The 57,671-nt window shown below is 45.5% G+C and carries 35 protein-coding genes and 3 pseudogenes (2 of these 38 cut by a window edge); 25 read left to right on the forward strand and 13 right to left on the reverse strand.

Annotated features, from left to right (window positions below; translation table 11 throughout):
- The 8 genes and pseudogenes from AB4Z29_RS20005 to AB4Z29_RS20040 form a co-directional block, all read left to right on the forward strand.
- Positions 1 to 2,778 carry the end of an Ig-like domain-containing protein gene (locus AB4Z29_RS20005; RefSeq protein ID WP_441944758.1) on the forward strand. It extends 6,102 nt beyond the left edge of the window, so only the last 2,778 of its 8,880 coding nucleotides appear in the window; its start codon lies beyond the left edge, outside the window; it ends in the stop codon at positions 2,776 to 2,778.
- 819 nt (positions 2,779 to 3,597) lie between these two features.
- On the forward strand, positions 3,598 to 5,655 hold the full coding sequence (locus AB4Z29_RS20010) for a glycosyl hydrolase 115 family protein (RefSeq protein ID WP_441944759.1): 2,058 nt from the start codon (positions 3,598 to 3,600) through the stop codon (positions 5,653 to 5,655).
- Between the two features lie 118 nt (positions 5,656 to 5,773).
- A pseudogene (locus tag AB4Z29_RS20015) lies at positions 5,774 to 5,982 on the forward strand (sigma factor-like helix-turn-helix DNA-binding protein); the annotation flags it as partial.
- Between the two features lie 274 nt (positions 5,983 to 6,256).
- A pseudogene (locus AB4Z29_RS20020) lies at positions 6,257 to 6,610 on the forward strand (beta-galactosidase).
- A 4-nt stretch (positions 6,611 to 6,614) separates the two neighbouring features.
- Positions 6,615 to 6,842 (forward strand): annotated as a pseudogene (locus tag AB4Z29_RS20025) (beta-galactosidase).
- Between the two features lie 357 nt (positions 6,843 to 7,199).
- Positions 7,200 to 9,602, forward strand: a complete 2,403-nt coding sequence (locus tag AB4Z29_RS20030; protein WP_441944760.1) for a glycosyl hydrolase — start codon at positions 7,200 to 7,202, stop codon at positions 9,600 to 9,602.
- A gap of 494 nt (positions 9,603 to 10,096) precedes the next feature.
- Positions 10,097 to 10,402 (forward strand): hypothetical protein, encoded by a 306-nt coding sequence (locus AB4Z29_RS20035; protein WP_441944761.1) that lies wholly within the window; start codon positions 10,097 to 10,099, stop codon positions 10,400 to 10,402.
- Between the two features lie 67 nt (positions 10,403 to 10,469).
- A complete protein-coding gene (locus AB4Z29_RS20040) occupies positions 10,470 to 11,231 on the forward strand; it encodes a hydroxypyruvate isomerase family protein (protein WP_441944762.1) in 762 nt (253 codons plus the stop codon).
- A 172-nt stretch (positions 11,232 to 11,403) separates the two neighbouring features.
- On the opposite strand, the gene AB4Z29_RS20045 is transcribed toward AB4Z29_RS20040, so the two are convergent.
- Positions 11,404 to 11,718, reverse strand: coding sequence for a TetR-like C-terminal domain-containing protein (locus tag AB4Z29_RS20045; protein WP_441944763.1), 315 nt, complete (start codon positions 11,716 to 11,718; stop codon positions 11,404 to 11,406).
- The gene (locus AB4Z29_RS20050; protein ID WP_441944830.1) at positions 11,694 to 11,888 is read right to left on the reverse strand and encodes a TetR/AcrR family transcriptional regulator; all 195 of its coding nucleotides are present in this window, start codon (positions 11,886 to 11,888) and stop codon (positions 11,694 to 11,696) included. The genes AB4Z29_RS20045 and AB4Z29_RS20050 overlap by 25 nt, the downstream gene beginning before the upstream one ends.
- A 1,633-nt stretch (positions 11,889 to 13,521) precedes the next feature.
- Here AB4Z29_RS20050 and AB4Z29_RS20055 point away from each other — a divergent pair.
- Positions 13,522 to 14,247, forward strand: a complete 726-nt coding sequence (locus AB4Z29_RS20055) for a YhcN/YlaJ family sporulation lipoprotein (protein ID WP_441944764.1) — start codon at positions 13,522 to 13,524, stop codon at positions 14,245 to 14,247.
- A gap of 221 nt (positions 14,248 to 14,468) precedes the next feature.
- A complete protein-coding gene (locus AB4Z29_RS20060) occupies positions 14,469 to 15,611 on the forward strand; it encodes a hypothetical protein (protein ID WP_441944765.1) in 1,143 nt (380 codons plus the stop codon).
- A 64-nt stretch (positions 15,612 to 15,675) separates the two neighbouring features.
- Here AB4Z29_RS20060 and AB4Z29_RS20065 read toward each other — a convergent pair whose 3' ends face one another.
- The 4 genes from AB4Z29_RS20065 to AB4Z29_RS20080 form a co-directional block, all read right to left on the reverse strand.
- Positions 15,676 to 16,425, reverse strand: coding sequence for a glycosyltransferase (locus AB4Z29_RS20065; RefSeq protein WP_441944766.1), 750 nt, complete (start codon positions 16,423 to 16,425; stop codon positions 15,676 to 15,678).
- Entirely contained in the window at positions 16,425 to 17,411 is a 987-nt protein-coding gene (locus tag AB4Z29_RS20070; RefSeq protein WP_441944767.1) for a glycosyltransferase, read from the reverse strand. The genes AB4Z29_RS20065 and AB4Z29_RS20070 overlap by 1 nt, the downstream gene beginning before the upstream one ends.
- A gap of 82 nt (positions 17,412 to 17,493) precedes the next feature.
- Positions 17,494 to 18,183, reverse strand: coding sequence for a glycosyltransferase (locus tag AB4Z29_RS20075; RefSeq protein WP_441944768.1), 690 nt, complete (start codon positions 18,181 to 18,183; stop codon positions 17,494 to 17,496).
- Complete coding sequence (locus AB4Z29_RS20080; protein ID WP_441944769.1) at positions 18,177 to 19,202, reverse strand: glycosyltransferase family 4 protein; 1,026 nt, start codon at positions 19,200 to 19,202, stop codon at positions 18,177 to 18,179. Before AB4Z29_RS20080 ends, AB4Z29_RS20075 begins: the two co-directional genes overlap by 7 nt.
- Positions 19,203 to 19,403: 201 nt before the next feature.
- On the opposite strand from AB4Z29_RS20080, the gene AB4Z29_RS20085 reads away from it, so the two are divergent.
- The 3 genes from AB4Z29_RS20085 to AB4Z29_RS20095 all read left to right on the forward strand — a co-directional run bounded on the left by AB4Z29_RS20085 (position 19,404) and on the right by AB4Z29_RS20095 (position 23,091).
- Positions 19,404 to 20,396 (forward strand): sugar phosphate nucleotidyltransferase, encoded by a 993-nt coding sequence (locus AB4Z29_RS20085; RefSeq protein WP_441944770.1) that lies wholly within the window; start codon positions 19,404 to 19,406, stop codon positions 20,394 to 20,396.
- A complete protein-coding gene (locus tag AB4Z29_RS20090) occupies positions 20,393 to 21,688 on the forward strand; it encodes a UDP-glucose dehydrogenase family protein (protein ID WP_441944771.1) in 1,296 nt (431 codons plus the stop codon). The genes AB4Z29_RS20085 and AB4Z29_RS20090 overlap by 4 nt, the downstream gene beginning before the upstream one ends.
- An 89-nt stretch (positions 21,689 to 21,777) precedes the next feature.
- Positions 21,778 to 23,091, forward strand: a complete 1,314-nt coding sequence (locus AB4Z29_RS20095) for a nucleotide sugar dehydrogenase (protein ID WP_441944772.1) — start codon at positions 21,778 to 21,780, stop codon at positions 23,089 to 23,091.
- Positions 23,092 to 23,161: 70 nt separating this feature from the next.
- Here AB4Z29_RS20095 and AB4Z29_RS20100 read toward each other — a convergent pair whose 3' ends face one another.
- From AB4Z29_RS20100 to wecB, 3 genes are all read right to left on the reverse strand, one after another.
- Complete coding sequence (locus AB4Z29_RS20100; RefSeq protein WP_441944773.1) at positions 23,162 to 23,896, reverse strand: glycosyltransferase; 735 nt, start codon at positions 23,894 to 23,896, stop codon at positions 23,162 to 23,164.
- 58 nt (positions 23,897 to 23,954) lie between these two features.
- Entirely contained in the window at positions 23,955 to 24,938 is a 984-nt protein-coding gene (locus AB4Z29_RS20105; protein ID WP_441944774.1) for a polysaccharide biosynthesis protein, read from the reverse strand.
- A gap of 65 nt (positions 24,939 to 25,003) precedes the next feature.
- Positions 25,004 to 26,131 (reverse strand): non-hydrolyzing UDP-N-acetylglucosamine 2-epimerase, encoded by a 1,128-nt coding sequence (gene wecB / locus AB4Z29_RS20110; RefSeq protein WP_441944775.1) that lies wholly within the window; start codon positions 26,129 to 26,131, stop codon positions 25,004 to 25,006.
- 302 nt (positions 26,132 to 26,433) lie between these two features.
- Between wecB and AB4Z29_RS20115 the strand changes: the two genes are divergently transcribed.
- Together AB4Z29_RS20115 and AB4Z29_RS20120 are read left to right on the forward strand one after the other, a co-directional pair.
- Complete coding sequence (locus AB4Z29_RS20115) at positions 26,434 to 27,543, forward strand: polysaccharide biosynthesis C-terminal domain-containing protein (protein WP_441944776.1); 1,110 nt, start codon at positions 26,434 to 26,436, stop codon at positions 27,541 to 27,543.
- 17 nt (positions 27,544 to 27,560) lie between these two features.
- A complete protein-coding gene (locus AB4Z29_RS20120; protein WP_441944777.1) occupies positions 27,561 to 28,619 on the forward strand; it encodes a hypothetical protein in 1,059 nt (352 codons plus the stop codon).
- Positions 28,620 to 28,790: 171 nt separating this feature from the next.
- Here AB4Z29_RS20120 and AB4Z29_RS20125 read toward each other — a convergent pair whose 3' ends face one another.
- Positions 28,791 to 29,912 carry a glycosyltransferase family 2 protein gene (locus tag AB4Z29_RS20125; RefSeq protein WP_441944778.1) on the reverse strand — a complete coding sequence of 374 codons (1,122 nt, stop codon included), beginning with the start codon at positions 29,910 to 29,912 and terminating at the stop codon, positions 28,791 to 28,793.
- A 326-nt stretch (positions 29,913 to 30,238) separates the two neighbouring features.
- Here AB4Z29_RS20125 and AB4Z29_RS20130 point away from each other — a divergent pair, with 326 nt between their 5' ends.
- From AB4Z29_RS20130 to AB4Z29_RS20150, 5 genes are all read left to right on the forward strand, one after another.
- Positions 30,239 to 34,045, forward strand: coding sequence for a phospholipid carrier-dependent glycosyltransferase (locus AB4Z29_RS20130; protein ID WP_441944779.1), 3,807 nt, complete (start codon positions 30,239 to 30,241; stop codon positions 34,043 to 34,045).
- Positions 34,046 to 34,086: 41 nt separating this feature from the next.
- Positions 34,087 to 35,088 (forward strand): glycosyltransferase family 2 protein, encoded by a 1,002-nt coding sequence (locus tag AB4Z29_RS20135; protein WP_441944780.1) that lies wholly within the window; start codon positions 34,087 to 34,089, stop codon positions 35,086 to 35,088.
- Positions 35,081 to 35,515 carry a GtrA family protein gene (locus tag AB4Z29_RS20140; protein ID WP_441944781.1) on the forward strand — a complete coding sequence of 145 codons (435 nt, stop codon included), beginning with the start codon at positions 35,081 to 35,083 and terminating at the stop codon, positions 35,513 to 35,515. Before AB4Z29_RS20135 ends, AB4Z29_RS20140 begins: the two co-directional genes overlap by 8 nt.
- A 16-nt stretch (positions 35,516 to 35,531) precedes the next feature.
- Positions 35,532 to 36,185, forward strand: a complete 654-nt coding sequence (locus AB4Z29_RS20145; protein ID WP_441944782.1) for a class D sortase — start codon at positions 35,532 to 35,534, stop codon at positions 36,183 to 36,185.
- Between the two features lie 122 nt (positions 36,186 to 36,307).
- Positions 36,308 to 36,532, forward strand: coding sequence for a helix-turn-helix domain-containing protein (locus AB4Z29_RS20150; protein ID WP_006040330.1), 225 nt, complete (start codon positions 36,308 to 36,310; stop codon positions 36,530 to 36,532).
- Positions 36,533 to 36,595: 63 nt separating this feature from the next.
- On the opposite strand, the gene AB4Z29_RS20155 is transcribed toward AB4Z29_RS20150, so the two are convergent.
- The gene (locus AB4Z29_RS20155; RefSeq protein WP_441944783.1) at positions 36,596 to 38,299 is read right to left on the reverse strand and encodes a methyl-accepting chemotaxis protein; all 1,704 of its coding nucleotides are present in this window, start codon (positions 38,297 to 38,299) and stop codon (positions 36,596 to 36,598) included.
- Between the two features lie 393 nt (positions 38,300 to 38,692).
- On the opposite strand from AB4Z29_RS20155, the gene AB4Z29_RS20160 reads away from it, so the two are divergent.
- Positions 38,693 to 47,836, forward strand: a complete 9,144-nt coding sequence (locus AB4Z29_RS20160; RefSeq protein ID WP_441944784.1) for a family 43 glycosylhydrolase — start codon at positions 38,693 to 38,695, stop codon at positions 47,834 to 47,836.
- A gap of 636 nt (positions 47,837 to 48,472) precedes the next feature.
- On the forward strand, positions 48,473 to 49,780 hold the full coding sequence (locus tag AB4Z29_RS20165; protein ID WP_441944785.1) for a GHKL domain-containing protein: 1,308 nt from the start codon (positions 48,473 to 48,475) through the stop codon (positions 49,778 to 49,780).
- Positions 49,781 to 49,947: 167 nt separating this feature from the next.
- Here AB4Z29_RS20165 and AB4Z29_RS20170 read toward each other — a convergent pair whose 3' ends face one another.
- Positions 49,948 to 51,732: a discoidin domain-containing protein gene (locus AB4Z29_RS20170; RefSeq protein WP_441944786.1), complete on the reverse strand. Its 1,785-nt coding sequence runs from the start codon at positions 51,730 to 51,732 to the stop codon at positions 49,948 to 49,950.
- Positions 51,733 to 52,227: 495 nt separating this feature from the next.
- On the opposite strand from AB4Z29_RS20170, the gene AB4Z29_RS20175 reads away from it, so the two are divergent.
- Positions 52,228 to 52,857 carry an immunity protein Imm33 domain-containing protein gene (locus AB4Z29_RS20175; RefSeq protein ID WP_441944787.1) on the forward strand — a complete coding sequence of 210 codons (630 nt, stop codon included), beginning with the start codon at positions 52,228 to 52,230 and terminating at the stop codon, positions 52,855 to 52,857.
- 54 nt (positions 52,858 to 52,911) lie between these two features.
- Here AB4Z29_RS20175 and AB4Z29_RS20180 read toward each other — a convergent pair whose 3' ends face one another.
- A complete protein-coding gene (locus tag AB4Z29_RS20180) occupies positions 52,912 to 54,486 on the reverse strand; it encodes a catalase (RefSeq protein WP_441944788.1) in 1,575 nt (524 codons plus the stop codon).
- Positions 54,487 to 55,163: 677 nt separating this feature from the next.
- On the opposite strand from AB4Z29_RS20180, the gene AB4Z29_RS20185 reads away from it, so the two are divergent.
- Both AB4Z29_RS20185 and AB4Z29_RS20190 read left to right on the forward strand, forming a co-directional pair.
- Entirely contained in the window at positions 55,164 to 56,918 is a 1,755-nt protein-coding gene (locus AB4Z29_RS20185) for a sensor histidine kinase (protein WP_441944789.1), read from the forward strand.
- A gap of 165 nt (positions 56,919 to 57,083) precedes the next feature.
- On the forward strand, positions 57,084 to 57,671 hold the 5' end (the start) of the coding sequence (locus AB4Z29_RS20190) for an SWIM zinc finger family protein (protein WP_441944790.1). It continues 1,029 nt past the right edge of the window; the window shows 588 of its 1,617 coding nt (coding positions 1–588); it begins with the start codon at positions 57,084 to 57,086; the stop codon falls past the right edge of the window.

Here is a 57,671-nt window from a genome sequence, read left to right on the forward strand (position 1 = left end):
ATTGAAGCTTCGAATCTGAGACAACATGACTATACCACGGCTACGTGGCAGACCATGCAGTCTGCGCTGGAAAGTGCAAAAGCAGTATTGACAAACGCGGAAGCTACACAAACCGAAATTAACGCCGCTGTCACTGTGTTAGAAAACGCAATTGATGCTTTGACTGTAAGAATTTTCAATACCGTAACTGTAAATGGCGGCTCCGGTGACGGCAGCTATGAGGCAGGTGTTACCGTGACTATCGCAGCGGATGCCCCCCCTCAAGGCAAAGAGTTTAAGGTATGGACGGTAGAAGGTGGCGGCGTTATCTTGGCGGATGCGCAGGCTGCAAGCACCACATTCACCATGCCAGAAACCGCCGTGGAAGTAACAGCGTCGTATGAGGACGCACCAGTAGTCCCTACTATCACAACACTCTATCTAATCGGCGGCACGGTTGGTACGGACTACAGTCAGATACTTGCGGCAACAGGCAATACGCCGATTACATGGAGCATTGACAACGGCAACCTGCCGGACGGCCTAAGCTTGTCGGGCAACACGATTTCCGGCACGCCGACAGCGCTTGGAACCTTTAACTTCACAGTGAAGGCGACAAACACAGCGGGCAACGTTACACAGGCATTAAGCATTGTCATTAGCTCTACAGCAACTCTAGAGAGCGCGACCATCGGCCCTGTAACGAGAGTCTTTGATCTGGATAATCCAACTGATATCGTTACGTTGATTACCTGGAACGATGCAACTACTGTCACCGGGGTAGTCAATGGTACAGATGATCTGGAATCGCCTAATGACTTTACTGTAGTCGGAAATATACTGACTATTACAGAAGATTTTTTATCAGGATTGAATCTGTCAGACGGTGATGCCGTGGTGCTTAGCATCTCCTTCGATGTAGGATTTGCAACACTAACGATTGAAGCAGAACAAAACCCCATCCCTGGAACGGATGCTTCCTTAAGTGGTCTGACGGTGGGCGGTAGTGCCGTGAGCGGTTTTATCGAAGGTACTTACATCTATAGCGTGGAACTGCCTTATGGTACCCAGAGCGGTAGTCAACCAGCTATAGTCGCCGCCATAGCTTCCGATTCAAAAGCTACCGTCAGCATTACGCAAGCCGCGACGCTGCCCGGCAGCGCCATTGTGGAGGTAACAGCCGAGGATGGTACGACAAAGCAAACCTATATTATAAACTTTACGCTGGGAGCAGCGCCGAACACAGCACCGATCCGCAAGGCAGCGGTACCTGCTGCAGCGACAGCAAGCGTGACGGTGAATAATGCCTATACCATTAATCTGGCAGCAATATTTGAAGATGCAAACGCAGATACATTGACCTATAAGGTATCGGTGAACGGAGCCGCAGACATAGGAGCCAGTGCGAATTACTCCTATACCCCGACCTCCACAGGAACAACTGCGCTGGTATTCAAGGCCAATGACGGGACGGTAAATTCCATCGACACTTATACAATGACGCTGACAGCAAACGCAGCCTCAAATGGCGGTGGCGGAGGTACGCCAACTACTCCATCAACCACTCCGCCTGTAGGAGGAACAACGAAAACAGAAACAACGATTACAGGAAATACGGCCACTGCCACGACAACCTTTACAATTACCGTTGACGACAGCGACAAAGCAACCGCAGCCGTTACACAGGAACAAATAAGCTATGCCATCAGACAGGCATTGGCGGAAGTCGAAAAGCATGAAAACGTTACAGCGATAGCTATAGAAATCAAAGTAGACGCCAAGGCGGATGCCACAACCGTAGAATTCATCATACCGAAAGGTGCTTTGAAGTTGGTTGCAGACGGCAAAACGGATTTTCTTAAAGTATCTACTCCTTTTGCCCATATCAACTTTGATGCAGATGCCCTCTCCTCCATATACAGTGAAGCGGCGGAAGACATAAAGATAACAGCATCAAAGGTAGAAGTCCCCACCCTTTCAGCCGAAGCACAACGGGCTGTGGGAGAGCGCCCGGTGTTCTATTTCAGCGTCACCAGCGGAGATATGACAATCTCTCAATTTGGAGGCAGAGTATCCGTTGCAGTACCTTATACGCCTAAAGACGGCGAGCATACAAATTCAATCGTTATCTACTACATCAACGCAGAAGGGAAATTAGAAATTGTAAACAATAGCATTTATGATCCAGAAACCGGCACGATGAGCTTCATAACAAACCACTTCTCACTCTATACAATAGGTTACAACAAAGTGGACTTCAATGATGTAGCGGCAAACGCGTGGTACAGCCAAGCAGTAGGCTTTATCGCAGCAAGAGGCATCACCGAGGGGACGGGAGGTGGAAATTACGGCCCTGATGCCAAGCTGACCCGTGCAGAATTCCTTGTGATGATGATGAGAGCTTATGGCATTGCTCCTGATGTAAACAGGGCAGATAACTTTGCGGACGCAGGCAACACCTGGTACACAGGCTACTTGTCAGCTGCCAAGGAGTTGGGTATATCTGACGGCGTAGGCAATAAGATGTTCGCACCGGGTAAGGAAATTACCCGTCAGGAAATGTTTACCTTGCTCTACAATGCGCTGAAGCTCATAGGGAGTCTGCCCGAGGGAAGCTCTGGCAAAACCTTATCCGATTTCGTCGATGCTAGTGATATCGCCGAATCCTGGGCAAAGGACGCAATGACGCTGCTGGTTGAAACAGGAACCATCAGTGGCAGTGGTAGTAGGCTGTCACCGACAAGCACCAGTACCAGAGCGGAGATGGCACAGGTAATTTATAACCTGGTGTCAAAGTAACTTGATGGATTATAAGCGATAAAGTATCAGCGTTATGACATCAACAGATTAATAACCCAAAGGTAACCTGCTTAAAAGCAGGAGCGCAATGATATAGGGTCTAAAATGCTTTTGAACGATGATAGTCTGGCTTGCGAAATTCATGAAAGCCTGCCCTTTTTCAAGAAGGGCAGGCTTTTGTGTGCTTGGTAGTACTACGACAAATTACATTTACTCGTCGAACGTATGTTACGACTTTAGATAGCTGCGGCGGAAGGCGCAGGGTGTAAGCCGTTCCAGCTTTTTGAAGATTGCTCCATAATCCATCGGTAGAGCGTGTTCTCATGCAGCCCCATTTCGAATCCGCATGCACGGTTTGACGGGAGTCCGAGGGAGTAATCCCTCTTCTTGCCCTACTGTTAATTATTTAGACTATAGGTATTTGAAGGATGTCGGAAATATGAAAGTAAAGTAGGAGTTGTCTCATTGTTACTCTACTGATGTGATGATTATGATGTAAGTGAGTACATGCAGTTTGAACGATTGGGTTTAAAACGGCCAGTTAACCTTGAAATTGATGTAGTTATCAGGCTGTTGAGAAAGTCATATTTATCCGAGCATTTAGTCAATCGGTAGATCAAGCTGTCTCTCAGATCGTTTCTAATCAACTTTTTCATTCCGAGATGAGAAAAATTAGCATAAAAATTGGTCTGTTCAAAAGTCAATGAGACGTTCTCAATAGCCTGACTTTTGCATTTATTGCTCAGTAAGCCGGAAAATCGTTGAGATCTAGATGCAGTGTTACAACTATTAGGTACATGAAAGGGGAATTCGATAACAATGATCATTGATCGACACACGACTTATCGCTTGCCTAAGAAGTTAACCTCTCCAGTACGCCATGCTTGGGAAATGGTGGGAAGGGATCTTAAATATGTGTTTGGAGAGGTGCCAAAGCTTCAAGTGGACGATGACGCTCCAGTTGAAGTGGAGGTCCGTTATGCTCTCCTGGAGGATCTATGCCCCGAGCATCCAGAGGCATTTTCTTTTCAGTTTATCGAAGCAGATGGGGTCATGTCGCTCCACATTATGGCCCGCGATGACCTCGGGCTAGTATTTGGTTTGTTGGAATATAGTCGCAGATATCTTGGAGTGGATCCGTTCTGGTTCTGGATGGATAAATACCCGGTGCGCCGGGGCGAAATACACTTATCCGAAGAGAATTACGATTCTCCAGAGTCGTTTGTTCGTTTCCGAGGATGGTTCGTCAACGATGAAGTGTGCTTGATTGGATGGAAGGAGGAGTATCCCCCAGCCAAAGAAGTGTGGTATCCCGTCTTCGAAGCCTTACTGCGGTGCGGCGGCAATATGTTGATCCCCGGTACAGATCTGCCTAAACATGGCATTCATGCTGATCTTGCGTCAGAGATGGGGTTATGGGTAACGCACCATCATGCAGAGCCGCTTGGCGCTGAGATGTTCCTGCGTGCATATCCCGGCAAGAAGGCTAGCTATCAAGATAACCCGGAGCTGTTCGAAGCTTTATGGGAGGAAGCAATTGAAACACAGAAGGACCGGAAGATTGTTTGGGTTCTTTCCTTCCGAGGGCAAGGAGACCAGCCTTTTTGGATACAAGACCCTTCATTCGATACACCAGAGAAGCGCGGAGAGATGATCAGCAGAGTCGTCCGTAGGCAGTATGACATGGTTAAGCAGAAGGTTGAAGAACCGTATTGCTGTGTAGCTTTATACGGCGAGATTGCAGAATTATACAAGGCAGGTCATATCGACATCCCTGAAGATATTATGCGAATATGGGCCGATAATGGCTACGGTAAGATGGTTTCCCGTCGTCATAACAACCATAATCTGAGAGTTCCTTCGCTCCCTTCGAAAGAAGACGGAGGGAAGCACGGTGTTTATTATCATGTAACGTTCCACGATCTTCAGGCATCAAATCATTTGACCCTTTTTCCCTCTCCAGCTTCATTTATCCAGCAGGAACTGGAGGATGCTTTTCATTCGGGAGCATTCTCATACCTGCTGGTGAACAGCGGTAATATTAGACCGCACGTATATACCTTGGACTTTATCCGCGAGCTGTGGAGCAAGGGTCATGCGGATTCAAAGGAGCACCTTCTTCAATTTGTATACCGTATGTACTCCGCTTGCGAAGACGAGATTGCCGCGTTACATCTTGATTACGCTGAGCAGACCATTTCGTACGGCCCAAATGAAGATGATCGTGCGGGTGAGGAACTCTATCATCATCCGGCCCGAGAGATCGTCGGTCATTGGCTTCAAGGGAGAGACGGACAACCGTTGCAGAGGCTGAACTGGGCAACAGGGCCGGTCGGTTTTGCGGAGCAGGTTGATTGGTTTAGCCGCAAATGCGCGGACGCGGTACTTAGCTGGCAGTTACTCAAAAAGCGCATCGAGCAGCTTATAACTAAGCTTCCGAACGAGGAGCAGCAAAGAATGAATGATCATCTGCTGCTACACGTCAAGCTGCATCTATCCGGCTGCGAGGGTTTTGCAGCTTTAGGTGATTCTTATAAAGCATACATGAATAAGGAATTTCCCACTGCATTCGTACATGCATCGCGAGCAATGTGGTGCTATCAACAGGGATTAGAAGCTATGCAAGAAGCTGAACACGGACATTGGCACAATTTCTACAAAGCGGACTGGCTCACGAATATACAGAGCACTGTGAACAATATGGATACTTTAAGAAGATGGCTCCGTATCCACGGAGACAGTCCCGATTTCTTTGCCTGGTATAAAAATTATCTCATGCCGGAAACGGAGAAATATATTTATTTAGAAAATACGCATCGCAATCCCTTGTCAGACGACGAGTTGGCTCGAAGATTGAAAGAGAAGTTTGAACTGTGAAGTAGAGGAATATATGTCGTACTTGACAAAGGAGCGATAGGAATGAATATGCAAGCTCTGCGAGAACGAGGTCTCACGAAAAAGATATACGGAATCGGTATCTACAGGATCATGATGTGAGAAATCTAAGACCTATAAAAACTTGGATATACTCGATGACAGCGAGAAGGAAGTCGTGAACGTCCGATTTGGGCTGGAGCATAGCGGGAATTAGCGGAGTCAGCGGGAGATTGCGAAGGAACTGGGGATCTCGCGGGGTTATGTGTCGCGAATTGAGAAGCGGCTTTGGTGAATCTATATCATGAGTTTTATAAGGTGAAGCTGTAGTAAAGTGAGTAGTTCACAACTAAAGAAGTGGCAATCTCAAGTTCGATCCACTTTACCGGGAAAGAGCGATTGGGATGAGGTATGCGACCAACTCTCCTGTTAACTTAATATTATTATAAAGTATTAATTATTTAAGATATTCACTCCAGTTAATATAGCATATAATCGCAATATATTGGTGAATATAGGAGATCACAGGATGATGTTTAAGATCGGAATTGATTACTATCCAGAGCAATGGACTCAAAAGCTATGGGAGAAGGATGCAGCGCTTATGCAAGAGAAGGGTATTGCTGTTGTACGAATGGCGGAGTTCGTCTGGAGCTGAATGGAGCCGACCGAGGGTGATTATCGGTTTAATTGATTGGATTCGTCTATAGAAGTATTCGCCGCACGCGGTATAGAGATCGTGTTATGCATACCTACCAATACGCCGTCGAACGAGATGACAACCCGTTATCCGGATGTACTGCCAATGGTTGAGCAACGTCAAATGATCCGGCCGGGTGTGCGTGGACATCGTTGCAACAACAGCTATTCCTTGAGAATGCTGGGCTCCAATTTTGTGGAAGCGGTGTCACAGCGCTATGCGAAGCATCCCCGCCATCATTGGCTGGCAAATCGATAACGAGATGCACTACCAGGAATGCCATTGCGATACGTGCAATCGTACATTTGTCGCTTGGCTGCAAAAGCGTTATTCCAGTCTGGAAGAGTTGAATTGGGAGTAGGGTATGGTCGTCTGGAGCGGAGAGTACAGCAGTTGGGCCGAAGTAACGACGCCGCTCGGTACCAGCAAGCCGATGAATCCTTCTTATCTTCTGAAGTGCAAGCGGTTCTTCTCGGACAGCGTAGGCTAGCTGCTAGGATGGCAGCTTGAAATTGTACGCAGAAACTGTCCAGTCCAATTCGTGACGCATAACATGTGGCAATTTAGGATGAAGTGGGCAACAACGTGCTATCCGAGCGATAAACAGAACGCACGATGCTTCGCAAGTTCTATGATGACCCCGTCACCGTCACGCGTGACGAACTTCCGATTTGGGAGCTTAATCCGTTGCTGAGAGGGGGTGGTATGGCAGAGAAATGATTTCAGGCAAATAGTACAGAGAAGATTGCTGTTTTATCTAATTGTTTTAGAGAGACACTTACTGTTTTTTGGCTTTTAAGCTTACTCATTCGATCTTAAAACTAATATGCCAGGGAGGAAATTTATTTTGAAAAATAAATCACGTCTCAAACTATTAAGATTCAGCTTAATCCATTTATTGTCTCTTTGCTTGTTAATTTCTTTTGTCATACCAGTTTACGCTGTTAATAATCAGGTTGCCAATACTCTGGTTTCTGTAGTAGGGAACAAAATCGAGGCTGAGGATGGCGTAATGACAGGCACGGTTTCTGTTGACAATACAACCAGCGGTTACTCTGGTAGAGGATATGCCTCTTTTAAGGGAGAGGGAGATTTAACGCTAACTTATCAAGCTCCCAATGCAGGACTGTATGAAATCACTGTTGGCTATAACTCTCCGTTAGGAAGTAAGAAAACAGAATTAATTGTGAATAACCAAGGTACAGGCGAAATCTCCTTGGAGGAATCGGCTGACTTTCATGAGCTATCAGCAGGCAAAGTACTGTTGCAAGCTGGGGAAAATACGTTTAAGTTCAAATTGGGTTGGGGTTGGTACAATCTCGACTATCTTTTGGTAACACCTATTGGAGGATCTGAGAAAATCGAAGCAGAGGATGGTACCAAGACAGGCACGGTTTCTGTTGAAAATACGATCAGCGGTTATTCGGGTTCAGGATATGCCTCTTTTAAGGGAGAGGGAGATTTAACGCTTACCTATCACGCTCCTAATGTAGGACTGTTCGAAATCATTGTCGGCTACAACTCACCGTTCGGAGATAAGAAAACAGAATTGATTGTGAATGGCCAAGGCACGGGTGAAATATCTTTAGTGCAATCGACTGGTTTTCATGAAGTATCAGCAGGAAAAGTACAGTTACAATCCGGTGATAACACAGTAAAAATCAACTTGGGCTGGGGTTGGTACAATATTGACTATATTATCGTAACATCTGCTGAAGTAGGCGGATCACATCAAGTTGAGAAAATTCTTTCTAACCCGAACGCTACACCAGAAACACAGGCATTGATGAACTACTTGGTGGACACGTATGGCAACGGAATTATCTCTGGTCAGCAGGAAAGACATGATGCGAATTGGATTTATGATCAGACAGGAAAATACCCAGCACTTCTTGGCTTAGATATGATGGATTATTCACCTAGCCGTGTGGAACATGGGACGTCATCCCAATCGATTGAACAGGCGCTCGATTGGGGTCAACAAGGTGGGATTGTTCAAATTCATTGGCATTGGAATGCACCAAAGGATCTTCTTGACGAACCTGGGAATGAATGGTGGAGTGGATTCTATACGAGAGCGACAACTTTTGACGTTGCTTATGCACTTGCCCATCCTGATTCGGAAGACTACCAGTTGCTTCTTAGAGATATTGATGTAATTTCCAATCAATTAAAGCGGCTGCAGGATGCACATATTCCTGTAATTTGGAGACCATTGCATGAGGCTGAAGGCGGTTGGTTTTGGTGGGGGGCAAAAGGTCCTGAGGCATACAAGGAGTTATACCTCCTCATGTATGATCGTATGAAAAATGTACACGGGCTGAATAACTTAATCTGGGTATTTAACTCGGAAAGTGAAGAATGGTATCCTGGCGACGACGTAGTTGATATCGTGACTACAGACTATTATGCTCCTAATGGTGATTACAACCCACTTGTCAACAAATACGATCAACTTGTCTCGCTGGTGAACGGTACTAAGTTGATTGCTCTAGCAGAGAATGGACCTATTCCTGATCCTGATCTTTTACCACTCCTTGGTGCGGACTGGCTGTACTTCATGACTTGGACAGGAAACTCGATCCGTGATGGATTGCAGAATGATCCTCAGCATTTACAAAAGGTCTATCATAGTGATTATGTCATTACAAGGGATGAACTTCCCACTGATTTGTATTCATATGGGCTGGCACCTGTTGCAGAAGTGAGCTACAGTAAAACTGACATAACAAATCAAGATGTGGTGGCAACCATCACAACGAATAAGCAGGTCACTATAACGAATAATGATGGCAAAAGCAGTTATACCTTTGCCAACAATGGAAGTTTTACCTTTGAGTTTGTTGATCAAAAAGGGCTCCAAGGGACCGCAGTGGCTACCGTTAATAATATTGACAAAATTCCCCCAACCCTAAAGGTTTTTTCGGATAAGCCAAAACTTACAAAAAACAATCATAAACTCGAAGAGGTTACTTTCTCTTGGGAAGCAGAAGACAGCGACTCTGGCATTGCAAGTGTGAAGCTAGTATCCGTTACGAGCAACGAGCCGGATAATGGCTCTGGAGACGGTAATACGACAGGAGATATCCAAGGCGCGGAGATTGGGACAAGTGATAACAAGATTCTCTTGCGCGCCGAAAGATCGGGGAATGGCTCAGGTAGGGTATACACCGTTACCTATGAAGCCGTTGATCATGCGGGTAACAAAACCCAGGCTTCGGGTACTGTTTCTGTACCGCATAATGGATAATAACAATTATTAGAAAGTGAGGTCGCCGTCACCAATAGCGTTAATTTTCACTTCCAATCCGTTTACTTCTGTTCTCGCAATATTCGAGTCAATCCCTTGATCCGTTACTTGAGAAAGGCGTAGCGCCTGCTAATGACACCGAAACGCGTATTGGCTTCCGGAATATCGACTTCGGACCATTCGGATCCGACATGGTAACGATTCCGGGTTATGGCTTGTCCAGTAATGCATAAAAGCTTCAAATTTGGGAAGGAATTCCTGAAGAAGACGGCAGCGTATTAGTTGCCGACACCTATTATCAAAAACCTTACGAGTGGAGTACGTATAAAGAAGAAACCTATCGTCTCTCTAGGCGCCTTCGTGGTATTACATCATTATGCATTGTTCTCTACCAAAAGCTTCAAATTAAAGGCTTCACTTTTGAGCGCCAGAACAGGGCTTTCGAGCAAAATTGGGCCGCAGATAGCGACCATATCTATGGAGACTCATTTACAGTGGCTGGTCAATGTTTTGAGAGCATCGGGAATAACGTTACGCTTGAATTCTCACAAATGGAGTTTTCCGTTGAAGGTGCATCGAAGTTGGTCGTCTGGGGGAGATCACCTATCGACAAGAATACTATTCACATTCAGTTCGGCGACGAGAATGGTGAGAAGAGACAAATCGTAGAATTCACGAAAACCGAAGGTTATGAAGAGCAAGCATTTGAGTTAGAAAAGGTTGATGGTATGAAGAAAGTGACGTTTATCTTCTTACCGGGTAGCATATTTGACTTTAAAGGATTCCGCTTTGAGAGATAAGTTTAATGCACCCATATTAATTGAAGTAGTAAAGGATACAGGGAGCGTAATAACGAAAGGGGAACTTATGAAATTTTCAGTTTGCATCGATTCCGTATTTAGGAATATGAAATTGTCAGAGGCATTGTCACATGTGAAATCATCAGGGTTTGACGCATTCGAATTTTGGAATTGGAGACATAAAGACATAAACCTGATGGCAAGCGAAATGAAACGACTTGAGCTTTCGCTCTCGACGTTTTGTACAGATGGTGGCAATCTAGTAGATCAAGAGTCTCATAAGGAATACTTGCAAGGCATTAAGGAAGCGATAATTGTTGCTAAAAGACTTGGCTGCGGGACGCTGATAACACAAACTGGAAATGAATTAAGTGGTATCTCGCGTGAGCGCCAAGTTGAAAATGTTTTGACAGGGTTACGGCTGGCGGCTCCAATTGCGGAAGAGGCAGGTGTTACACTCCTTCTGGAACCTCTCAACACGAAAGTTGATCATCCCGGGTATCTCTTAACGCGCTCGAGCGAGGCATTTGAGCTTATCGAACAGGTTGGAAGTAATTATGTGAAAGTATTATTTGATATCTACCATCAACAGATTTCTGAAGGTAATCTAATTAGCTCAATGCTGAGTAATCTTCAAAGTATTGGTCATTTACATGCTGCAGGTTGTCCAGGGCGCAATGAATTACAATTTGGCGAAATCCATTATGCCAACGTCATTCAAGCATTGCGCAACGCGGGGTATTCAAACTATTTTGGTCTGGAGTTTATGCCTTCTGCTGAACCTGCCTTAGGATTGGATTACGTTAGGAATTTAATGGATGCGTCCTAAAAAATAGCTTCAGAAATAGTGGCCGTGGCGCTCTGTGAGCTGCCCGGCCATGTTTTGTTTGATGAATGTAAAAGGCAGAGATGTCATTTGGTCTTTTACTGTCTACATACCCGACACATGTGAATTGGTCAATATTGATGGTGCTGAATAAGCGAGTAGGCTAATGTACTCATCATGATTGAGATTGAAGGATCAATTGATTAAGCTCGAGCAGCGACCATGTCTGATCAGTTATTTCTTCAGCAGAACAGGGCGTTGTATGGGTAAACCACCATTCAATCACACCAACGATCGCTGAACTTAAGAATTGCACGAATGTATCTTTACGCAACTCATCCAGACTTACATTGTTTTCGTTGATTTGCTCAACTATTTTCTTATTCATCATTTCACGCAGGTGAATTTTGAAGGAAGGGACGCCTTTGTTACCTAAAAAGATCTTATAAAAAAAAGCATTCTTTTCTATCTGTTCAATTGTACGGAGCAATGAAGCCTTAAATGGAACGATTCGGTTTCATCCACTGAATAGCAACTTTCAATCAAATGTTCCAGTTGAACCTCTATGTATTTATCCATTAGGTCGTATTTGTCCAAGTAATGCGAATAAATGGTTCCTCGATTTACATCAGCACGCTCTTCGATTTCGTTCATTGTAATTTTTTCAAAATCTTATTCTACTATTAGATGCATCATTGCATTCATGATGGCTGCTTGGTTTTTCTTTATTCTTCTGACAAAGGTAAAAAAAGAGGGAGATATGGCTATGAGAATATTAGTTTTTGTAGTTACCTTGCTCATGTTCTAGTGCGCGGGGGAAATGATGTCACAGTACTTGCTAGAGGGAAACACTGACCAATTGAAGAAGTACGGACTTGTCATTCTTCATTACTTCCAGAAAAAAACACTGTTGATGAAGTAAGAGTCATCCATGAGCTTCAATCTGAAGATTGCTATGATCTTATTTTTGTAGTAATGAAATACAATGATTTCCCATCCGTATTGCCTATTCTAGCGGAGAATCAGTCACAGAATGTTGTTCTTGTCGGAAATAATGCTGATGCCCATGGAATGCAAAATTCCCATCAGGAAAAGAGCATTGTGAAAAAAATATCATCTTCGGATTTCAAATTAGCGGAGGGCTCCGAGAAGAATGCGGTCGCATCATCTGCACTCACGGAGGCGGACAAATGGTATTAGGCAGTCTAGACGGCGATATCCCAATAAAGCCTTTATTATATAATTTTTAAACATGTTAAGTACAAATTAGCTTATCATGATGATATGGATGCTTGGCTCATAAGTCATATCGTCACTATAATAGCTTTGAATTCTATAAGTTTTCTTAACGATGGTGGCCTGAAAAAAGTATCTAAGGACAAGAAGCGATTAAAGCAAGCAATATTCGTCATGGACGAAGGTTTTCAAATATTAGAAAAATTAGGTTATACAATTACTCCTGCAAAACAAGTTAGCCTTATTCGAAAACATAGACAGGTTGTGTACTATGTTCTGAAAATCATACATAAATTGCCGTTTATATAATGGGTGGGAGGACTTTTTGTTGAAATTGTAGCTTTGTATGATTCGTTCGATAAGTTGAAACAACAATTAAACATTGCGACACCCCATCGGGATGAACTTGAAAAACAAGTGCTCTCCAAGTTTGTTTCAAACCACCATTAAACCCATCGCCCAATTCATAGTGCGAAACAAGGGTTTATGTCGAAAGTCATTATTCGCTGTATCAAAAGTATATTATAATTATTACTTAAACGGGTGTCTGCAGTGCCAACATGAATTATAACACACAAATTTAGCTAATTCCGTTGTATTCTCAGGTCTATTGTTTAAACTGTACTGTTTTCCTACAGTTAGTTCCAAACGATGCACTTCACCGTTACGATGCCCTTTTATAGCCTTTTTATCCATATCTATTACTACGTCTTATTACGAATGAGCAACTGTTTAATCACGTCCTTTACAGGCACGCCTGCTAACCTCATTTCAATAGCCTTAACTTTCACTTCCAAGAGGGTAACTATCATTACTCTGCATATTTATGCAAACACCTTTGAAGGATATTATCAGAATTTATGACATTTTAGCATGATATGTTTATAATTATTCGATTCAGATTCAGAAATTATGAAATATACCCTATTGAAATTAGGCTTTTTTTGAATAAATTCTCAAATAAATATGACGCCACCCAAATGAATAGACATCGCTTGTCAGGCGAACGCTAAGCAAAGGTCTTGAACCTAAATCAAATCAGGTGGAGGATGGCTCAATGCGCAAACAAATCGTTGCTTTGTCTGCAGGTGTGTTGCTTAGCACGATGCTGGCAGGCTGCATGGAAAATCACGGTGAGCTTGGGAATAAAGACATCCGATCAAACAGCATTCGATATGATGCAAATGGCAATTTATTAAAAAACAAACGGTTCGCCGATGATCAAATGAATGAAATGAACCGGGTGAATGGACGAAGGTTAAACAGCAATAATGTTATCGGCTCTCACAAAAATTACCGTATGGAGATGAGCGAGAAGCTTGCTAAGGAGATTACGGATCTGGGGGTAGTTAAGGCCTCCTACGTCATGCTGACAGAACATAACGCGTATGTAGCGGTCTCTCTGGACGAAGGCGAGCCTAATATGGAATCCCAAATGCTAAGCCGCACAAACAACGGTTATAGGGGAAAAGAAGGCGCTGAGATCAGCAGGCGCATGAGCAGCTTGTCAACCGGTCATGCTCAGTTGACTGATGCAATGAAAGATCAGATCGCGAATAAGATCCAAGAGCTTAATCCAAGCATTGAGCATGTGTACGTATCCGCGAACCCTGATTTCGTTGGACGAATGACGGCATACATGAATGATGTTAAGCTCGGGCACCCCATTCAAGGGTTTATAGCAGAATTCAACGCAATGGCTGAGCGCGTATTTCCGAAAAAATCTGGGGAGGATCAGGTGGAGAACAGAAGCACAAAAACAAAACGAATGATTTACGACTAGGGTGAAGATGCGTTCATGCGTAGACGGCAGAAGAATCACTTCGGCCGTCTTCTGGCATATAGGTGCGCACTCTCGGATTCTATCATCGTTGAGGGGTCAAATATAGACAGATCATAGGGTTTCCTGCCATTCTAGTCCTTCATAGAATAGGGTAGGAGAGGAGATGGTCAAACTACCATGAGTGATAAAAGACTACACCGAAATAGAATGGAAGGATCTAGATGATTGTCGTAACGGCAATTAGTGCCGTTCACTTGCCTAAAGCGATCGTCATGGCCAAATCGGTTAAGGAGCAAATGCCCGGAAGCAAGGTAGTAGTAGCATTAATGGAGGATAAACTGCCTATTGCCGCAAGGCAATGCTCTTATTTTGATGAGACGGTATTGATGAAAGATATTGATGCATTGGATAGTGTGCCGAAATTTTTCTTTCAATATACATTAATAGAAGCAGAACGGGCTTGCAGATCCTTTGCTGTCCGATATGTATACGATAAATATGGAAGTGAGAATCACTTTATCAGCATGGACGCAGGTACGATGATGCTATCTCCTTTAAACGAGCTTCCTGCGATTTGGGAAGCGCATCCGATTGCGATAGCGAGCAAAGTTATTTTTCCCGAAGCGCTGGATGCCCATATGCAGTCGAGTGTACGCCAGAAGGGCATATTCGATACCGGCTTCGTAGCCCTAAGACGCCACTCTATCACAAATGACTTCTTGAAATGGTGGTGCAGGCTTAGCGAGAATAACTGTTATTACGAGAACGAAAGCAGCCGGTTTGCCGATCAATCCTGGCTTGATTTCACGCATACGCTGTTTGATAGCGTATATGCGATTAGAAATCCGGGGTATCTGGTGAATGCAGATAATCTCATGGAGCGCTGGAATATTACGGCTGCAGGGCCGAATCACTATGCTGTCGAAGGCCAGCCGCTTCGCATCGTGCAGCCCTCGAAGGGGGTTCTTCAGGCAACGGCTTGGATTGAAGACGCGAATGCGATGCTGTATCAGGAGCTCTATGAAAATTACAGAAAGAGTCTAGAAGCAGTAAGTGATACGGAGATGGAGAGCGAACCTTGGAGCTATGGAATATTTTCAAGCGGAGAAGTGGTTTCAGATCGTTCGAAAGCGTTGTTCCGTCGCTACTATTATGAGAATCCAGAAACGGAAAATCCTTATCTGCTAACGAATGCCTACTTTGGCCCAGACGAACAGGTTGTGCACGGATATAGCGGTTCGGATGAAGACATGCTCGATTCCAGCCTTGAAATGTTTGAGAAAACAACAGTCTTGAAAAGAAGAAAGCTTGTCCGTAAAAAAAGGAAATCGATTAGGCGCAAACGCATTCAGCGCAGAAAATGAAAGTGGAGGCTGCCTATCATCATCTAGGATGAGTGAATTGTGGCCAGCCTCCACGCATTTGGCGTTAGTTCTTGCTTGTAGTGCTAGAGATGGAAGTATGAAAAGGTTTCATAATATGTTTTCTGAAGTTATTCGTACGAATGATGATAGCCCTTTTACTAGACAACAATTGTTTATCGTTTACTTTCCAGGTATGCGAGCTCGGATCCTTTCGGCGGAAAGCGACGAAATTGTAGCGGGAGGTTGTATATAACCGAAAACCGCTTGCCAGGCAGGCGCGGATGAAACGGACATCTGTGCCTTGTATAATATGGGTGGAAAATTGCACTTTTTCAAAAACATGCTTATGAAACATAATCGTAGCTCCTGCTATTTTCTTGCATCGACTATTGGCGCGGACCGCAGTTCTGCGGAATAGCAGCTTGGAGCGGTGAGGAAAATAGAAATAGCAGGAGCGTTTGCCTACAATATCCGCATTGGAGCTTGAAAATTGCCGCATAGCCTCGGCTAGATAATAGGGGGAGTAATAATCATCATCGTCAAGCTTGGCGATATAATTGAATTTGGCTTGAGAGACTCCGTAATTGAGACAGGCTCCCAGATTTTTGCCCTCATCTACCCTAAACACGGACACATTCGGATACTCCAGCGCCTTCTGCCTGTAAGGAGTCAAGGAAATTGCGTTATCATTCACGATAATGATCAGCTCCTTATTGCTCCAAGTCTGCCGATCGTAATTGTGAAAGATCTGCTGGATAAATGGCTCACGTACTGTCGCAGCGATCATGGATACGCCTTCAGCCGCAAGTTTCATTAAATCTCATTCCAGGTTGATTGTTTACTGAGCTTATATTGCTTTCCCTTAATGATTTTTTTGTACAGCTTCAGAAATTTGCTCGTCATAGCACGGTCAGAGAAGTTCGTTTTGACGTAGCGCCTGCATGCACGTGCTGAGGGCAGCTTTTTCGGATGATTGGCTTTCGCGATCATGCTTTTTGTGTTTTTGCAGATGAGCTCGGGCATGCCCTTCAGCACTTCAGGCACTGCCCCTCCTTTCTTGAAGCCAAGCGCAGGCGTTCCACAAGCCATCGCTTCGATTAGCACGAGGCCGAACGGTTCATCCCAAGTCGATGTGAAGAGCACGCAGCTTGCCTCGGAAAGCAGCTGCTGCTTTTTCCTGCCGCCAACGGGTCCCACATATCGGATATGCTTATTCAAATGCGGTTGGATTTTGGACTTGAAATATTTGTTATCATGGATCGGACCGGCGAGGATCAGATCCTTGCCTGTTTTTTTGGCAACCTTAATGGCGAGATGTGTTCCTTTTTCCTTCATGATCCGGCCAAGGAAGAGGAGATGCTTCTTTTTCTTTTTGCGGAAGGTATAATCTTTCATCCGAATGCCGTTATGCACGAAGAAGCCTTTTTTATCGCCATATTTGCTCCATATTTTTTTGCTTACATATACGGGAATCTGAACGCCGGTTACCCCTTTTGAATGGGAGCTGCGAATCGTGGGAATTGGAGGATTAGCTTTCGCGACAATACCGTAATGATCATGAATGAAGTCAATGCCGTCCGGAAGGTTTTTTTTGATAAAAGCGAGCTGTTCCTTGGCATCGTTGGATGGGTAATAGAAGGTTTTTGTCGATCGGGCGGTTGTGCCTTTTTTGGCAAATAAATAAACTTTATGACCGCGCCTGAGCAGTTCCTCCGTTAAATAGTATACCTCGCGCTGCGTACCCCCGTAATCCTTTGGAGGGACAGGTATGGTATTGTTCGATATTTGAGCAATTCTCAAAGCGGCTCAGCTCCTCTGTTTTAGTGCAGCCGAGACTGCGAATCCCGCTGTCCCGGCTTTTTAGCCATTCCTGCTGCTCTAGTTAAGAAACGTATTTTTTGAAGTTGCGGGTATAACGGACCAGCTTGCAATGAGACATGTATCGTTTCGTGCTCTTTTTTTGCGTGTGGGAGCCAATGTTTTTTCTTCTTATGCAGACGTAATGTTTTTTGGAAACCGAATATATTTTATAGCCTCTCCGACGGCATCTGCCAGTCCATCCGGAATCGGTGCCTACTAATTTGTTTTCGGGGAATTTCACTTTTTTCCATACGGATTTTCGGAATAAAAGGGTGCCGCCTTTAACGGATCTTTGATATTTGCGCTCGCCGCCGGAACGAAACACCATGAGTGCCTTTTTTTCCTCGAAATAAAGATAGGAGGTATGCTTGCCAATGATTTTAGCTTTTCCTTTTTTGAGCGCTCGCACGGATTCCCTCAAATACTTCGCCCCGTAGTAATCATCGTCGTCGAACTTCGTAATGATGCCGTCCTTCGCTCTTGCAATGGCATAATTCAAGCATTTGCCAAGCTTATACTTCTGTGGGAGCTTGAATACGCGCACTTCGTTATTCGGGTAACGGCTTGCTCTCTCTTTCCATGCCTCCAGATTCATGTTGTTTTTGTTCAGCACAATAATCATTTCCTTGTCTTTCCATGTCTGCCGATCATAATTGGCGAAGACATTATCCATAAATGAAGACCTCATCGTGCAGGCAATGATGGTTACCATTCGTTCATCTCCTCGTTCTGTTTAACGATCCGGGCTTTCCGCTTATTCCACTTTGAGTTCTTGATAAGCTTGTATTTGTTCCCTTTTATAATTTTTTTATAGAGCTTGAGAAATTGATCGGTCATGACGACATCGGAGAAACGCTTGCGCACGTATCGCCTGCATCGATGGGGAGAAGGGAATCGTTTGGCGTTCTTGACTTTAGCGATCATTTCCCTCGTGTTGGCGCATATCAGCTGAGGCAAGCCCTTCAGTACTTCAGGAATGGCGCCTTTTCTGAATCCGAGGACGGGAGTCCCGCTTGCGAGCGCTTCGATCAGTACAAGCCCAAACGGTTCATCCCAAGTGGAGGTGAACAGCACGCAGCTTGCGCCTGCAAGCAATTCTTGCTTTTTGCTGCCGCCGACCGAGCCCACATAGCGGATGCGTTTATTGAGATGGGGCTTTATTTTGGCATTAAAATATTTCCTGTCATTTAACGGACCTGCGATAATTAGCTCTTTTCCGGTTTTTTTGGCAACCTCGATCGCGAGGTGAACGCCTTTCTGTTCAATCAGCCGTCCAAGAAAGAGCAGGTATTTGCTTTTCTTCTTTTGAAAGATGTAATCCTCGACACGAATCCCGTTATAGACGTAGAAACCTTTCCTTTTTCCATATTTCCGTAATATCATCCTGCTCACATAGACGGGAAGCTGAACGCCGCTCACGCCTTTTGAATGCGAGTTGCGGATCGTTGGAATCGGCGGGTTCGCTTGCGCGACGATACCGTAATGGTCATGGATGAAATCGACGTCCTCAGGCATGTTTTTTATGATGAAATCGAGTTGCTCTTTCGGGTTATTGGAAGGATATTCAAAGGTTTGGGTAGCTTGAGCCGTAGAGCCTTCCTTGGCGAACAAGATGACCTCGTGTCCGCGGCGAACCAATTCCTCGGTGAGATAATAAACGTCACGCTGCGTGCCGCCGTAATCTTTTGGAGGAACTGGAATCGTATTTGTCGATACTTGAACGATCTTCAAATGTACACAGCTCCCTTAGGTTAGTATCCATGGGCATTTCTTGATAGGATATGAGCGGTTTTCAGCAGACGACACGGCACTTTCATTAGTTGGGCGAAGAAAGTTCCGCTTAATTCTATCTCGCTCGCGAAGCTCGGCCCACACCAATCATGCTGCGATTTAATAGATTAATAGAAACTGATTTTTTAGGGGAGATGCGAATTGAAAGGACTTATCCTATGTGCGGGTAAAGGGACGAGATTGTATCCGATCACTTTGAATTTTCCAAAAACACTTATTCCTGTAGCCAACATTTCTATTCTGCAAGCTTGCATCGAGAAACTGACTGAGCTTGCCATTGTGGAAGTCGGAGTCGTTATCCATCCGTCGCAGGAAGACTTGATTCGCGAGCATGTTGGCTATGGAGAAGCATGGGGAGTCGCGATCACATATATTTACCAATATGAAGCGAGAGGCATCTCAGACGCAGTCAGGCAAGCTCAGACGTTTATTGGAGAGGAAGCCTTCCTGCTTCTGCTGGGAGACAATTTAATTTCCCAAAGCCTGACGGAGCTGAAGCTCGATGTGGAGGAGAGAGGCAGCCATGGCTCCTTATTGCTTGCAGAGGTTGCGAATCCTCGGGATTATGGCATTGCAGAGGTGCTGGAGGGACGCATCGTGCAGCTGGAAGAGAAGCCGGTGGCACCGAAGTCCAAGCTTGCCGTGCTGGGCGCTTATGCTTTTGACAGCGCCATATTCGAAGCGGTGGATCATATTAAGCCATCGCCAAGAGGGGAATATGAGATTACCGATGCGATTCAATGGCTTATTGAGCATGGCAAGCAGGTAACCTACCATGTGACCGAGCAGCTCAACATGGATGTCGGAACGGTGGGGCGGTGGCTGGATGCGAATCGTCAAATGCTGGAGGTGCTCCCGCCCCAGGGTGCCATTCATAAATCCGTTGTTGCAGAGAACTGTACGATCATAGCTCCGGTGTCCATCAATCAGGGCTGCGTCCTTAAAAACTGTGTGATCGGACCTTACGTGTCGATTGGTGCAGATTCGCATATTGAGGATTGCCGCATAGAAAACAGCATTCTACTAAGCGGCGTCCATTTAAAGCATATTCCTAACCCGCTGAAGGATACGGTGATTGGCCGCCAATCCGTTATGACGGGGTTGCAGGTACAGAAAGAAGGGGGAAACGAATGAAAATATTAGTGATCGGGACCGGCTATGTCGGTTCAACGACGGCAATGGTGTTTGCCGAGCTTGGCTGGAAGGTGATGGGGCTTGATACTGATGTTCACAAAATCAGGCAGCTTAGACAGGGCCTGCTGCATTTCCATGAGCCAGGCTTGGAGGATTTATTGAAAAAGCATATCCAATCGGGACAAATCAGATTTACAACCGACAAAGACAAGGCCATTCAAGAGAGCGATGTCATCTTTATCTGTGTAGGAACGCCGTCGCGGCCGGACGGCAGCGCCGATTTGCGTTTCGTTAAGCAGGTTTCCTTCGAGATCGGTCAGAAAATGAATGGCTACAAGCTGGTCGTAACCAAAAGCACGGTTCCAGTCGGGACGCAGGAGCTGGTCACTGGCTGGATCAAGGCTGCGCAGGAGCATGTCTACCCGTTCGACGTAGCGTCAAACCCCGAATTTCTTCGTGAAGGAAAAGCGGTGACAGATGCCTTGAATCCGGATCGTATCGTAATCGGATCAGAGAGCAAGCGAGCGACGAATCTGCTCAAGTCGCTTTACCATTCCGTGAAGTGTCCCCTTGTGATCACTACTCCGCGAACAGCAGAGCTTATTAAATATGCTTCAAATGCATTTCTAGCTACCAAAATTTCCTATATTAATGAGCTCGCTAGGCTTTGTGATGAGCTGAACGTCAATGTGAAAGATGTAGCAGGAGGAATTGGTTTAGACCCGCGTATCGGCTCAAGCTTCTTACAAGCGGGGATCGGTTATGGGGGATCATGCTTTCCAAAGGATGTATCTGCTTTAATTCTGACAGCAAGGCAGAACAACATCGAGCTGAGCGTGCTAGAGAAGGTCGTGAAGGTCAATCAAACGCAGCATAGTTACCTGACGGATAAGGCTAGAGCGCGGCTCGGCAGCTTTTCGGGCAAAAAAATAGCGATTCTAGGCTTAGCGTTTAAGCCGGATACCGATGACATAAGGGAAGCTCCTGCTCTTCGCATCATCGAGAGCCTCTTGAATGAACGAGCCCAATTAAGGCTATATGACCCTATTGCGACCCTTCCGAACGATGTGAAATATGAATCCGTAGCGGTATGCCTGGAGGTGGAGGAAGCATTGAAGGAAGCGGACGCTGTTTTTCTTTGCACGGAATGGCCAATCATTCGGGGGATTGACTGGGCCCAGATGAAGCATGTGATGTCACATGGCAATGTATTCGACGGCAGGAATATCCTGAATGCGCATGACATGCAGGCGATGGGTTACTATTATCAGAGCATTGGCAGCAATGATTAGCCGTAATTTTGTCCAATCATTTCCTATGACGCTTTCATATACTATTTCAGTTGGCTATTGCAGATAGAAAGAAGGCGAGATCATAGAGTATGAATATGGAAGCGGACATTTGGTCTCCAAATGAGCAGCGAACGGTAGCTATTGTGGGGCTTGGCTATGTGGGCCTTCCGTTGGCGCTGCTATTTGCCGAGAGAGGTTTTCATGTGCTTGGCATTGATTTGGATAAGCAGAAGATCGATAACCTAAACAGCGGAAAGAGCTATATTCTAGAGGTGCAGGACGATGAGATTCAAGCAGCGATAGCTTCGAAATGCTTCATGCCATCGGATCAGTACAGCGAGCTGGAGTTGGCCGAAGCTATTATGATTTGCGTCCCGACTCCGCTTACTGCTTATGGGACGCCGGATTTAAGCTTTCTTACGCAGGCGGCAAGGGAAATCGGCTGCCGGCTAAGAAAGGGACAGCTTGTTGTTTTGGAAAGCTCGACGTATCCGGGAACGACTCGTGAGGTGCTGCTCCCTCTATTGAGCGCTTTTAATTGGAAGATCGGCGTAGACGTCAATCTAGCCTATTCGCCGGAGCGGGTCGACCCAGGCAACATGGATTACAGAGTCGCGCAAATCCCGAAGGTGGTCAGCGGCATTACGCCGAGCTGCTTGAGCAGGATTGTTGAGCTGTACAGCGGCGTATTTAACCACGTGCATAGCGTCTCTTCAACGGATGCCGCCGAAATGACGAAGCTGCTGGAAAATTCATATCGTCTCGTCAATATATCCTTTATTAATGAGCTGGCAATGATATGTGATGTGCTGGAATTAAATTTGTGGGAGATTATTGAAGCAGCCAATACGAAGCCGTTTGGCTTCAAGGCTTTTTATCCCGGTCCTGGGGTCGGCGGCCATTGCATTCCGGTAGATCCTTCGTATCTGGCCTGGAAAATCAAGCAATATGGCATCAAATCGGATTTCATTCAAATTTCGAACACAGTCAACCGCATCATGCCGATGTACATTACGCAGCAGATGAAATTACATCTGGCGCCAAAACCGTTGTCGAGTGCACGAATCTTGGTATACGGAGCAGCCTATAAGCGGGATATAGCCGACCATAGGGAATCTGCCTCCATAGAGCTCATCCATATGCTTCAGCTAGAGGCGGAATGCGTGATGTACCATGATCCTTATGTCCCCACCATACAAGTTGGAGGAGAGAAGCTCATGAGCGTGGAGCTGGATGAAGCTTTACTAAGCGGGCTGGATTGTGTCGTGATTGCGACGGATCACTCGAGCTTGCCGCTGCAGATGCTGCTTGAGCATGCTTCGTTTATTTATGACACCCGCAATGTGACTGGCGGGGCGGAAGGCAAAGCCAAGGTCGTAAGGTTCGGCGGAGGCTGGAGCTGACAAAGCGGTTCGATGGATTCGACGCAAAAACAAGGATGGCCGCGGCCATCCTTGTTTTTGTATTCAGATATTAAAGGGATTCTTGGACAACGAATTTGCGATAATCGTCAGTATGGGTAATGAGGATGCCGGTACTGAGGAAATATTCCTTTGCAGGCTTCCATGTGTGAAGATTCGGATCCGCTCTGCGGTTGCAAACGTAATTGTAACGGTTGGTTGTGAAAATTTTGAAATTCGATAAACGGCAGTCCCTTAGAAAAGCAACGTCCTCGCCAAGTGAAATCGGTTGGAAACGGACCCTTTGGAATACTTTTTTTCGAAACAGCAGCGTTGCTCCGGCAATTTGTTTCGTATACGTGTTTTCTCTATTGGGAAATCGAAGGGACAAAGCCCGGTCCTCTTCCAAATAAGTGTGATACGCACTTTTTCCGATAATATCCGCTCTTGTCGTGTGCAGTGCATGAATCGCTGAGCTAACATAATAGCGTGAGTAAAAATCATCGTCATCGAATTTAGCAAGCACATCGAACCGACTCCGTTCAGCAGCGAAATTTAAGCACTCGCCAAGACTTATAGTCTCGGGCAGCTGGTAGACGGAAATATTGGGATAGATAGCAGCGCGATCCTGCCAATCGGCCAAGCTGAGCTGATCATTGTTCAATATAATGATCAGCTCTTTGTTCTCTATGATTTGCCTGCCGTAGTTGTTGAATATATTGTACATATACGGCAGCTTATTCGTGCAAGTAATAATCGATACGCCAATATCGGTCGCAGCCTTTCTTTTCTTCTTGTTCGTTTTCACCAAGCACACCACCTAGGTTTGTTCGTTAAAGTTTGCTTTCCCCTCATTTCTAATCGAATTAAATGAACTTTCCTTTTCTTAACAATGTCTCAATCTCTTCATAGGACATGAGGTCTTGATCGGACTGGAAGTACGGGAAAGTTACTTTCGGCAGATGGTTATATTGATTATAGAGCTGCACCGTTGGATGCGATGGGAGGATGACATAATATTGCTCATCATACTTATACGAGTAAGGGGATTCGGATTGCGAGATCAATACCTCGTGCAGCTTCTCGCCTGGGCGAATTCCAATGTCCTTGATCGGCAAGTTTGATCCTCCGAAAACATTTTTTAATACCTGAATGAGATCGATGATTTTGCATGCCGGCATCTTCATCACGAAGGTTTCGCCCCCAACGGCTACTGCAGTAGCCTTGAGCAGCAGTTGAATCGCTTCAGGCACGGTCAGAAAGAAGCGTGTCATKTCGACATCGGTAAGTGTAAGCTCTTGACCGTCGATGATTTGCTGTTTAAATAAGGGAACAACGCTGCCGTTCGTTCCGAGCACATTGCCGCCGCGTATACAAACAAAGCGTGTTCTCTCGCTTAAATCATTGGCTTTAATAATGATTTTCTCGCCGATTGCTTTGGTCATTCCATAGAAATTGATAGGATCTACCGCTTTGTCGGTCGAGACATCGATTACCTTCTCGACGCCCTGCGCGATACTTGCGCGTATGATGTTCTGGGTGCCAAGCACGTTTGTTTTGAGCGCTTCGTAAGGCTGGAATTCGCAAATCGGCACATGCTTCAGCGCGGCAAGATGAAAGACGTAATCTACGTTTTGGCATGCTTCATAGACAGCTTCATAATCGCGTACGTCCCCGATTATGAAATTGAGCTTCGGACTGTTGAATTTTCTTTTGAGATCGACCTGTGTAAATTCATTGCGGGAGAAGATGCGAATTTCCTTCGGATCAGATCCCAAGAGGTTTCTAGTCAGCTCTTGTCCCCACGAGCCTGTACCGCCCGTTATTAAAACCGTTTTATTTGTAAACATGTGTAACCCTCCTCAGATACTTATGCTTAGCTTGTGCCGCATGATCGCTCTTCTATTACTTGCTTCTACTTGTTCCAGATAACTCTATTAACGATTTTGGTATAGCTCTGAATAATTTTGACAACCTTAATGGAAACATTCGTATCCTGATAATCTGGAACCAATGGGTTTACGTGAGTGTTATTGGAGTGAATGCCAACCGCGAGTTGAATGGATTCCAAAATATCATGGCCGGATACGCCTCCAATAACGACGGTCCCTTTATCCAGCACCTCCGGCCTCTCCGTACTGGTTCGAATTAATACGCCGGGGAAGTTGAGAATGGCAGATTCTTCGCTTAACGTTCCGCTGTCGGAGAGAACGCAGTAGGCATGCTGCTGCAGATGGTTGTAATCCAAGAAACCGAACGGCTGGTGTATACGAACGAGGGGATGGAGCTTCAATTGCTTATCCTGCAGCTTTTTGAGCGATCTAGGATGGGCTGAATAGATGACAGGAAGCTGAAGAATCTCTGCAACGTGGTTAATGCCTTCAATTAGGGAGGTGAAACGCTCATCGATATCCAAATTTTCTTCACGATGCGCGCTGAGCACGATATATTTCTGCTGCTCCAAGCCGAGCTGGGTGAGTATATCTCGGTTGTCCACTTCATGCTGGAATTGAGCGAATACTTCGGGGAGCGGGGAGCCAGTCACAAAAATATGTTCCTTGCGAACGCCTTCTGCGAGTAAATACCTTCTGCTATGCTCCGTATAAGGCAGATTCACATCACTGATGTGATCGACAATCCGGCGGTTCGTTTCCTCCGGAACATTCTGATCGAAGCAGCGATTGCCTGCTTCCATATGAAAGATCGGAACCTTCAATCTTTTGGCGGCGATCGCGCTCAGCGCGCTATTCGTATCGCCTAACAGCAGTACGGCATCCGGTTGTACCTGTGCCATTAAGTCGTAGGAGCGGGAAATAACGTTGCCGATTGTCTCTCCCAGATTTTTGCCGACTACGTTCAAATAATAATCGGGTTTTCTAAGCTGCAGATCTTCGAAGAAAATGTCATTGAGCTGGGGGTCCCAGTTTTGGCCGGTATGCACAAAGACATGATCAAAGTATAGATCGCAGGCTTTGATGACCGACGCCAAACGGATGATCTCCGGCCTCGTGCCAAGGATCGTCATTACTTTCAATTTGTTCACCGATTACCGCCTCCGGGTAAAATATAGTTGCCTAAAGCTCCTCCTAGCCGAGTGCATCTTCTTGATCCTTACATTAGAAATCACCTCCTAGAGCGACTGTGCGTCTATGGCTTCTGCGAACATTACTCTATGGTATTCGATCGGACTGCTTGCCGCGTCGGTCATTCAACCACCTGAAAGAGATTTAGTTCATAGACTAGAAGATATCAGCCTTATTTTGAAAATAGACTCGCATTGTTTGGTAACGAACATATACTAGACAGAGGATTTTTCGAGTTGAACATGTCGGAGAGGGGAATGTTATGAGAAATATTCTGGTTACAGGCTCTAACGGGTTTATTGGCAAAAATCTGATAGAAGGATTAATGCAGCACCCGGATGTGCATGTGTTATCTTGCAGCAGAAGCACGAGCAGCGAGGAGCTTCAGCAGCAATTGTCAAAGGCAGATGTCATTTATCATTTGGCGGGCATTAATCGGCCTGAGCGGCCGGAGGATTACCGCGGCAATGTGGCGCTTATGCAGCGAATCATAGATGGATTGAACGCAATGACTAACAGGCCAAGAATCATATTTGCATCGACTATTCATGCAGAAGCCGACAATCCTTATGGAAGAAGCAAAAAGGAGGCTGAGGCTCTACTGATTCAGTACGCCAAAGAGACTTCCACAGCTATTCATATTTGCAGGCTTCCGAATTTGTTCGGCAAATGGTGCAAACCGGAATACAACTCCGTAGTTGCTACCTTCTGTCATCATATATCCCGAGATTTAGAGATCAGCATCTCGAATCCCGACCAGCAGGTTGAGCTTGCTTATATCGATCACGTCGTAGAGCGGTTCATCGCTTTGCTCGCGCAGGCTGAACCGATTGAGGATGTATATTGCAATATAGAGACTACCTTTTCTGTCACATTAAAGGCTTTGGCTGACCAAATCTATGCTTTTAAAGCGATACGCACGCATTCCATCCTCCCCAATTTGTCGGATCCGTTTACGAAATATTTATACTCCACTTATTTGTCTTATTTGGACCGCTCCGATTTCGCCTATGCTCTCCAAACCTTTCACGATCATAGAGGTAGTTTATTCGAAACCGTAAAATCTCCCTACGCCGGACAGCTATTTGTGTCAACAACAGTTAAAGGAGTAGAGAGAGGGCATCATTATCACCATACAAAGGTTGAGAAGTTTTGCGTCATTAAAGGAAAGGCAGTAGTGAAGTTCAGACATATATTCGAACAAGATTCCTTTTCCTACACGCTGTCAGATGAAAAAATAATGATTCTAGATATTCCGCCTGGTTACACTCATGCGATCGAAAACATTTCAGACGATGAATTAATTGTGTTGTTCTGGGCTAATGAAATATTTGACGCAAACAATCCGGATACGTACGGGCTCAAAGTATAAAAAGGAGCGGGGAGCTTATGAAAAAAAAGACGGTAAAACGTAATGTGACGGCTAAACGCAGGACGAAGGTGATTCGCCGGGGAACCGTAAAGAAGAAAGCGAAGAGCGTGGGCTTGAAAAAGAAAGCGACGAGGCCAAGGGCGCTAAAACTCAGAAAAAAAGGAAATAGAAAAAGAAGGTTAGTCAAGAGGGTAGCGGTTCCCGCGAGTACAAGTACGGTAGAACAGCTGCATGAAGGAAATACGCGTTTGATCGTTTATATTCCTTTTAATAATTTAAATGTAAGGGAAACGCTGCCGGCATCTGTCTCTGCACTCACTTTGCCGGAGGCAAACACCCAGTTCACGGAGGCATGGATTAATAAAAGAGTCGAAATCTTCATGAATTTCACGTTAAAGAGCCTGCTGAATCAAACCAATCCACATTATCTTGCTTATATCGTCTATCATGACAGCTCGAGATTTTTTATTGAGAATGCGCTGCTAGGCTATCCTCCGCTTCCCTCTAATATCCGATTTATTTCAAGCAGCGAATACGAGGCTGAGGTTATCAGGCAGCTGGAAGGCTATAAATACTGGTATGAGCTTCATCTTTACAGCGATGACATGTATCACAAGGCATATATTGATATGCTCTATAATTATCGGCCGAGACCGGAGACGAAGGTTCTAATCTGCCAGAATGGCTATATTTACAACTCGGTATCCAATATATTGGCCAAATATTTTAATTTCTCAAGCTCCTTCAACTGTCTGATCTATAAAGTCAGCGATTATATTAAAGGCGTGAGGCATAATATATTCCAGCCGTCGGAAACGGGGGTATGGACAGGAGCTATCCAGCTCGAGCATGAAATCATGCCATATCCGGTTTATATTAATCACGGGCATGATGCGAATACGGCGTTTTTCTTCGCGCAGGAAGTACAGAACAATGCCGCTCAGGACGTATGGTCGAACAATGCAGGCCATTATTCCTTGTTTGGGGATATCATCTACGATCCCTATATGAAACAACGGATTCTGGAAGATTTCCTAGGTGCACCGGTTACATCTCCGCCGTATATGACTGTTTAATGCAAGCAAATAGACTGATCCTGCAGGTTACGGACCTTGCTCGGATCAGTTTATTTGCTTGCTATCGATTAGAAAGGGATACAGAAGGAAACGAAAAACAGCCGAGCAGGAGTCGGGATCCTGCTCGGCTGAATGTTAAAAGCGTTTTTTAGAGGGATTGCTGAGCGGCTGTCATGTCGGGATAATTGAACCGGTATGATACAGCTGTAGAAACTGGGGCGAACCAGAATCGTAATTTGCGATGGGAATGCTGTATAGCATTTTATCGAGATGGTAGATGTCCGGCAGCGGCTCCTCCGTACGGTAGAGCATGAAATACGGCGTATCGGTTTGCTTCAAGCCTTCTGCGATGACCTGCTCCCTCGTTCCATTCGGTATCCAGAAATATTTGGTGCGGGAGTCGGGGTTATCAGAAATAATAGGAATGATAGATTGGTCGGGGGTTACGTCATACAGCAATACTTTGTAATTGGATATATTCGATTCATACAGCGTTTCAAGAATTTGGGTAAATGCTGCCGAGCCTTCCGATCCATACATGATCACTGTCACCAGCGGACTAATATTTCTCCGCAATCGTGCTTGGTGCATGACATGGTACATAATGTAGCGGCGGTTGCGTTTCTTCTCGATATTGTTCTCGATCTGCATAGAATTGCTGTGAGGCGTTGTAAGCATGAAATCCATGAGCAATTTTGGAACATATACCATATCGCAAATTTCGGTTAGACGCAGGAAGTAATCATAATCCTCAACAGGCGTATACTGCCAGCCTGCGATCTGCATCGAATATTCTTTTTTGTACATGAAAGAGTAGCCGATGAAATAGAAATCGACGAGCCTTTCTTTTGGCTGGTCCTGCCAGATCAACCAGGTTTTCGTCGTATCTAGTCTTCTGCCGCCTCTGATTAAACCAAAGCTTCCATAAGCGAGCCCGACATTGGGAGGAGAATATTTGAGCTTATTCCGCAGAACGCCGACAAAATTGCGATAATAGTAATTATCGCTTGAAACCCATGTTAAATATTTGATTCTGGGCATGCTTTGCAAAATTTCAAAGCCAACGTTCAGGGCGGTCGCGGTGCCTTGGTTCTCTATTCTTGGAATGACCCGAACCCGCTTATCCCTGCGCGCATAGAATCTAGCAATTTGGAGAACGTTAGGCGTTACACCGTCAATTACGATTAGCAATTTGAAATTTCTGTATCTTTGATTCAGAATGGATCGTATCGCTCTTCTAAACAGCCTGCTGTCTTGTGTATACACAGGCATAACTATACCTACATCTGCCATTGCGGAACATCACTCCCTTATATCTAGTTACCCATTTCATTGTATTCCGAGGTTCGTGTTCAGCCACGGCACCCTCCTAGTGGGGAGATGGAAATGGGCATAGATTTTCATTTGAATAAGGCAGTGGGAGCAGATAGTAGAGTAGGAGATAGACATGCAACTATGGAGGCGCGTTTTTCGTTATTAGCATTGACCATGCGGGTATTATCCTTTAGAGTTAATATGTCATTATGGTTGAATAATCCAGAAAAGATAGCCGTTTGAAGCGTATAACCGATATTCAAATGAGCCCTACCTAAACCTAATTCGAGGTGAGTAAAAGAACGATGATAAATAAGTTTAGTCGCGCTATGATAACCATCCTTCTACTGACTCTTCTTTGGCCAGCTTCCCTGCATGCGGCGAGCAATCTACTCGTTAACGCAGGGTTTGAACAAGTAACGGACAATGCTCCGGCACAATGGCAGCATGACGCTTACTTGAAAGAGGAGAACATCACCTCATACACGATATCGAGCTCAGAAGCTCACACGGGCACGTATTCGGCTGTTCTGGAGAATAAGGAAGCGAACCATTCGCGTTGGACGCAGACCATTAAGGTCAAGCCGAAAACGACCTATAAGCTGTCTGGTTATATTAAAACCGAACAAATCGGCGCAGATGCGACTGGGGCTCACTTTTTCGTAGACGGCGTGGCCGTTGCGTATCCCGAAATCAAGGACACGAACGGCAAATGGGCGTATGTCCACTTTTATGCAAAGTCAGGAAAGGATCAGAAGAGCATCACCTTTGGCGCGAGTCTCGGCGGTTATGGAAGCATCAACACCGGGAAAGCTTATTTCGATGATGTCAGCGTGGAGAAAGTATCGAAGGCCCCCGGAGGGACAGAGGTATTCAGCCTTGTTGCAACAGAAACCGGACAAGCTGCCGATCCTGATGCAGCAGCTGTGCCTGTATTGCCGCTGCTTCTATTCGCTGGGCTGTTCAGCCTGTTGTTTGCTGTGATTTATAAGAAGCTTCTGCGGCAAAGAAGCTGGCTGGACGAGAAGACGCATTCACAGGGTCTTATTCTTGCCATCGTATTTGCGGCTGCATTGGCGCTGCGGCTATGGCTGGCAATTACGAATAAAGGTTATGCCAACGATATTGCATTGTTTATGGCTTGGGCTGATCAGGCCGCGAAGCACGGGCTTGGCGCCTTTTACCATTCGGAGATGTTTGTAGATTACCCGCCAGGCTATATTTATATTCTATATATTCTCGGTTTGATCAAGGACATGCTCTCATTAGACGGAGCTTCCAACGCTGCGCTGCTGCTGTTTAAGCTGCCAGCCATATTGGCGGATCTTGCCGCTGCTTATTTTATCGTTCAAGCGGGCAAAAAAACAGCTGGTTATTCGGTATCGCTTGGGCTGGCTTTGCTGTACTTATTCAATCCAGCCGTAATTGTGGATTCGGCGGTATGGGGCCAGGTTGATTCGATCTTTGCGCTTGCTCTAGTGCTGTCTATTCACGGCCTTGCCCAGAATAAGATAGAGCGCGCTTCGGTGTGGTACGCAATTGCAGCGCTTATTAAGCCGCAGGCGTTCATATTCATGCCCGTGCTGCTGCTTTGGTTTATTTGCCGGAAGGAATGGAAGAAAGTTGCCATCAGCGCCATATACGGTTTTGCAACGTTTATTGTGCTCGCGCTTCCGTTCTTCTGGGGAAATGGCGGGCTTTCTGGTCTTGTCCAGCTCTATAAAGGCACCTTGTCGTCTTACCCGTATGCTACTTTAAATGCGTTCAACCTCTATACGCTTACCAATGATAATTGGAAGCCGATTACGGACACGTGGCTGTTTTTTTCTTTTCAGACATGGGGGATGATTTTTATAGCTGCTGCTGTCGCTTTGGCTGCGTTTTTCGCGCTGCGCAAGCGAGACGCTGCAGCTTCAAGCCGGGTATATTTTATTGCGATGGTTCTTATTGCGGTCGTCTATATCGGCGTGACTAAGATGCATGAGCGTTACTTGTTCCCTATTCTGCTGCTCGCAGTGCTGGCATTCCTGCAAACGTTGGACAGAAGGATGCTGGCTGTGTTTTTAGGATTCAGCCTTACAAGCTTTATCAACATCACCTATGTGCTCGATTACAGCACGATTACGACGAATGTTCCTTTTAACGGGATCGTGCTGCTGTGCTCGCTGGCAAATATCGGGTTGCTGCTATACTTGCTTTATATCGGATATGATACTTATATAAGCGGCAGGATCAAGCCCGTTGAGCCGCTGCTTCCAAGCGAAGCCGAGAGGGAGGATCACGAAGCGTTAGCTGCCTTCAATACCGGAGCCGCGACACGCGTGAAGCAGAGTGCCAATCGCTTTGTACGCAAAGACTGGCTGCTTATGAGCGCCATCACGCTGGTTTACGGGATTGTTGCATTATTCCAGCTGGGCGAGATGAAAGGACCGCAAACGGCATGGCAGCCCGAATCGGCGGGGCAAAGCTTCTATGTCGACCTTGGAGACGTGAAGCAGCTTGACCGAATTAACAGCTTCGGCGGAGTGGGTACGGGGAAATTCAAATACGAATTTAGCCAAAACGGGATCGATTGGGATCAAGTCATGGAAATAGACAGCAGCCATGTTGCCGTATTTACGTGGACCAGCCAGCCAGCGGCTTTGCAAGCGCGTTATGTCAAGCTTACGACCGTTCAATCGGGCTTCTCGATGCATGAGCTTGTCATCTACGCACAGGGCAGCAAAGAACCGCTCCCAATCGTCGGTGTTAACGATGAGCTTGCCAAAGAGCCCAAAAGAGGCAGCGTAGCCCTTCTTTTCGACGAGCAGGAGCTCGCGAGATATGACGCGACCTTCATGAATGGCTCATACTTCGATGAAATATATCATGCACGTACCGCGTATGAACACTTGGAGCATATCGTAGCCTATGAGAACACGCACCCGCCGCTTGGCAAGATCATCATAGCAATCGGTATTAAGCTATTTGGACTTAATCCGTTTGGCTGGCGCATCATGGGCACGCTCTTCGGCGTTGCGATGCTGCCTCTGATGTATGTGTTTGCCCGAAGATTGTTCAAAACGAGTACGTATGCTGCGCTTGCGACAGCACTGTTTGCCGCCGATTTCATGCATTTCACGCAGACAAGAATTGCGACGATAGACGTTTACGGCGTGTTCTTCATCATGCTGATGTTTTATTTCATGCACAAATATTATTCGCTCAGCTTCTATCGGGTAAAGCTGGGCGTCACGCTAATGCCGTTGTTTCTTGCCGGATTATTCTTCGGAATCGGCGTCGCATCCAAATGGATAGTGCTTTACGGCGGAGCAGGGCTTGCGATTATGCTGGGCATATCCTTGTTTGAACGTTACAAGGAGTACGCGGCCGCGAGACGCGTTCTGAGAGACGGCAAGGGCGCTGCTGCAGCCTTCAATGCCGAGAGCCTTCAACACATCATCAAAGTCTTCCCGAGGTACACGGTCATAACCCTTGCGGTATGTTTAATATTCTATATTGCAATTCCGTTGGTCATTTATGCCTTGTCCTATATTCCGGTACTGACCGTAATGGATGATGGATATACACTGAAGAGCTTAATCGATTATCAGAAGCATATGTTCAGCTACCATAGCCAGCTTGTATCGACACATCCGTTCTCCTCTTCCTGGTGGGAGTGGCCGTTCATGAAGAGGCCGGTATGGTATTATTCGGGAGATAATATGGCTGAAGGCCTCAAATCCACGATCGTGGCTATGGGCAACCCCCTTATCTGGTGGGCAGGCATTTTTGCGATGACCGCAACGATCTGGATAAGCATTAAGCGCAAAGATAAAGCGATGTATACCATTTGGATCGCTTTTCTCGCGCAATATGTGCCGTGGATGCTCGTTACGCGGCTTACATTTCTGTATCACTATTTTGCCATGGTGCCGTTTATCATTCTGAGCCTTGTCTACATGTCGAAGGTGATCGAGGAGCGGAGGCCGAGCTTTAAGCATGTACGCAACCTTTTTCTAGCCGGAGCCGTCCTATTGTTCGTTGTCTATTACCCGGCGCTTTCAGGCATGACAGTGAAAAGCTGGTATGTGGAGCATGTGCTGCGTTGGTTCCCGAGTTGGTTATTCTAAAGGATAAGATTGCCGCAATTGCAGGAGAAAGGGGAAATAGCATGAATCAAGCTGCTGTAAAATACAGCGTTATCGTTCCTATGTATAACGAGGAAGAAGTGATTGAGCACACGTATGAGCGGCTGAAGCTGGTGATGGATAACACCAATGAGCCCTATGAGCTCTTATTCGTTAACGATGGAAGCAAGGACCGTACCGTTGAATTGGTCTCCATGATATGTGAATTCGATCCGAATGTCCGACTCATTAACTTTTCCCGTAATTTTGGGCATCAGATCGCGATTTCGGCCGGCATGGATTATGCGCAAGGGGATGCGATCGTCGTCATTGACGCCGATCTTCAAGATCCTCCCGAAGTGATCCTCGATATGATCGCAAAGTGGAAGGAGGGCTACGAGGTCGTATATGGCAAGCGCCTCAAGCGTAAGGGCGAAACCATGTTCAAAAAGCTCACCGCCAAAATCTTCTATCGTACGCTGCGCAGCCTGACTAATGTCGATATTCCTGTTGACACGGGAGATTTCCGATTGATCGATCGCAAGGTGGGCAACGTGCTGCGCGGCTTGAAAGAGAAAAATCGTTTCGTGCGCGGGCTGGTCAGCTGGATTGGCTTTCGTCAGACGATGGTTGAATATGAACGCGAGGAACGATTCGCTGGCGAAACCAAATATCCATTGAAGAAAATGATATCCTTCGCCATCGACGGGATTACTTCGTTTTCCTATAAGCCGCTTAAAATTGCCAGCTATGTCGGCTTTACATTATCCTTTACAAGCTTTCTATATCTGCTCGTCGTTATTTTCCAGCGATTGTTTACAGGCAGCACGATCACCGGCTGGGCTTCGATTGTGGCGGTGAACTTATTATTTAATGGAATTATTTTGATGCTTCTCGGGATTATTGGCGAATACATTGGCCGAATCTATGATGAGTCCAAAAATCGACCGTTGTATATCGTTCGCGAGGTGCAGGGCTACCCGGAGAATGCGGTCCGTCATGCAGAGGGGAAAAGTGACGGAGATCGGATGAAAGAGTATGTCTAGACTAGCTTCGAGGAAGCTGATTATACAATTTCTTACCTTCAATGCGGTTGGCCTGCTGAATACAGCCATTGATTTCCTCTTATTCACTTTGCTTATATGGTTCGGCGCCTATTACTTGCTGGCGCAGGTTATCGCTTACGGGGCGGGGATGATTAACAGCTACGTCTTAAATAGCCGATATACTTTTCAGAAGGATGATAAGCTCTCCTCGAAGCAGCATAAGATGAATAGAGGGATGAAATTCATCGCATGGAATGTTATTCTTCTCGGTATCTCCTTGCTGCTCCTTGCTACCTTAACCGCGTGGCTAGGACAGAACGAGATTGTTTCCAAAGCGGTCGTTACGGTGATTACGGTGGCGCTTAATTTCTACGGGAGCAAGAGATGGGTATTCACAGCGAGCAAGCCGCAGACAGAGAGCAGCTAGCGGAAGGTGGGGGGAAATGAAAAAAGTACTGTCTTATGTATTGGTTATCGTAGGCCTGATGATTTTATTGTATCCGAAAGCAAGCGAATGGTACGACAACCGCCAGCAGGATAAGCTGATGGCTGATTGGGAGGCTGCAAGCTTCGATGAAACGGCGGAACAGCAGGCACAGCAGCAGTTTGAGGAGCTGACGGACTTGTTCAATGCGGAATCCGCAGCGACCGATGAGCCGACGGCAGCTCCGACTGAAGCCCCGGCAGTTACGCCAGCATCACAGAAGATCGTACCGATCGCTACGATTAAGATTGACAAAATAAAGCTGAAACTGCCTGTCGTCGAGGGAGCAACGCAGAAAAACATGAAGGCTGCTACCGCTCATTTGAAGGAGACAACAGCCATCGGCCAAGTCGGGAATGCGGCCATCGCAGGTCATCGGATGAGATCCAAGGGCAGGCTGTTTAATCGGCTGGGCGAGATCGAGGTTGGTGACAAAATCGTTGTAGACACGAAGGAGCAGTCCTATACATACACCGTCTATAAAGTGTCGATCGTTAAACCTACGGACGTCTCCGTACTGAACTACAATAACAAAGATAAGCTGCTTACCCTGATTACTTGCGATCCAATCGTAAACCCAACGCATCGCTTGATTATCCACGCCAAAATGTAAGCGTCAGCGCCCATTTTCTCCGCGCAACAGCACCAATGGTACCGCCCCTTCATAGTATAAGTTGACTGTATCCCTTAACCTTGTTAAACCATAAAAACCCGCGCAAGGAGGGGTGACAAACATTGAAGGGTAGCGACCATAAGAGCAAGTTTTTATTGACGCATCGTGAACGCGAGGTATTTGAGCTGTTGGTACAGGACAAGACAACGAGAGATATCGCACAGCAACTATTCATCAGCGAGAAGACCGTCCGCAACCATATTTCTAATGTCATGCAAAAGCTGAACGTAAAAGGTCGTTCACAAGCGGTTGTCGAGCTTATTAAGCTTGGTGAATTACAAATCTAACATAGCTTGAGGATCGGACAGCATAGCGATATGCTGTCTTTTTGTGTGAAAAAGCAAACGATTTTATTTTTGAAAAACGGAAACGGTGGTATTAAGCTCGCTAATATGCTTCGTTAGAATATCTGATGAGGCCGCTACCTGCTCAAGCGCTGCCACCTGCTCTTCCTCCATCGAGGAGATTTCGTCGATATCCTGTTTGATGCGCTCCGCGCGGATTTCCACTTCTTTCACGAGATGGTGAATTCGATTCAATCGATCGCCGCCACTGCTCAATTCCTCCGTTATCGTTTGGATTTCGGCTTGTACGGTGACATTTGCTTCATGGATAGATTGATAACCTAACTGAGCCTTCGTTGCAACCTCTTCCCCAAACTGCAGCTGTTCGATGCTTTCCATCATCCGGTTTTGAATCGTTTGAACGGTGTGTCGAACGTTGGCCATTTTCTCATCGATTTGCACCGATAGCTTCGCGGTTTGGCCAGCGAGCTGCTTGACTCTGCCCGCTATAACCGCAAATCCTCGTCCATGCTCAGAAGCTCTTTGGGCTTCAATGGATGCATTGAGGGCAAGGATGTTAGTCTCGGATGAAATTTTTCGAATGTCCAGCAGCATCACGGCCATCTCATTAGAAAGCTGGTAGAGCAGATTAGCATCTTGGTTGACATAGGATACGGTCATTTTAAGTTCAGCGAATTGTTCCATAAAGCTCTCGATTTGCTGATTTCCTTCTTCAGCGATATGGAGCGAGTCGAATGCTTTTGTGTTGATTTTGTACGAATTTGTCGTGATCGTTTGGAATAACCGCACCAGCTCATCGAATTCACGCACAGATAATTGAACATATTCATCATGCTCATACAGAGATTGAGAAACCTTCATTGTAGCGGTTGCGATGTCTTCACCGGCTAGCTTGTTCTCATGGAGACCGGCGTCCATTTGATAGGAAGAGGTGACAACTTGCTCATTCGTTTCTCGTACTCTGTCGATAATCGTGCGCAGCGTTTCGAACATCATGTTAAATGCGTCGCATAATTTTCCGATCTCATCGCGATTGCGGCTGAAGACAGGCTCTACCGAAAGGTTTCCTTGCGCTAATTGCGAAACATTTACGCTTAATTTACGAATGGGTATCGCGATTTCACTGGAGATCTTCCACGCAATGAGGAGTGAAACGACTATGCCGACAATAAAAACGGAACTATAGATGAGAACATTCTGTTGAAACTGCGAGGTGATCAAGTCCTTTTCGGATGAATTGACGATTAATTTGGCGCGAACAAGCTGATCCAAATCAGACTCGACAAGACTCGAAACCAATACAATATTTTCGAAAGCCGCTGTCTGTTCATCGACCGTTGCTTTGTCAATAATCAACTGATTCAGCTTATTCAATTGAGATTTAAGAGAATCCAACGTTTTACTAGTAGCATCAATTTTCTCTTTGATTGAGGTTGCGCTTTCATTTTGTTTTATTTCAATTAACTGATCTTCAATGTAATTGACCATCGCGTGATGTCCGCTTTCCTCGAAGCTTTGCCGGCCATTCACGATTCTTTCGATTTCAGGATCGAACTCTGATTTGAGTGAGCCGGTCAAGGCGCTCGACTTTTCAATTGAAACGAGCATGGAGTTGTATTTGTCTATATATTTGTTAAATACAAACATCTGCGCCCCGCTTACCGTCCCCATCAATAACAACACTAGAAGAAAAGCGACAATCAGCTTACTTCTAATCGCTTGGTGTCTAATCCCGTTCATAATATTCATTCAATTTCCCCCTTGGAAAATAATTCATAATAAAAGATACTATGAAATCCATAAAAAGTATTTATTATTTTCAGTTATTTTGTGTAATGTTCTGTTTTTATAGAAGCGATCCAATAGACGTTTTTATTGAAAGCTGAGAAGTCACTAGCGTTGCAATAGAGGCTGACTATTAACTGTGGAAGATGAAGTTATGAAGACCCAGAGAATATTCAACAATGCAAGGCCGAAAAGTATAAAAAAAGACAGTTTATTATAAATACTAGACTAATAGCTATCCTCTATAATGAATAATCATGACGGGATAGTCCGAAAGGAGTGTCATGAACAGGCTTATGCCATATTTGTTTTTCTAAGTATGGTAACTACGAATTATTTTTAGAGGAGGAAGAAGCGTTGAGAAACTCAGCAGCAGGCAGGAAAAAAACAGTGCGTAAAGCATTGGCGTACATACTATGCGTGAGTATGTTGTTCTCCTTCATGCCGCCAGCTATGATTTCGGCAGCAGAAGTTACGTCAACAGTAGATACGCCGCTGAATGTGTTCCATGAAGACTTCAATGACGGGGATTCCGTTGGCTGGAGTACTTATGGGTCTATGGATGCTGGAAATCGCGGCGAATGGTCGGTAAATCCGGCAAAGCAGTATAGTATTAAAGGTGCTCCTGGTGCTAAAACGGTAGCAGACAGCACTTATTTTCAAGATTTGGTTTACGAAGCTGATTTGAAAATTGGCGGGTTAAACTCAGACGGAACTGGCTTGCTCTTCAGAGTAAACAATCTATCAAATAATGTTGCTGATGGATACACCGGCTATTATGCAGCATTAACTGTAGATAAGAAGGTTACACTCGGTAGAGTAACTGGGAATGGAAATGAATGGAAGGAATTGGTGGCGCCTAAAACAGTCCGTTGGAATCAAGGACATGTCAAGGTCGTTGCAGTTGGAAATCATATTCAAATGTACTTAAACGATATGACCATTCCGGTAATTGACTATGTTGACAATGATGGCAAGCAGATTACAGGTGGCGGAAAGGTAGGTCTCCGTACTTGGTGGGGAACATCGACCATTGATAACATCACCGTTAGAGCGTATTCAGAGAATAAGACATCCGCGCCTGAATTTAGCGTTGCCTCCGGTAATTACGCAAAATCGCAAGCGGTTTCATTAACATCGGATACTCCTGGCGCGATTATTCGGTATACCACGGACGGAAGTCAGCCGAACAGCAATTCTGCGATATATTCTTCACCGATTGTTGTGACGTCTGTGGCAGTTATTAAAGCGTATGCAGAGAAAGCTGAAGAGATGGTCTCAGATACAGTAGAGGCGCTCTACGTGATTGCTAGAACCGAAGCAGAATTGACGGATGATTTTGAGGATGGCAATTCGGTCGGATGGTCTACTTACACAGGTAACCAATCCGGTGCTTGGTCCGTAATAAACGGCAAGTACGAGGTTCAAAATGCTAGAGGCGACAAAGCGATACTAGACGTAACTCCTGAGCAGTTTGTAATGGAGGCGGATATCAATCCATCTGCCAGTCAACAAACCAGCGGTTTTGTATTTAGAGTTACGGACCCTGGCAATGGCTCGGATAATATGAGCGGCTATTTCGCAGGAATATCTCCGAACGGATCTCTTGAAGTTGGTAAAATGAATTCGGCCGCGAATAACGGCAATGGCAATTGGACTGAGATTACGAGAGACACGGTTGCTGTTTATCCTAATCAAGTTAATCAATTGAAAGTGATAGGGCTGGACTCGACTTACTATATTTTCGTAAACGGCAAATTTGAGGTTCAATTTACAGATACGGAGTATACAACAGGCGCAGTCGGACTTAGAGCTTGGAACGACAACAACAAAGTTTCTTACGACAATATTAAGATTACAAGCTTAACGTACAAAGCAGAGACATTTGATGAGAATTTTGATGATGGAAACGCTCAAGGCTGGACGACGTATGGCGGCTCTTGGAGTGCTGCTGACGGCAAATATAAGGTGCTCGATGGTGCTGGCTTCAAAGCGGTTGCGGATGGAACCAACTATAGCAACCTGACTTACGAAACTGATATTTCTATAAGTAATGCTACTGGCGACCAGAATGCGGGCGTCCTATTCAGAGTTAGCAACCCAACGATTGGTACTGACAATCTGAAAGGCTATTATGCTGGCATCGGCATAGATGGGCGTGTATCGGTCGGTAAATTTAATAACAATTGGACAGGATTAGCATCAATTCCTTATCCAATCAGCCAAAACAAGGTATACAAGATGAAAGTAGTAGCAGAAGGCAGAAATATTGAAGTTTATATTGACGGCGAGATCGTTGTGAGTATCGTAGACCGTTCTTATACAGAAGGTGCTATCGGACTAAGAACATTCCTTGTGGATGCAGTCTATGACAACATCAAAGTTACGGATACGGGTAAAGTAACTCAACCAACCTACGATTGGTCATGGGTGCAAGGAGCGGTATTCGTTCCTACGAATGTAGTTAACCAAATTGAGCAGTGGCGTAATTATGACCATGAGATTAACGATCGTGAGCTTTCGTATGCCAAAACATACGGCATTAATTTCGTTCGCGTGTTCATGCACAATCTACTGTGGGAAAATGATAAGGATAACTTCATTGCAAATATGAATGATTTCCTAGCATTAGCGGACAAATACGATATTAAGGTAGAGCTTGTATTCTTTGATGACTGCTGGAATGACTTCCCGGTATGGGGCGATCAGCTTGCACCAAGATTCGGCGCGCATAACAGCCGCTGGGTGGAAGGTCCAGGGGACGCTGTTAAACAAAACTATGCAGCTAACAAAGCGAAGCTTAAAGATTATGTCCAAGGTGTAGTAGAAGAATTCGAGAACAATGATGCAGTCGTAATGTGGAACGTATACAACGAGCCAAGCAACGGTGAAAGCGGCTTGATGGATACCGTTACGAAGCAAATTATGAATGATTCAAGAATTTGGATTAAGGAAACAGGATCAACGAAGCCGATCACTTCTACTGGCGGCCAGTTCTCAGGCGGACCTTTCTCCGACTTCATTACGTACCATCCTTACGAATCCAATTATCCTACTCATCCAGATCAATACGGACCAAACAGCGGAGTTCTAGCCGATGAGGTTATGAATCGTTTGACGCAAACGGTACCTGGTGTCGTTGAAAACTTCGGTGACAAAGGTTTGGGTTTTGTCATGTGGGAGCTTGGCATCGGCCGTGATAATACTCGTTTCCCATGGGGAAGCGATGTTAATCCTCTAACTGAAGAGCCAGCAGTTCCTTTCCATGGCATCGTCTACCCAGACGGTCATCCATGGGATGTTAATGACATTAAAGCGCTAGTTGGCGATGCTTATGATAAGCTGCCGATCTTTAATGTACAGTATTATAAAGATAACAATTTCTCTCAGCTCGTTAAGAAATCTATTACGCCTCGTATTGATTTCGACCTAGGAAACGAGAGAGGAACAGGGTCGCCTGATCCAACAGTGGGCATCGGTGAAGATAACTTCTCCGTAAGATGGAATGGAACCATTCAACCCGCCGCTACAGGAGACTATACGATTTATGCAGACAGCGATAACATCGCGAGAGTATGGGTTGACGGTACTAAAGTTATTGATAAGATATCTAATGTTCGAGATGAAGTAAGCGGTGTCATTAACCTGACAGGAGGCGAAAAGCTTGCGGTAACTGTCGAATATGTACATGCGACAGGCGATGCCAGCTTGCACGTAAAATGGTCCGGGCCCAACATGACGAAGCGAGTTATGCTTCCGGTATTTTCCGAAATTCCGGTTTCATCCGTTTCGGTAACACCGGCTGATGTTTCGGTAAAGGTTGGAGAATCTAAGCCGCTGATTGCTTCCTTTGAGCCGGTTAATGCTTCGAATCAACAAGTAACATGGAGCTCCAGCAAGCCTGGAATCGCTGTCGTTAGTGCAGACGGCGTAGTGAAAGGTATTACAGCAGGATTAGCAACAATTATCGCTACAACGGTTGATGGCGGGAAGACAGCCACGGCTATCGTAACTGTGACAGCTGGAACAACCTTCACGAACCCCATTGTACCTGTCTCATCGGGTGCAGGGTCGGCAGATCCATCAATTGTATTCAAGGATGGCTACTACTACTACGTGAAGTCATTGAATGATACTTCATTAGTCGTAGCTAAGGCCAAAAGACTAGAAGACATCGGTTCAGCGCCTCGCGTGACGGTGTATACACCGCCTGCAGGCACGATGTATTCGAAAGAGCTTTGGGCTCCGGAATTGCAGTATATTAACGGCAAGTGGTACATCTACTTCGCGGCAGATGACGGTAATAACGCCAACCATCGTATGTATGTTCTGGAAGGGAATTCACAAGATCCACAGGGCTCATATACGTTCAAAGGAAAAATTACGGATTCCACGAACAAATGGGCAATTGACGGCGCTGTATTGCAAGCTGATAATAATTCCTTGTACTTCCTATGGTCTGGTTGGCCAGGCGATGTCGATGGAAGACAGAATATCTACATCGCGCCAATGAGCAATCCATGGACGATCAGCGGTGAACGAGTATTGATTTCTACACCGACTGAGTCGTGGGAGCTGAATGGAACTCCTCGCATTAATGAGGGTCCGGAAATCTTGAAAAAAGACGGAAAAGTATTCATCGTATATTCCGCAAGCGGCAGCTGGACGGATGATTATACGCTTGGAATGCTGACCAACACGGATGGCAATTTCTTGACTCCGGCTTCTTGGAAGAAGAGTGGCCCGCTTTTCACAAAAATGGCCACAACCTTTGGTCCAGGTCATAATTCCTTTACCAAATCACCGGATGGATCTGAGGATTGGATTGTTTATCACGCGACATTGAAATCTGGCGCAAGCTGGGGCAATCGAAGCGTGAGAGCGCAGAAATTCACTTGGAATCCAGATGGAACACCAAACTTCGGAACTCCTGCAGCGTACAACGCACCGGTTGAACAGCCTTCGGGCACACCTGCTGTTGACCGTTACAAGTATGAAGCTGAAGATGCAACACGGTACGGCAACGCGTCAGTTGTTTCATCAGAGAACAGCTCTGGCGGAAAAGTCGTCGGAAAGCTCGATACTGCCAGCGATTATGTGGAATTTACAGTCGAAGTTGAAAATGCAGGTGCTTACAGCTTGATCGTTATGGCTGAGAATGGCTCTGCTGGCTCTGCGATTGCTGAGCATGAATTGACGGTTAATGGTGGAACAAGTCAATCGGTTTTCTACCAAAACTTTGGTTGGAATCATATTAATCCGACATCATTAGACGTCAATTTGAACAAAGGCACGAACACGATTCGTCTTGCGAAGAAAACGGATTTTGCACAGGTGGATTATATCGTGCTTGATCGTATTGTGGCTGATGCAGCTAACATTCTTCCAGTAGAATCATTGACTGTGGATAAACCTGCTTTGAGCATTTCAATCGGAACAACTGCGCTACTAACATCATCACTAAAACCGATTATGGTTTCGGATCAAACGGTTACGGTGCAATCATCGAATCCTGCAGTAGCGACTGTAACTCGAGTAGGAACAGATTCTGCAACAGGAAGCGCTACGTTCAAGGTAACAGCTTTGGTGCCTGGAACGGCGAATGTTCAAGTCGTTAGTGCGGCCAATGGCAGTATAGTGGCGGAAAGCGTTGTAAAAGTTCTGCCGGAGAAACAAGAACCGAATCTATCGCTTTATGAAGTAGATCAATTTGATAGTGCAACGTTAAATAACGCATGGTCAGTGTTCCAAGAACTCAAATCCAATTGGAGCTTAACGAATAACAGTGGATTTTTGACCATCCGTTCAACAGCAACAGACATCTATGAAACGAACAACTCATTGAACAACATATTCCTGCGAAACGTGCCGGCAAACGGTGATTTTGAAATGGTTGCGAAGTTCACTGCTCCAGTTACGAAAAATCATCAGCAAGCTGGTATCCTCGTATGGCAGGATGCGAACAACTTCGTCAAATTAAGTCATGTATGGGCTGACGGAAAGGTTCTCGAGTCAGCGTACGAACTGAATGCTAAGTATGCTAAAGCAGGCAACATCGTCAAACACCCAGGCGGTGAAACGCATACGATTAAGATCAAAAAGGTAGGCAATGTTTACACAACCTACTATTGGGATGGTTATGAGTGGATTCAAGCATCCAGCCCTATTACAGCTGCTTTAAGTAATATTAAAGTAGGATTTTTTGCAAGTAATATTGTAGCTAATGATTCTCCAATTGATGCGAAGTTTGATTACTTTGCAATCAGAAAAATTGCAGGCGGCGTTAAAGTAACTCCTGAGACAGCATCGCTTCAAGTTGGAGGGTCAGTTCAGCTAAGCAATACAGGCGATAGCGGCTCAGAGGTAACTTGGACTTCCGCAAATACCAGCATTGCTACGGTTAGCCATACAGGTGTAGTTACAGCGAAAGCGCCAGGTAGAGTCATTATTCATGCGGTATCCAATGATGGTGATTTCAGCTCGAAATCCATCGTAACCGTTCTTGGCGGTGCTGCACCTGGAGAAGTGCTGTACAGTGAAGATTTCACTAGCGGCAATGCTGGTGATTGGACCACTTATGGCGGTGTGTGGTCTGTAAAAGACGGAGCATATACCGTTACAAGCGGCGCTGGATATAAAGCCATGCTGGAGACAGAGCAGTTCACTGACTTCGTATTGGAAACAGATGTGAAGATCATTAGCGGAACAGAGGCTGGCCTCGTATTCCGGGCATCTAATCCAAGTACTGGCCCTGATGCATTAGACGGTTACTATGTCGGAATTAATGCAGCGAAGAAATCCGCTACACTAGGCATGTTCACGAATGGCAAGTGGAGTGAAATTGCGACAAGGAATTTGCCGATCAATGTGAACGAATCGTATTCGATTAAAGTTATCGTGAGCGAAAACCACATCCAGGTTTACATTAACGACAATCCGCTTAACACGAATCCTTATCCGAAGTTTGATGTGGCTGAGCCATCGCATCCTTCGACTGGCTTGATCGGTTTAAGAACGTTCAATGCGGTAGCGCAGTTTGATCATGTGAAGGTTAGCTCCTACGTGGAAACCATTACAGGCCCAACTTACAGCAACTTAAATCAACTGCCGGGCATTGCAGATCCGCATGCCATGTTCTATGAGGGAGTTTACTATCTCTATGGTACGGACACTGCGAATTCTCCAAACATGCAAACGGGCATTAAAGTCTATACATCGACAGATCTCGTAAATTGGACAGAGGTAGGTTACGCTCTTCGTAATGAAGATTCATGGGGAAGCAAACAATTCTGGGCACCCGAGGTTATCGAGAAAGACGGCATGTTCTATATGTATTACGCTGTTGAGGAACATCTAGCTGTTGCAACAAGCGATTCACCGCTAGGACCGTTTAAACAGGATGTTCAAGAGCCCATTCATCTGGACCCAAAAGAAATCGATGCGCATATCTTCACAGATGACGATGGCAAAACGTACATGTACTTCGTACGCTTCAACAACAACAACCATCTCTTGGTTGCTGAGATGAATGACGATATGAAGACGATCAAGGAAGATACAATTAAATTTGTTTTCGCTCCGACACAGGAGTGGGAGAATAGTCAGAAGCCGCCAGTTGCAAGCATTAATGAAGGGCCATTCGTCATTAAGCATAAAGGCACTTATTACATGACCTATTCCGGCAACCACTTCCAAAGCCCGGATTACGGAGTAGGCTACGCAACGGCGCCGACACCGCTGGGTCCATGGACAAAGTATGAGTTCAACCCGATTATGAAAGCTAACGCACTCGTACCTGGAGCAGGACACCATTCGTTAGTTCAATCGCCGGATGGTACTGAATTGTTTATGGTTTACCACACGCATTATGCAATTGGTCAAACCGAACCAAGGAAGCTGGCGATAGACCGTGTACAATTTGTACCGCAAGCAGATGGGCCGGACCTGATGGAAGTTTGGGGTCCAACGATTACACCGCAGCTAATGCCTTCAACTAATAGAGTCATTGACGTTAATTCGATCGTATTGAGCGGACAAGGCGGTGCAACTGCCATTACTGCAAAAGGCGGTACATTGCAGTTGGTTGCTACAGTACTTCCGAACAATACGATTAACAAACAAGTAACTTGGTCGATCTTAGATGGATCTACATTTGCTGAAATCTCGGCAAACGGCATGTTGAAAGCTAAGGCAGATGGAACCGTAACGGTTAAAGCAGAATCAGTTAGTAATCCTTCCGTATCGAATACGGTTGCAATTGCAATCTCTGGTCAAGCCGATGTGGTAGATCCTGGACCTACCAATCCGCCGGTATCGACGCCTACCCCTGAGGCTCCAGCCAAAGTTGAAGGCAACGTCTTGACGCTTCCTGTTGTGAAGCTGGATGCGAACGGTGTGTTGACTATTAAGGTAGCAACTTCCGATTTCAACAAGGTACTTCAACAAGCGGATAGCAATTCCGTAATTATTAAAGTTCAAAATGCGGGATCGGCGAAAAAAGTTGTCATTGCGCTTACAGCAGGACAGCTGGAAGAGGCAAAAGCAAAAGGAATTGAAAGCGTCAATGTTGATCTGGGCGCAGCGACATTTACCGTTACAGCAGGTCAATTTACTGCTGGACTAGACCCAGCGACAGAAATAGCGCTTTCGATTTCGAAAGTAGATAACAGCAGCTTGTCTGCTGAAGCCAGTGCAATTGTTGGCAGCAACCCTGTCTACGATTTCACACTCAACATTAACGGAGTTAATGTTTCTGATTTCGGTGGAGAAGCGATTAAAGTGGCATTGGATTATGACCTGAAATCTAATGAAAATCCGAACCAAGTTGTCGTTTACTACATCAGCGAAAGCGGCGAACTCGAAATCATTAAAAATGCGAAGTACAATGCTGAGACTGGCAAAGTAGAATTTGATGCAAAACACTTTAGTAAATACACGGCTGTGAACAACGCTGTTACATTTAAGGATCTAGCAAATGCGGCATGGGCGCAAACAAGTATTGAAGCGCTGGCAGCTCGCGAGATTGTGAACGGTGTAGGCAACGAAAAGTTCGCACCAAGCAGCAAAGTGACTAGAGCGCAGTTTATTACGATGCTGATGAATGCCTTTGAATTCACTGATTCCAGCACAGTAAGCTCGTTCAGTGATGTAAAGGAAGGAACTTGGTATTATAATGCTGTAGCTCTTGCGCAGAAGCTTGGAATTGTTAAGGGTAAAACTGACGGAAGCTTTGGTGTAAATGATGAAATTACTCGCGAAGAGATGGCTGTTATGGCTTATCGCGCATCGAAGCTTGCAAAGGTAGACCTAAGCGCTGCAGGGGAAACGCAGCAATTTGCGGATCAATCTGATATTGCAGCTTACGCCTTAGAAAGCGTCAGCGCAATGCAAGGCGCAGGAATCGTGAATGGCAAAGGTGATGACTTCTTCGCTCCGAAGGATCATGCTACGAGAGCAGAGGCTGCCAAAATCATTTACAGCTTATTTAATCTGTTGCCTTAATCATTAAATTATTTGAAAACAGCCACCCTCTTGTAATTATGAAGGGGTGGCTGTTTTTGTGGAGATTTAATCATTAGCTATACAAAAGAACCGAATAGGATGAAAAAAAACCTTTGTGTGTAAATACATGAACCCCTAGTTTAGATAAAATTATAGTTAATCATAAAATAGGGCGGTAATCATGTTCAAGCACGGTGATAGACGCATAGCCGATTATGTTAATGAGTGCGTAATATAGCAAATTATAACGTTAAGATTCTTGATTTCAAATCTGGAAATGATTTGTAAAAATGGATCAAGTCGGATGAGGGTGTATTCTTCAGTCAAAAAGCAATCGACGCATTGCAAAACCGTACGTACTAATCTGAAAATAACAAAATGCAAAGGGGCAAATGCTCCTTTGCATTTTGTTATTTTCAGATTAGAGTGGGGCTGTATACGGAAAAAAGCGAATAGGAATTAGGTGGGAACGTGATAACGAGCAAAAGGAACTTGGTGAATTACAAATCTAACATAACTTGAGGATCGTACAGCATAGCGATATGCTGTCTTATTTTTTGTTATAATCTAATTATTAGATTGGAATAATCCGATAACTAACTTTTAACGCTAAGAGGAAACGAGACTAATGCGAAAATGAGAATCCAATTATCTACTAAAAAAAGAATGATTTATTTTATCATCATTTCGATTGTGGTAATGAGTGTGTTAACGGGTATTAAATTATATTTTTCCTATCATTCCACGAGCAAAATGGCCGAGATCACATTAGCGAAGCAATACACGGAGATTGCCGAGGACATTGCCGCTGATTTGGATAAAGAAAGATTTGGAAAGTTTATGCAGACGAAAACGTATGATGAGCATTACATACAGCTGAAACAGTTTTTGGAGGAGTATCAGAAACGAATCAATTCTCTGTATGTGTACATCTTGATGCTGGATGACACCGACGTATCCAAAGTTATGGTATCCGCAATGCCGGTCGGTGTTAAGGATTTTCCAATTGGTTATCCTTGTACGGTGCCTGCCGAACAGGTTCAGCTCGCTAAGCGAGGGTTTGATTATCATACAAAGGTTATACATGATAAGATGACTGGCTCTTATTTATCGGTAGGTGTACCGTTTTTTGACGATAATGGCAAGGTTCTCGGAGTAATCGGGATCGACATATCAGCAAGCGAGCTTGGCAATATTAGCAGGCAGGTCATTCAAAACAACATGTATGTGTTCGGCTTGGATATTCTATTTGCAATCCTGCTGCTGGCAGGGGTTTATTTGCTGAATAAGTGGTACAAGGGACGTCTTAAGCAGGATATGCAGGAGTCGGAGGAAATGTATATATCCGAGCTGGGTAAGGTTGTAGACACGATAAAGTCGAGCCGACATGATTTGATGAACCATTTTCAGGTGCTGAACGGGTTGATGGATATTCGCAAGTATGAGAAGGCACATGACTATTTGAAACAATTAACTGAGGAGTCAAAAACGCTGCATCTATCCTTAAGCGTTAAAAACCCAATGCTGCTGGTACTGTTTAAGAGCAAGTGGGAGCTTGCCCATTCTAACAACATTCAGATGAGCTTCGATACGGAGTTCGATGGGTTTGATCGCATAGCGCCAATGGACATGGTGAAGCTCTTTTCGAATTTGCTGGACAATGCGATTGACGCGACAGCGGTCTATGAAGGCGTGCTGCCACGGGATATTCAAGTCAGCTGCCATATGCACAATAACAAATATTTGTTTGTGATTGCTAATCCAACGGAGCTTTCGGAGATCGAGCTGGGAAGCTTGTTTCAATCCGGATATACGACAAAGCAGCAGGTGAATGGGACTCATGGCAACGGCCTGTCTATAGTACGAAGAACCGTTGACAAATATGAGGGTGAATTGAATTGCCGCCTTGAAGAAGGCAAGCTGCGGATGGAGATATTGATCTAAAGACGGAGTGGGCATGGCGTACGGGAAAAATGCAGGACTGCTTCGATGTGAGCAGTCCTGTTTTTTAATATATAAGATTTTATATGTTTTCACATATAAATGTGCTTATTTATCACCGCAAAACGACTGTTTTTGCCACAGAAGAAGGCGACAGCCGTTTACGCTTTTTAATGGAGATCAGGCAGCTCATCCCGCGTGATTACATTGGACGCCCCATAGAGTGCCTGTATCTGGGCATTCGTATTGGAGCTGAATGTGAGCTCCGCCCAGCTCATCACAAAGGTCCATCTTGGCTGAGCCAAGAGCTGGCTGGCGGTTGGCAATTTATCGCATTCCCCGATCGCAATAGGTTTATTGCCGGCCACAGCAAGTGCAGCATTGTATTTGGCTGTCGTAAATCCATCTGGGTTGTATACATCCAAGGCGAATATATCCCAGTAGCTGCTGCCAGGATTATAAACGCTCCAGTTCAAATCAAGATCCTGCATATCCCATACCCACACCAAATTGGATAAGCCTTTCGTATTCTCCAAGTAGTCGTGAGTCAAACGGTAGAGAGCAGCAGTTCCGTTCGCTCCTGGCCGACCAGCCCACCAGAATATGCCTTGATTCATCTCATGGAAGGGTCGGAACAATACGGTTACATTCTGGTCTTCCAGGTATTGCAAATATTGCGCATAGTTATCGAGCCTTGCCTTCCACGCTTGATTAAGCGCTCCGCCGTTTGTAATGAGGTCCGTCCACTGCGCATTGGAGAGCGAGCTTACGACGCCGCCGTTCCAATTGCCGGAATCACTTTGTGTAGGCGGCGTAACATGCATCATAATATTGACGATCGCCCCGTTATCCCACTGCTTCTTCGCTTCATAGATCATGGTCCATCGATTGCTAATATCGCTTGAGCTGAACAAAAAGTCTCCGCTCCATAGCCCTGGATAACGGCCTGTTATGTTCGTAACGGCATTGGTTTGCACAGCAGGCGTCGCATTTGGCTCCCGGTTATGAATACCGATGACCGTTTTGCTGCCGCTGATACTATTGATGTAATCGAGCACGCCTATGCTCGAAGCAGGAGTTCCGCTTCCATAGACCTCGAACTCGTAAAGGGAGTAGCCGTAAGCCGTAGCTCTTTGGAAAGCGTAAAGCTTGATATATCGCGCATTTGTGGCGGGGAATGTAATCGTATTGGTGCCGCCGGTAGCGCTGTAGTTAGCATAGACGGTCGTCCAGCTCGCATTGTCGGTTGAGGTTTGAATTTGGTATTGCGATGCGTAAGCGGACTCCCATTTTAGAATTACGCTCGATACGGTCTGTGCAGTGCCTAAATCAACAACGAAGTTTTGTTGATCCACTACAGCGGATGACCATCTTGTTGCCGAGTTGCCATCAACGGCATTGGCTGCAGCGTAGCTGGCAGATTCCACCGAAGAAGCAGTCACTGACTTGCCTAAAGCGAGGTTTGAAGGATTGCCATAGACTTCGATTTCATATAAGGAATACCCATAAGCGGTCGCTCTTTGAAAAGCATACAGCTTCACATAACGCGCATTCGTAGAAGTGAAATTAATGGTGTTCGTACCGCCAGATCCGTTGTAATTGGAATAAACGGTCGTCCAGCTTGCATTGTCGAGCGAGGTTTGAATTTGGAATTGTGAAGCATAAGCGGCCTCCCATTTGAGGACAACGCTTGACACCGACTGTACGGAACCGAGGTCAATGATAAAGTTTTGCTGATCAGTATAAGAAGAGGACCATCTTGTGCTTGGATTGCCATCAACGGCATAGCTTGCTGGATAACTCGAAGATTCTGTGCTGGAAGCGGTAACGCTTTTTCCTAATGCAAGGTTTGTTGCGGCGAGAGCCTTTGTTGGGGGAACAAAAACATTGCCGCTAAGCAGAAGTGAAAAAATAATGACGAATAAGATACCTTTCCCGTACATCGTTTTGAACATGACAGATCCTCCAATATCGGAATTCAGTTGGTCCACTCTCTGTATCTCGGTATCCGCGTACATATTTAGGGATGAATAAAGAGCCTCCTTTTCGTATGATTTGTAAACGTTTCCATTTGTTTCAGGATGAGTATATCATGCCTGAATTAATTGGTAAACATTATTTAACAAAATTATACTATTTGCAGAGAATGAACGGTTTTTAGGTGTGGATCAAGAGAGTGAACGGTTTTTATTATTTGAATAAAGTGAACGTCACGGAAACTGCACTTCAACAATTGAAAATTTTATTGCGGTGGGTCTATTGATTTCATTCCTGGTAGTTGTCCTGGTAGTTGTGTTGATAGCTGTCATTTTGTATCAGGAAAAGGAGAGGATAGGGCGGGAATGGCATCCAGTGCCGGAGTGAGCTAAAATAAAGATAGTGGCATAAGAAATTTTCACTTCGTTCAAGTGCAATCTGGAACGGCAAACGTGTTAAGGAGGAAATGAGCAATGGGATGGACTTTAGTAGATGTTGTGCAGACGAGCCTAACCTATCCGGATACTTTTATTATCCCTGCTGTAGAAGCTAGGATTAATCAGCGTGAGGGGGATTTAGTAGGGTTGCATTTTGTAATGGGTCAACCGGAAGGCGAAGAGCCGCGTGCGGAGAGAATGTGGGTGGAAATAACCAGTATGAATGAATCTACTGGAACGTACACGGGCGTGCTGACGAATGAGCCTTTGTACATCGAATCGCTTCATGCAGGCGATACCATTACATTCGAGCCCAGACATATCGCAAGAATTATACTGAAGGAAAACGATCCCGACTGGCTGGCAATCGGCGAGGACATGGCGTTAGTATCAAAAATGTGCATCGATGAAGCGTGGACCTTTCGCTACCTCTATCGCGAGCAGCCTGATCATGCGGAAGACAGCGGCTGGAGATTGTTTTACGGCAATGAAACGCCAGAATACACAAATGATCCTGATCATGTAATCATTCTGAATATATATGATCTTTGTGAACGTGATTCATCCTTGCGAACGCTGTTTAGAGCAGAATACGGATCGGCATTCGAGCGCGCGGACAAGCAAAGCCCTTGGGTAAAAGTAGAAGAACAGCCTTCCGCCGAATAATATCGGCTGTCATTGCGAAGAGGCCGGGATTAATATCCAGGCCTCTTCCGTATTTTAATAGCCGTCCGTCGAATGACCAAGCTCGCTTGCCAGCTCCATGCCTTCGTTTGCCGGATTCGTGCCTACATGCCCGCTGTTTTTCAATTGCTGTTCGGCATGAGCAAGTCCCTCTGAAACCCGATTTCCATAGTCTTTGTCGGCTTCCGTGAAATGCTTTACCATTTGCTCGCGAATGACGGTGCTGCAGCCCTTGAGTGCATCGACTAAATTCTCAATAAGCTCGTCGCGTTCCCATTGCTCGAATTTGCGATAGGTTTCGCCCGCTTGCTGGAAATTGTTAGGACGGTCAATAGGCGCTTTGAGCAGCTTCGCCGAGTAGTAGGGTTCATGCGGCTCACCTGAGCGCTCGGCTTCTTTAAGACCGCCCATCGTAGATGGTTCATAATTGACATGGGGATTTTGTCCTGGTGCGATATCAATGGAGAAAGTCATTTGGCCGTCCCGTTGATTGGTAGCCACTTTCGTTTTGGGCGCGTTAATCGGCAGTTGAAGATAGTTTGTTCCGACGCGGTGACGCTGCGTATCCGAGTACGAGAACGTACGGCCCTGCAGCATTTTATCATCGGAGAAATCAAGCCCGTCTACCAAGACTCCCGTTCCGAAGGCTGCCTGCTCTACTTCTGCAAAGTAGTTTTCCGGATTTTTGTTTAACACCATTTTGCCAACGGGCAGCATGGGGAACTGCTCTGGATCCCATAGCTTCGTATCATCGAGTGGATCGAAGTCGAGCTCGTCATGCTCGTCATCGCTCATCCATTGTACTTGAAGCTCCCATGCAGGATAATCGCCGCGTTCAATGGCCTCATATAAATCTTGCGTCGCATGGTTGAAGTTTTTTCCTTGAAGCTGCTCCGCCTCGCTTTGCTTCAGGTTTTTGATTCCCTGCAGCGGCTCCCAATGGTATTTGACAAGCACCGCTTTGCCTTCGGCATTAACCCATTTGTATGTATTGACGCCTGAGCCTTGCATCTGTCTGTAATTTGCAGGAATTCCCCATGGGGAGAACAGGAACGTAATCATATGCGTCGCTTCAGGCGATTGCGAGACAAAATCGAAAAAACGCTCCATGCTTTGCACATTAGTAACGGGATCGGGTTTGAATGCATGAACCATATCTGGAAATTTCATAGCATCGCGAATGAAAAAGATTTTGAGGTTGTTGCCTACCAAATCCCAGTTGCCGTCCTCTGTATAAAATTTGGTAGCGAAGCCGCGCGGATCACGAAGCGTTTCGGGAGAGTGCCCGCCATGAATGACGCTCGAGAAGCGCACGAATACGGGAGTACGCTTCCCGGGTTCTTGGAACAGCTTCGCTCTCGTATAAGCAGCAATAGGTTCCTCGCCGAGCTTTCCGTATGCTTCAAAATATCCGTGTGCGCCAGCCCCTCGCCCATGAACGACACGCTCTGGAACGCGTTCACGGTCGAAATGCGATATTTTCTCAATGAAATGATAGTTCTCTAAGGTTGAGGGTCCGCGGCTGCCAATCGTTCTGATATTCTGATTGTCCGAGATGGGATGGCCTTGCCGATCGGTAAGTGTCTGTTCATTTGATTCATTGGTCGACATTCTGTTTCATCCTCCGCATTTACTTTTATTGGAATCCTTCCACGTATTTTGTCTTGCGAGGCTTAACATTATTCATCGTAGGGCGAGTGAAAGGAATTGCAAGAATTGATCAATAAAAGGTAGGATTATGGTATAATAGAACCATATTTCAACATTAATTTTATTCCAGAACGAAGTGACCTGCCGATTTGTACAAATGCACAGGAGGATAAGATGTTTAAATTGGGTCTTTTTGTATTTTTGTTTTGGTTGCTCGGCAACCCGTTTATTGCCATTATCGTTATGCTCCTCCTGCTTTATCTACTCGACCTGTGTTTTATTGGAATACCGCCAAGTATCCTCAAACCTTTAAAAAGATTATCGAGAATTAGGAAATTAAGACAGCAAATAGACCAATCCCCGAACGATGTATACTCCAAGCATGAGCTTGCACGGAAATACCGAAGACGTGAGACGCGTAGCCGAAGAGGGGCTTCGTGTGTATCGCATGCTGCCCAAATACAAGAAACGCCAGGAACGCCAGTGGGCAGTACGTCTATGGTTCAGAAAACGTTTTGGCTGATTGGTTCCTAATCGACTTCTCTTGTGAATATTTGTAATCATTTGTTAGCGGGCAGCATATTGTCGTTTGGATGTGGATGTTACATAATGAAAGCTATAATAGATAGAAGGGCAAGATGCATGAGATGCAACGCAACATTTGGCTTGTGGCCATAAGTGTTATAGTCGTTTTGGTATTACTGAATAACACGGCCTATTATTTTTTAACCAAAAGGACATTGGAAGAATCGTTTAACGAGGAGCTTGTCACAGCCGCCAAGCGGCTGCAAATTTCGCTGGAGCAATCAAGGGAAGGGTCGGAGCAGTTCCAGAATCAAATCGGACGCGAGCTTCGCGCAGCATCGATTGCCATTCAATATGCGCTTGATCCTGACGTTGAGAAGGTCACGACGGAGCAATTGGCAGAGCTTCGCGACAAGCTGGGACTTAGCCATATTACACTTCTCAAGAAGCTGCCGGATGACATCGTGTTATATAAATCGACGAATCCCAATCAAGAGAATAAGAGCACAAAGACATGGAAGCCTTGGTACGAAGTGTTCAATCAGCTCTTTGATGACAAGAACGCCTCAGTGGACTGGCTTGGGCAATCGCTGCCGAACTTTTGGAGCGGGCCATTCGAGGTCTCGGCCACAAATGTAGACCAAATTAACAAGTGGGGCTATTACTTCGACGGGGCAACCAATTATATGATTGATCCCTATGTGAATTACGAGCGGCAGGAGCAATACGAGAGCGCGACAGGCGTTCATCGGATGATCGAGAACTCGCTGCAAAGCAGTGATTCCTTGAAGGAAATTGCATTTGTAAATCCGGAGACGTTTCCTGACGGCAAAGAAACGATCAATACGGAGGGGCATGTGCAAGGTCACAAAGTGCAGGAGCCAATCTTCTACGGTTCTTATACCATTAAGTCAGCGAAAGATACGGAGCTGGTGCGTAAAGCCTATTTCTCCAAAAAAACGGTCACGCTCCGAGAAAATATAAACGGGCAAGAAATTTATAAAATGTATATCCCGACCTTTGCGAACGAAAGCGGCATTAACATTACAGACCGAGATGGCCAGCCGATGAATAGCTACGTTCTGATGCTTTCGTCTGATTATCATGTTATTCAAGATAAGCTGGATTCACAGTTTTTGAATTTAGGCATTATTATTCTGATCGTAACCGGATTTAGCTTGCTTATTGCCGTAGTCGTTATGCGTTATTACAGACAGTCAAAGGAAAAGGTTGTCCGCGTGACGCAAGAAACCTACGTCGAAGAGATTAACCAAATGTTTTATTCGATTCGTGCGCAGCGTCATGATTTCTTGAATCATGTGCAGACGATTCATTCCTTGGCAGAGCTGAACAAATCGCAAGAGCTTGTAGCCTACACGAAGGAGCTGACCGGCGATATTCGGCTCATGAATGATATTATTAATATCGGAAACCCGGCAATTGCCGCGCTCGTGCGCTCCAAAATTTCACAGGCTGAAATCCATAAAATTCAATTCAGTTGCTCCTTTACAGGTCTCAATATGCAGGAAATGGGCATTAGAACGCTCGATGTGAACCGCATGCTTGGCAACTTAATCGATAATGCATTTGATGAGGTGCTGAAATACGCCGAGGATCGTCGTCACGTAACGCTCGTAGGCAAGCAGACTGCGGCTGCTCTGGAATTTACAATCACGAATATTTGCGAGAATGCGGCGGAAGCAGTTGCCATGCCGATATTCGAAGCGGGTTATTCCACAAAGCAGCAGGATCATCAAGGCTTGGGGCTCTCTATTGTGAAATCAATCGCTAAGCAATACAGAGGCGACGTATATGTTACCGCCGAGCCGGCGGGCAAATTGACATTTGTGGTGAAGATGCCACTATAGGATTTAATCGCCTGACCGCGGGATAACAACTGCAGTCAGGCTTTTTTATCTATATACGTTTTATTATTTTAATCGTTATTGTGGTTTTGCCTCCAAATGATGGCACCAGCGGTTCTCGCTTGGTATAATAGTAAGAATGCAAGTGAACGGAAAGGAAGCGGGTGAATGTCTGTAATGCACCTCAATGAAAAGCTGCACGCGCTGATGGAACAACAGCTTAACGTACATGTCGAGACCACGATTATGAAACGGGGCTGGCAGTACTATATGGAAGGCAAAGTGAACAGCGCCAATGAAGGAAGCCAGGACCATCTCTACGGCGTAGTAAAGGGTTCGGATTTGTATGCCGTTATTCTGGATGCCGGCAATTTGAGGTATAGCTCTTGCACCTGTCCATATTCTGGATTTTGCAAGCACATGGCAGCCGTTTATTTTCAATATTGCAGTCAGCAGGAGGGCGGACATACGCTTGCCGAACGCTCTTATTTCCGCTTGCTCGGACTTTCGTCCGCAAGCACGTTTGTCAAGAATAAGCCGACCGTGCAGGAAGCTCCTCAGCCAGAGGCGGTACCTGTCATTGTGAGAGATCCAGGCGAATCGGCAACGGCTCAGGAATGGTTTGCTTGGATGGAGGCAACCCATGGCGAGACGTGGCGCAAATGCAGGCATTCGCTTCATGCGCTTCAGCCTTTGCTCTCCTCGCTGAAGGGGCTTTCCAAGGATTGGGAGAAACGGATGCAGCGTCTGCACTGG

Origin of the sequence: Paenibacillus sp. 2TAB23 (assembly GCF_052115165.1) — a bacterium.
Lineage (GTDB): Bacteria > Bacillota > Bacilli > Paenibacillales > Paenibacillaceae > Pristimantibacillus.

Bases quoted from the DNA above. Each gene is read 5' to 3' on its own strand.
- AB4Z29_RS20185 (WP_441944789.1), top strand. From the start codon at position 55,164: ATGCATGAGATGCAACGCAACATTTGGCTTGTGGCCATAAGTGTTATA.
- AB4Z29_RS20115 (WP_441944776.1), top strand. From the start codon at position 26,434: ATGAGAAATATTCTGGTTACAGGCTCTAACGGGTTTATTGGCAAAAAT.
- AB4Z29_RS20095 (WP_441944772.1), top strand. From the start codon at position 21,778: ATGAATATGGAAGCGGACATTTGGTCTCCAAATGAGCAGCGAACGGTA.
- AB4Z29_RS20145 (WP_441944782.1), top strand. From the start codon at position 35,532: ATGAAAAAAGTACTGTCTTATGTATTGGTTATCGTAGGCCTGATGATT.
- AB4Z29_RS20040 (WP_441944762.1), top strand. From the start codon at position 10,470: ATGAAATTTTCAGTTTGCATCGATTCCGTATTTAGGAATATGAAATTG.
- AB4Z29_RS20175 (WP_441944787.1), top strand. From the start codon at position 52,228: ATGGGATGGACTTTAGTAGATGTTGTGCAGACGAGCCTAACCTATCCG.
- AB4Z29_RS20165 (WP_441944785.1), top strand. From the start codon at position 48,473: ATGAGAATCCAATTATCTACTAAAAAAAGAATGATTTATTTTATCATC.
- AB4Z29_RS20060 (WP_441944765.1), top strand. From the start codon at position 14,469: ATGATTGTCGTAACGGCAATTAGTGCCGTTCACTTGCCTAAAGCGATC.
- AB4Z29_RS20055 (WP_441944764.1), top strand. From the start codon at position 13,522: ATGCGCAAACAAATCGTTGCTTTGTCTGCAGGTGTGTTGCTTAGCACG.
- AB4Z29_RS20090 (WP_441944771.1), top strand. From the start codon at position 20,393: ATGAAAATATTAGTGATCGGGACCGGCTATGTCGGTTCAACGACGGCA.
- AB4Z29_RS20120 (WP_441944777.1), top strand. From the start codon at position 27,561: ATGAAAAAAAAGACGGTAAAACGTAATGTGACGGCTAAACGCAGGACG.
- AB4Z29_RS20135 (WP_441944780.1), top strand. From the start codon at position 34,087: ATGAATCAAGCTGCTGTAAAATACAGCGTTATCGTTCCTATGTATAAC.
- AB4Z29_RS20010 (WP_441944759.1), top strand. From the start codon at position 3,598: ATGATCATTGATCGACACACGACTTATCGCTTGCCTAAGAAGTTAACC.
- AB4Z29_RS20180 (WP_441944788.1), bottom strand. From the start codon at position 54,486: ATGTCGACCAATGAATCAAATGAACAGACACTTACCGATCGGCAAGGC.
- AB4Z29_RS20130 (WP_441944779.1), top strand. From the start codon at position 30,239: ATGATAAATAAGTTTAGTCGCGCTATGATAACCATCCTTCTACTGACT.
- AB4Z29_RS20140 (WP_441944781.1), top strand. From the start codon at position 35,081: ATGTCTAGACTAGCTTCGAGGAAGCTGATTATACAATTTCTTACCTTC.
- AB4Z29_RS20065 (WP_441944766.1), bottom strand. From the start codon at position 16,425: ATGAAACTTGCGGCTGAAGGCGTATCCATGATCGCTGCGACAGTACGT.
- AB4Z29_RS20170 (WP_441944786.1), bottom strand. From the start codon at position 51,732: ATGTTCAAAACGATGTACGGGAAAGGTATCTTATTCGTCATTATTTTT.
- AB4Z29_RS20075 (WP_441944768.1), bottom strand. From the start codon at position 18,183: ATGGTAACCATCATTGCCTGCACGATGAGGTCTTCATTTATGGATAAT.
- AB4Z29_RS20125 (WP_441944778.1), bottom strand. From the start codon at position 29,912: ATGGCAGATGTAGGTATAGTTATGCCTGTGTATACACAAGACAGCAGG.
- AB4Z29_RS20155 (WP_441944783.1), bottom strand. From the start codon at position 38,299: ATGAATATTATGAACGGGATTAGACACCAAGCGATTAGAAGTAAGCTG.